55 protein-coding genes and 1 pseudogene are annotated in these 56,164 nt (G+C 55.5%); 14 read left to right on the forward strand and 42 right to left on the reverse strand.

Features of this window, described 5'->3' with window-relative positions:
* Window positions 1-28: 28 nt before the first annotated feature.
* The gene (locus ENTMO_RS0103895) at window positions 29-415 is read right to left on the reverse strand and encodes a winged helix-turn-helix transcriptional regulator (protein ID WP_010427428.1); all 387 of its coding nucleotides are present in this window, start codon (window positions 413-415) and stop codon (window positions 29-31) included.
* A gap of 84 nt (window positions 416-499) precedes the next feature.
* On the opposite strand from ENTMO_RS0103895, the gene ENTMO_RS0103900 reads away from it, so the two are divergent.
* The 3 genes from ENTMO_RS0103900 (at window position 500) to ENTMO_RS0103910 (ending at window position 3,295) form a co-directional block, all read left to right on the forward strand.
* A complete protein-coding gene (locus tag ENTMO_RS0103900) occupies window positions 500-1,348 on the forward strand; it encodes an SDR family oxidoreductase (RefSeq protein ID WP_010427431.1) in 849 nt (282 codons plus the stop codon).
* 81 nt (window positions 1,349-1,429) lie between these two features.
* A complete protein-coding gene (locus ENTMO_RS0103905) occupies window positions 1,430-2,254 on the forward strand; it encodes an AraC family transcriptional regulator (RefSeq protein ID WP_010427434.1) in 825 nt (274 codons plus the stop codon).
* 75 nt (window positions 2,255-2,329) lie between these two features.
* The gene (locus tag ENTMO_RS0103910; RefSeq protein WP_010427435.1) at window positions 2,330-3,295 is read left to right on the forward strand and encodes a DMT family transporter; all 966 of its coding nucleotides are present in this window, start codon (window positions 2,330-2,332) and stop codon (window positions 3,293-3,295) included.
* A 78-nt stretch (window positions 3,296-3,373) separates the two neighbouring features.
* Here the strand turns inward: ENTMO_RS0103910 and ENTMO_RS0103915 are convergent, their stop codons facing one another.
* The gene (locus ENTMO_RS0103915; protein WP_010427437.1) at window positions 3,374-5,023 is read right to left on the reverse strand and encodes a methyl-accepting chemotaxis protein; all 1,650 of its coding nucleotides are present in this window, start codon (window positions 5,021-5,023) and stop codon (window positions 3,374-3,376) included.
* 245 nt (window positions 5,024-5,268) lie between these two features.
* Here ENTMO_RS0103915 and ytfE point away from each other — a divergent pair, with 245 nt between their 5' ends.
* Complete coding sequence (ytfE, locus tag ENTMO_RS0103920; protein WP_010427438.1) at window positions 5,269-5,931, forward strand: iron-sulfur cluster repair protein YtfE; 663 nt, start codon at window positions 5,269-5,271, stop codon at window positions 5,929-5,931.
* A 96-nt stretch (window positions 5,932-6,027) separates the two neighbouring features.
* Here the strand turns inward: ytfE and cycA are convergent, their stop codons facing one another.
* Both cycA and fklB read right to left on the reverse strand, forming a co-directional pair.
* Window positions 6,028-7,437 carry a D-serine/D-alanine/glycine transporter gene (gene cycA, locus ENTMO_RS0103925; protein WP_010427439.1) on the reverse strand — a complete coding sequence of 470 codons (1,410 nt, stop codon included), beginning with the start codon at window positions 7,435-7,437 and terminating at the stop codon, window positions 6,028-6,030.
* A gap of 311 nt (window positions 7,438-7,748) precedes the next feature.
* Window positions 7,749-8,369 carry an FKBP-type peptidyl-prolyl cis-trans isomerase gene (fklB, locus tag ENTMO_RS0103930; RefSeq protein WP_010427440.1) on the reverse strand — a complete coding sequence of 207 codons (621 nt, stop codon included), beginning with the start codon at window positions 8,367-8,369 and terminating at the stop codon, window positions 7,749-7,751.
* A gap of 232 nt (window positions 8,370-8,601) precedes the next feature.
* On the opposite strand from fklB, the gene ENTMO_RS0103935 reads away from it, so the two are divergent.
* Window positions 8,602-9,237, forward strand: coding sequence for an OapA family protein (locus tag ENTMO_RS0103935; protein ID WP_010427441.1), 636 nt, complete (start codon window positions 8,602-8,604; stop codon window positions 9,235-9,237).
* A gap of 45 nt (window positions 9,238-9,282) precedes the next feature.
* On the opposite strand, the gene ENTMO_RS0103940 is transcribed toward ENTMO_RS0103935, so the two are convergent.
* From ENTMO_RS0103940 to rpsF, 5 genes are all read right to left on the reverse strand, one after another.
* Window positions 9,283-10,212, reverse strand: a complete 930-nt coding sequence (locus ENTMO_RS0103940; RefSeq protein ID WP_010427442.1) for a DMT family transporter — start codon at window positions 10,210-10,212, stop codon at window positions 9,283-9,285.
* A gap of 152 nt (window positions 10,213-10,364) precedes the next feature.
* Complete coding sequence (gene rplI / locus ENTMO_RS0103945; RefSeq protein WP_008502894.1) at window positions 10,365-10,814, reverse strand: 50S ribosomal protein L9; 450 nt, start codon at window positions 10,812-10,814, stop codon at window positions 10,365-10,367.
* Window positions 10,815-10,855: 41 nt separating this feature from the next.
* Entirely contained in the window at window positions 10,856-11,083 is a 228-nt protein-coding gene (gene rpsR / locus ENTMO_RS0103950) for a 30S ribosomal protein S18 (RefSeq protein WP_000135199.1), read from the reverse strand.
* A gap of 4 nt (window positions 11,084-11,087) precedes the next feature.
* Window positions 11,088-11,402 carry a primosomal replication protein N gene (gene priB, locus ENTMO_RS0103955; RefSeq protein WP_008502895.1) on the reverse strand — a complete coding sequence of 105 codons (315 nt, stop codon included), beginning with the start codon at window positions 11,400-11,402 and terminating at the stop codon, window positions 11,088-11,090.
* A gap of 6 nt (window positions 11,403-11,408) precedes the next feature.
* On the reverse strand, window positions 11,409-11,804 hold the full coding sequence (gene rpsF, locus ENTMO_RS0103960; protein ID WP_010427444.1) for a 30S ribosomal protein S6: 396 nt from the start codon (window positions 11,802-11,804) through the stop codon (window positions 11,409-11,411).
* 343 nt (window positions 11,805-12,147) lie between these two features.
* Between rpsF and yjfY the strand changes: the two genes are divergently transcribed.
* Window positions 12,148-12,423 (forward strand): DUF1471 family protein YjfY, encoded by a 276-nt coding sequence (gene yjfY / locus ENTMO_RS0103965; RefSeq protein WP_010427445.1) that lies wholly within the window; start codon window positions 12,148-12,150, stop codon window positions 12,421-12,423.
* A gap of 140 nt (window positions 12,424-12,563) precedes the next feature.
* On the opposite strand, the gene ENTMO_RS0103970 is transcribed toward yjfY, so the two are convergent.
* The 6 genes from ENTMO_RS0103970 to ulaA are packed head-to-tail and all read right to left on the reverse strand — an operon-like array spanning window position 12,564 to window position 16,971.
* Window positions 12,564-13,250 carry an L-ribulose-5-phosphate 4-epimerase gene (locus ENTMO_RS0103970; protein WP_010427447.1) on the reverse strand — a complete coding sequence of 229 codons (687 nt, stop codon included), beginning with the start codon at window positions 13,248-13,250 and terminating at the stop codon, window positions 12,564-12,566.
* Window positions 13,243-14,103, reverse strand: coding sequence for an L-ribulose-5-phosphate 3-epimerase (locus ENTMO_RS0103975; RefSeq protein WP_010427449.1), 861 nt, complete (start codon window positions 14,101-14,103; stop codon window positions 13,243-13,245). Before ENTMO_RS0103975 ends, ENTMO_RS0103970 begins: the two co-directional genes overlap by 8 nt.
* A gap of 9 nt (window positions 14,104-14,112) precedes the next feature.
* Window positions 14,113-14,763: a 3-keto-L-gulonate-6-phosphate decarboxylase UlaD gene (ulaD, locus tag ENTMO_RS0103980; protein ID WP_010427450.1), complete on the reverse strand. Its 651-nt coding sequence runs from the start codon at window positions 14,761-14,763 to the stop codon at window positions 14,113-14,115.
* A gap of 12 nt (window positions 14,764-14,775) precedes the next feature.
* Window positions 14,776-15,243 carry a PTS ascorbate transporter subunit IIA gene (gene ulaC / locus ENTMO_RS0103985; RefSeq protein WP_010427452.1) on the reverse strand — a complete coding sequence of 156 codons (468 nt, stop codon included), beginning with the start codon at window positions 15,241-15,243 and terminating at the stop codon, window positions 14,776-14,778.
* Between the two features lie 9 nt (window positions 15,244-15,252).
* Window positions 15,253-15,558 carry a PTS ascorbate transporter subunit IIB gene (gene ulaB / locus ENTMO_RS0103990; protein WP_000218355.1) on the reverse strand — a complete coding sequence of 102 codons (306 nt, stop codon included), beginning with the start codon at window positions 15,556-15,558 and terminating at the stop codon, window positions 15,253-15,255.
* 12 nt (window positions 15,559-15,570) lie between these two features.
* On the reverse strand, window positions 15,571-16,971 hold the full coding sequence (gene ulaA / locus ENTMO_RS0103995; RefSeq protein ID WP_010427454.1) for a PTS ascorbate transporter subunit IIC: 1,401 nt from the start codon (window positions 16,969-16,971) through the stop codon (window positions 15,571-15,573).
* Between the two features lie 358 nt (window positions 16,972-17,329).
* On the opposite strand from ulaA, the gene ulaG reads away from it, so the two are divergent.
* Window positions 17,330-18,394, forward strand: coding sequence for an L-ascorbate 6-phosphate lactonase (ulaG, locus tag ENTMO_RS0104000; RefSeq protein WP_010427455.1), 1,065 nt, complete (start codon window positions 17,330-17,332; stop codon window positions 18,392-18,394).
* Between the two features lie 110 nt (window positions 18,395-18,504).
* Window positions 18,505-19,260 carry an HTH-type transcriptional regulator UlaR gene (gene ulaR, locus ENTMO_RS0104005; protein WP_010427457.1) on the forward strand — a complete coding sequence of 252 codons (756 nt, stop codon included), beginning with the start codon at window positions 18,505-18,507 and terminating at the stop codon, window positions 19,258-19,260.
* Here the strand turns inward: ulaR and yjfP are convergent.
* Window positions 19,257-19,979 carry an esterase gene (yjfP, locus tag ENTMO_RS0104010; RefSeq protein ID WP_010427458.1) on the reverse strand — a complete coding sequence of 241 codons (723 nt, stop codon included), beginning with the start codon at window positions 19,977-19,979 and terminating at the stop codon, window positions 19,257-19,259. The genes ulaR and yjfP overlap by 4 nt on opposite strands.
* Window positions 19,980-20,117: 138 nt before the next feature.
* Here yjfP and bsmA point away from each other — a divergent pair, with 138 nt between their 5' ends.
* The 3 genes from bsmA to ENTMO_RS0104025 all read left to right on the forward strand — a co-directional run bounded on the left by bsmA (window position 20,118) and on the right by ENTMO_RS0104025 (window position 22,973).
* Window positions 20,118-20,447 carry a biofilm peroxide resistance protein BsmA gene (gene bsmA / locus ENTMO_RS0104015; RefSeq protein WP_071985399.1) on the forward strand — a complete coding sequence of 110 codons (330 nt, stop codon included), beginning with the start codon at window positions 20,118-20,120 and terminating at the stop codon, window positions 20,445-20,447.
* A 148-nt stretch (window positions 20,448-20,595) separates the two neighbouring features.
* Window positions 20,596-20,871 (forward strand): DUF1471 family protease activator YjfN, encoded by a 276-nt coding sequence (gene yjfN / locus ENTMO_RS0104020; protein ID WP_139157912.1) that lies wholly within the window; start codon window positions 20,596-20,598, stop codon window positions 20,869-20,871.
* A 170-nt stretch (window positions 20,872-21,041) separates the two neighbouring features.
* Window positions 21,042-22,973: a methyl-accepting chemotaxis protein gene (locus ENTMO_RS0104025; RefSeq protein ID WP_010427463.1), complete on the forward strand. Its 1,932-nt coding sequence runs from the start codon at window positions 21,042-21,044 to the stop codon at window positions 22,971-22,973.
* On the opposite strand, the gene ENTMO_RS0104030 is transcribed toward ENTMO_RS0104025, so the two are convergent.
* Window positions 22,970-24,592 carry an isovaleryl-CoA dehydrogenase gene (locus ENTMO_RS0104030; RefSeq protein WP_010427464.1) on the reverse strand — a complete coding sequence of 541 codons (1,623 nt, stop codon included), beginning with the start codon at window positions 24,590-24,592 and terminating at the stop codon, window positions 22,970-22,972. The genes ENTMO_RS0104025 and ENTMO_RS0104030 overlap by 4 nt on opposite strands.
* Window positions 24,593-24,785: 193 nt before the next feature.
* Between ENTMO_RS0104030 and ENTMO_RS0104035 the strand changes: the two genes are divergently transcribed.
* Window positions 24,786-26,060: an MFS transporter gene (locus ENTMO_RS0104035; RefSeq protein WP_010427466.1), complete on the forward strand. Its 1,275-nt coding sequence runs from the start codon at window positions 24,786-24,788 to the stop codon at window positions 26,058-26,060.
* A gap of 90 nt (window positions 26,061-26,150) precedes the next feature.
* Here the strand turns inward: ENTMO_RS0104035 and rlmB are convergent, their stop codons facing one another.
* The 25 genes and pseudogenes from rlmB to nnr all read right to left on the reverse strand — a co-directional run bounded on the left by rlmB (window position 26,151) and on the right by nnr (window position 52,964).
* Entirely contained in the window at window positions 26,151-26,885 is a 735-nt protein-coding gene (gene rlmB, locus ENTMO_RS0104040) for a 23S rRNA (guanosine(2251)-2'-O)-methyltransferase RlmB (RefSeq protein WP_010427468.1), read from the reverse strand.
* Between the two features lie 106 nt (window positions 26,886-26,991).
* Window positions 26,992-27,792 carry an ABC transporter ATP-binding protein gene (locus tag ENTMO_RS23735; protein ID WP_010427470.1) on the reverse strand — a complete coding sequence of 267 codons (801 nt, stop codon included), beginning with the start codon at window positions 27,790-27,792 and terminating at the stop codon, window positions 26,992-26,994.
* Window positions 27,789-28,778, reverse strand: coding sequence for an ABC transporter ATP-binding protein (locus tag ENTMO_RS0104050; RefSeq protein ID WP_029484953.1), 990 nt, complete (start codon window positions 28,776-28,778; stop codon window positions 27,789-27,791). The genes ENTMO_RS23735 and ENTMO_RS0104050 overlap by 4 nt, the downstream gene beginning before the upstream one ends.
* Window positions 28,771-29,631, reverse strand: a complete 861-nt coding sequence (locus ENTMO_RS0104055; RefSeq protein ID WP_010427473.1) for an ABC transporter permease — start codon at window positions 29,629-29,631, stop codon at window positions 28,771-28,773. Before ENTMO_RS0104055 ends, ENTMO_RS0104050 begins: the two co-directional genes overlap by 8 nt.
* Window positions 29,628-30,584, reverse strand: a complete 957-nt coding sequence (locus ENTMO_RS0104060; RefSeq protein WP_010427475.1) for an ABC transporter permease — start codon at window positions 30,582-30,584, stop codon at window positions 29,628-29,630. Before ENTMO_RS0104060 ends, ENTMO_RS0104055 begins: the two co-directional genes overlap by 4 nt.
* A 12-nt stretch (window positions 30,585-30,596) precedes the next feature.
* Window positions 30,597-32,159 (reverse strand): ABC transporter substrate-binding protein, encoded by a 1,563-nt coding sequence (locus ENTMO_RS0104065; RefSeq protein WP_010427477.1) that lies wholly within the window; start codon window positions 32,157-32,159, stop codon window positions 30,597-30,599.
* Window positions 32,160-32,181: 22 nt separating this feature from the next.
* Window positions 32,182-33,399 carry a M20 family metallopeptidase gene (locus ENTMO_RS0104070; protein WP_029484954.1) on the reverse strand — a complete coding sequence of 406 codons (1,218 nt, stop codon included), beginning with the start codon at window positions 33,397-33,399 and terminating at the stop codon, window positions 32,182-32,184.
* A gap of 53 nt (window positions 33,400-33,452) precedes the next feature.
* Entirely contained in the window at window positions 33,453-34,229 is a 777-nt protein-coding gene (locus ENTMO_RS0104075; protein ID WP_010427480.1) for an ABC transporter ATP-binding protein, read from the reverse strand.
* A complete protein-coding gene (locus ENTMO_RS0104080) occupies window positions 34,229-34,999 on the reverse strand; it encodes an ABC transporter permease (RefSeq protein ID WP_010427482.1) in 771 nt (256 codons plus the stop codon). Before ENTMO_RS0104080 ends, ENTMO_RS0104075 begins: the two co-directional genes overlap by 1 nt.
* Window positions 34,996-36,003 carry a taurine ABC transporter substrate-binding protein gene (locus ENTMO_RS0104085; RefSeq protein ID WP_010427483.1) on the reverse strand — a complete coding sequence of 336 codons (1,008 nt, stop codon included), beginning with the start codon at window positions 36,001-36,003 and terminating at the stop codon, window positions 34,996-34,998. Before ENTMO_RS0104085 ends, ENTMO_RS0104080 begins: the two co-directional genes overlap by 4 nt.
* Window positions 36,004-36,060: 57 nt before the next feature.
* Complete coding sequence (gene cuyB / locus ENTMO_RS0104090; RefSeq protein ID WP_010427486.1) at window positions 36,061-36,780, reverse strand: cysteate racemase; 720 nt, start codon at window positions 36,778-36,780, stop codon at window positions 36,061-36,063.
* Entirely contained in the window at window positions 36,773-37,777 is a 1,005-nt protein-coding gene (gene cuyA / locus ENTMO_RS0104095; RefSeq protein WP_010427488.1) for a D-cysteate sulfo-lyase, read from the reverse strand. The genes cuyB and cuyA overlap by 8 nt, the downstream gene beginning before the upstream one ends.
* A gap of 212 nt (window positions 37,778-37,989) precedes the next feature.
* Window positions 37,990-40,434, reverse strand: a complete 2,445-nt coding sequence (gene rnr / locus ENTMO_RS0104100) for a ribonuclease R (protein ID WP_010427490.1) — start codon at window positions 40,432-40,434, stop codon at window positions 37,990-37,992.
* Between the two features lie 38 nt (window positions 40,435-40,472).
* Window positions 40,473-40,898 carry a nitric oxide-sensing transcriptional repressor NsrR gene (gene nsrR / locus ENTMO_RS0104105; protein WP_010427492.1) on the reverse strand — a complete coding sequence of 142 codons (426 nt, stop codon included), beginning with the start codon at window positions 40,896-40,898 and terminating at the stop codon, window positions 40,473-40,475.
* A 193-nt stretch (window positions 40,899-41,091) separates the two neighbouring features.
* Window positions 41,092-42,390 (reverse strand): annotated as a pseudogene (locus ENTMO_RS23740) (adenylosuccinate synthase).
* Between the two features lie 104 nt (window positions 42,391-42,494).
* Complete coding sequence (locus ENTMO_RS0104115) at window positions 42,495-42,692, reverse strand: DUF2065 domain-containing protein (RefSeq protein ID WP_010427497.1); 198 nt, start codon at window positions 42,690-42,692, stop codon at window positions 42,495-42,497.
* A gap of 71 nt (window positions 42,693-42,763) precedes the next feature.
* On the reverse strand, window positions 42,764-43,768 hold the full coding sequence (hflC, locus tag ENTMO_RS0104120; RefSeq protein ID WP_010427498.1) for a protease modulator HflC: 1,005 nt from the start codon (window positions 43,766-43,768) through the stop codon (window positions 42,764-42,766).
* A gap of 2 nt (window positions 43,769-43,770) precedes the next feature.
* Window positions 43,771-45,030: an FtsH protease activity modulator HflK gene (gene hflK, locus ENTMO_RS0104125; RefSeq protein ID WP_010427500.1), complete on the reverse strand. Its 1,260-nt coding sequence runs from the start codon at window positions 45,028-45,030 to the stop codon at window positions 43,771-43,773.
* A 56-nt stretch (window positions 45,031-45,086) separates the two neighbouring features.
* Window positions 45,087-46,367, reverse strand: coding sequence for a ribosome rescue GTPase HflX (gene hflX / locus ENTMO_RS0104130; protein WP_010427502.1), 1,281 nt, complete (start codon window positions 46,365-46,367; stop codon window positions 45,087-45,089).
* Window positions 46,368-46,441: 74 nt separating this feature from the next.
* On the reverse strand, window positions 46,442-46,753 hold the full coding sequence (gene hfq, locus ENTMO_RS0104135) for an RNA chaperone Hfq (protein ID WP_008502919.1): 312 nt from the start codon (window positions 46,751-46,753) through the stop codon (window positions 46,442-46,444).
* Between the two features lie 85 nt (window positions 46,754-46,838).
* Window positions 46,839-47,789, reverse strand: coding sequence for a tRNA (adenosine(37)-N6)-dimethylallyltransferase MiaA (gene miaA / locus ENTMO_RS0104140; RefSeq protein ID WP_010427503.1), 951 nt, complete (start codon window positions 47,787-47,789; stop codon window positions 46,839-46,841).
* The gene (gene mutL / locus ENTMO_RS0104145; RefSeq protein ID WP_010427504.1) at window positions 47,782-49,626 is read right to left on the reverse strand and encodes a DNA mismatch repair endonuclease MutL; all 1,845 of its coding nucleotides are present in this window, start codon (window positions 49,624-49,626) and stop codon (window positions 47,782-47,784) included. Before mutL ends, miaA begins: the two co-directional genes overlap by 8 nt.
* A gap of 9 nt (window positions 49,627-49,635) precedes the next feature.
* Window positions 49,636-50,970 carry an N-acetylmuramoyl-L-alanine amidase AmiB gene (amiB, locus tag ENTMO_RS0104150; RefSeq protein WP_010427505.1) on the reverse strand — a complete coding sequence of 445 codons (1,335 nt, stop codon included), beginning with the start codon at window positions 50,968-50,970 and terminating at the stop codon, window positions 49,636-49,638.
* Between the two features lie 16 nt (window positions 50,971-50,986).
* Complete coding sequence (tsaE, locus tag ENTMO_RS0104155) at window positions 50,987-51,448, reverse strand: tRNA (adenosine(37)-N6)-threonylcarbamoyltransferase complex ATPase subunit type 1 TsaE (protein WP_008502923.1); 462 nt, start codon at window positions 51,446-51,448, stop codon at window positions 50,987-50,989.
* Window positions 51,441-52,964: a bifunctional ADP-dependent NAD(P)H-hydrate dehydratase/NAD(P)H-hydrate epimerase gene (gene nnr / locus ENTMO_RS0104160; protein ID WP_010427506.1), complete on the reverse strand. Its 1,524-nt coding sequence runs from the start codon at window positions 52,962-52,964 to the stop codon at window positions 51,441-51,443. The genes tsaE and nnr overlap by 8 nt, the downstream gene beginning before the upstream one ends.
* On the opposite strand from nnr, the gene queG reads away from it, so the two are divergent.
* Together queG and ENTMO_RS0104170 are read left to right on the forward strand one after the other, a co-directional pair.
* Complete coding sequence (gene queG, locus ENTMO_RS0104165; RefSeq protein ID WP_010427508.1) at window positions 52,963-54,102, forward strand: tRNA epoxyqueuosine(34) reductase QueG; 1,140 nt, start codon at window positions 52,963-52,965, stop codon at window positions 54,100-54,102. The two genes, nnr and queG, sit on opposite strands and share 2 nt — an antisense overlap.
* 940 nt (window positions 54,103-55,042) lie before the next feature.
* A complete protein-coding gene (locus ENTMO_RS0104170) occupies window positions 55,043-55,927 on the forward strand; it encodes a LysR family transcriptional regulator (protein ID WP_237702305.1) in 885 nt (294 codons plus the stop codon).
* The last annotated feature ends 237 nt before the right edge of the window (window positions 55,928-56,164 follow it).

The raw sequence follows: 56,164 nt of genomic DNA on the forward strand, positions 1-56,164 counted from the left end.
GGGTAAGGCGAAGCCGCCACCCGGCTTTTTACGCCGCACGATCGTCGCGATTAGCCATCACCTTCGGCGTATTTACCTCAATCCAGTCCGCCAGCGCGGCCACTTTCTCGCTCACCTCAACGCCCAGCGGCGTCAGACTATACTCTACGTGCGGCGGCACAACCGGATATGACACGCGATCGACAAATCCGTCTTGCTCCAGCGCCTGAAGCGACTGGGCCAGCATCTTCTCGCTCACGCCGCCCATCTTGCGGCGCAGGTCGCTAAAGCGATGCGTACCCTCGCGTAACGCCACCAGGATCAGCACGCCCCAGCGGCTGGTGACGTGCTTAAGCACGTCCCTTGAAGGGCACTGTTCCGCGAAGAGATTGCCATCGCGCATTTGCTCGCTGAGTGTCGGAATGGTCTTTTTCATACTTACCTTTTTGTACGTACTTACTAAAAGTTAGCTTCAATGTTAGTGTGCCACAACACCAGACAAACACGAAGGAGATTCATCATGATCGCGATTACCGGCGCTACCGGCCAGCTTGGCCAGCTCGTTATTGAAGAACTGCTGAAAACCGTTCCAGCCAGCCAGATCGTGGCTATTGTGCGTAACCCCGCGAAAGCTGAAGCGTTGAGCAACCAGGGTATTGTGGTTCGTCAGGGGGATTACACCGACCAGGCGGCGTTCACGACTGCGCTGAACGGCGTGGATAAACTGCTGCTGATCTCATCCAGCGAAGTGGGCCAGCGCGCCACGCAGCACCAGAACGTCATTAACGCCGCCAAAGCGGCAGGCGTGAAGTTTATCGCCTACACCAGCCTGCTGCATGCGGACACATCGCCGCTCGGCCTTCACGTTGAACACGTCGATACCGAAAAAGCGCTGGCAGAGTCTGGCGTGCCATATGCCCTGCTGCGCAACGGCTGGTACACCGAAAACTATCTGGCGAGCGCACCGCCGGCGCTGGAGCATGGCGTGTTTATTGGTGCTGCAGGCGAAGGCAAAATCGCTTCTGCGACCCGTGCAGATTACGCAGCGGCTGCAGCCAAGGTCGTTTCTGAGGACGGTCACGCAGGTAATGTGTATGAACTGGCGGGCGACAGCGCGTGGACGCTGAGCGAACTGGCGGCTGAACTGAGCAAGCAGAGCGGTAAGCCCGTGGCGTATCAGAACCTGAGCGAAGCCGATTTTGCCGCCGCGCTGAAGGGCGTTGGCCTGCCTGCCGGGCTGGCGGATATGCTGGCGGATTCAGACACCGGCGCATCCAAAGGCGGACTGTTCGACGACAGCCGTACCCTGAGCAAGCTTATCGGTCGCCCAACGACGACGCTGGCGGAGAGCGTCAAATCCATCCTGTAAATGTTACGGATTGGTTATTTTTTGTGGCATCCCCTCGGGTCATCTCTGATAATGAAGCGATGACCCACGAGGAGGCTTACCGTGCAAGGCGTACCGGAACAGTTCATTGATGAGAGAGACAGCGCGCGCTTTCGCCATCTGGCGCAGCTGCCTGGTCTGGAACTCTATCACGCACATATCTCTGATTACGCCTTTGAGCCTCACACGCACGAAGCCTTCGGGATTGGCACCATTGAAACCGGCGCCGAACGCTTCCGCTATCGCGGTACCCAGCACCTCGCCTCCGAGAAATCCGTTGTCACCATGAACCCGGACGAGATCCACACCGGGGAATCCGCCACTGAAGACGGCTGGCGCTACCGGATGGTCTATATCGAACCCGACCTGCTGGAAGAGGTGACCGGCCTGCGTCACTGGTGGTTTAGCGACGTCTCCCGCTACGACCCGCAGCGCTCGCTGCAAATCGGCCAGCTTATTTACGGCCTGTGGCATACGAACGACCCGCTGGCACAAAAAGGAATGCTGCTGGATCTGATTGAGACGTTCCGACCGTTAGCCCATCACGCGCCGGTGATTCAGGAAGGCGCACACCGGTTCGAACGTGTTCGCGAGTATCTGCACGATAACTATATGCACCCTCTGACGCTGGACGAGCTGGCAAACGTTGTCTCGCTCAGCCCGTACCATTTCCAGCGCCAGTTCAAAGCCCATTTTCACATCACGCCGCATCAAATGCTGATGGCGATTCGCCTGTGGCGCGCCAAAGCGTTTCTCACCCACGGCATGCCCGCCGCCGAAGTGGCTGCCGCAACCGGGCTGACCGACCAGTCGCATCTGACCCGCGCCTTTACCCGCCGCTACGGCATTACGCCGGTGCGTTATCAAAAACAGGTTGCGCAGCGCTAATGCGCAATCTCATACAATACGCACATATTTCGCCCTCCTACACTGAGTGCAAAGTAAATCAATGTGGATGGAAAAATGATTAGCGGCGTGTTGTATGCCCTGCTTGCAGGTTTGATGTGGGGGCTGATTTTTGTCGGCCCGCTGATAGTGCCGGAATACCCGGCGATACTGCAGTCCACGGGGCGTTATCTGGCGCTGGGGCTGATTGCCCTCCCTCTGGCCTGGCTGGGGCGGGCGCGCTTGCGCCAGCTTAGCCGCCAGGACTGGCTGACCGCGCTGGCGCTGACCATGATGGGTAATCTCATCTATTACGTTTGCCTGGCAAGCGCGATACAGCGCACCGGTGCACCGGTGTCGACCATGATCATCGGCACGCTGCCGGTCGTTATTCCTGTGTTCGCGAATCTGCTCTACAGCCATCGGGACGGCAAGCTGGCCTGGTCAAAGATGGCCCCTGCACTGGTATGCATCGCCATAGGGCTGGTATGTGTGAACGTTGCCGAGCTGAGCCACGGGCTGGATGACATCGACCTGTGGCGTTACGGTTCCGGCATCATGCTGGCCTTTATTTCCGTGGTGTGTTGGGCATGGTATGCCCTGCGCAACGCGCGCTGGCTGCGGGAGAACCCGGACAAGCACCCGATGATGTGGGCGACAGCGCAGGCGCTGGTGACGTTGCCCGTCTCGCTCGTGGGGTATGTCGGCGCGTGTATCTGGTTAGGTCATCAACAGCCGGAATTTGCCCAGCCCTTCGGTCCAAGACCGTGGCTGTTTGTAGGCTTGATGGTGGCGATTGCGGTGCTGTGCTCGTGGGTTGGCGCGCTGTGCTGGAATATTGCCAGCCAGAAATTGCCGACGGTGATTTTAGGGCCGCTGATTGTCTTCGAAACCCTGGCCGGGCTGCTGTACACCTTCCTGATGCGCCAAAGCGTACCGCCGCTATTAACGGCCTGTGGAATTTTATTGCTGGTGGCTGGGGTGGTGATTGCGGTAAGAGCGAAACCGGAAAAACCGAGGGTCGTTCCGGCGTCGGAGATGTGATTTTTGCCGGGTGGCGCTGCGCTTGCAGGGCCTACAAAACCGTAGGCCCGGTAAGGCGTAGCCGCCACCGGCAAGCCGTTAAAACGTTTCCCAGTTCGCTTCAGACGCGGTCGCTACCGGCTGCGCTTTTGGCACATAGCTCTTCACCGGCGCGGCTTTGACAGCCTGGTTGCGGGTAATTTTAAACACCGCCACCGCTTCGTTCAGGCGTGCAGCCTGATCTTCCAGCGCCGCCGCGGCCGCCGCAGACTCCTCCACCAGCGAGGCGTTCTGCTGGGTGACGCGGTCCATCTCCGCCACCGCCTGGCCGACCTGATCGATACCGCGGCTCTGCTCGTCAGAGGCTGAGGCAATTTCACCCATGATGTCGGTGACGCGGGTGACCGCATTGACGATCTCTGCCATCGTCGCGCCCGCTTCGTTCACCAACTGAGAACCCGCATTCACGCGCTCGCCGGAATCATCAATCAGCGCCTTAATCTCTTTCGCCGCCTGGGCGCTACGCTGGGCAAGGGTACGCACTTCGCCCGCAACGACCGCAAAGCCACGGCCCTGCTCGCCCGCGCGCGCCGCTTCCACCGCCGCGTTCAGCGCCAGAATGTTGGTCTGGAAGGCAATACCGTCGATCACGTTAGTAATTTGCGCAATTTTGCTTGAGCTGGTGGCGATCTCGTCCATCGTACGTACCACGCCTTCCACCACGTTGCCGCCCTTCTTCGCGGTTGAGGAGGCATCCAGCGCCAGCCGGGAAGCCTGACGCGCGTTATCGGCGTTCTGCTTCACGGTGGCGGTCAGCTGTTCCATGCTGGCAGCGGTCTCTTCCAGAGACGCGGCCTGCTGCTCGGTACGGGAAGAGAGATCGTTGCTGCCCGCAGAGATTTCGCCCGCGCCGGTGTAAATGGTGTCTGCGCCTTCACGCACCACGCCCACGGTGTTCGCCAGCGACGTTTGCATCTCCTGTACGTTGCGGGCCAGGATCGCCATTTCGTTTTTACCCTCTGCCTGAATCGGCTGGGTCAAATCCCCTGCAGCAATGGCGCGGATATGGTTGATGACGTCCTCCAGAGGCAGCAGCAGCACGCGACGCATCGCAATCCAGCTGGAGATAATCACCGCAATGACGAGAATCATGACGGCAGAGAGGATCCAAAGGATGCGCTTATAGTCGCTTTCGTTATCCTGAATGCCTTTATCAGTGAGCGTGGCCTGCGCTTCACGCCACTCGCGGTAGACCTTTTGCATCGCCGTCTGCTTCTGCTCGGCGTTCTGTTTAAACATATCTTCCAGATTGCCCTGGCCCAGCAGAACGTTCATTTGCGTCAGCGTGGCGGAATATATGCGGTACTGCTCCTCCAGCCGATCGGCCAGTTTCTCATCCAGACCCGGGGTTTCCGGCAGCGCGTAGTATTTATCGTAATGCGCCTGGGCATCGGCCAGCAGATTTTTCGCGGTGTTCACCAGTTCGTTCAGCTGACCGCCATTAATCTGCGACGCCATACTGCTTTGCAGACGCAGCATGCCGCGGTTCAGCGTCACGCGCGCCTGGTTCAGGCTGATCCAGGCGTCGGTAAATTCCGCCACGTTCTGGCTGGAAAGCTGAGAAACGGTGAAGTTCTCTTTATCGTTATTCAGCGCATTGATGAAAATGCCGGCAGAGATCAGCTGCATGATGCCGAGCACAAGCAGCACCGAAATCAGAAGGGTAATGACTTTTATACGTTTAAACATGCGTTGCCTTTTTTATATGCAGGTATTGTCTGACGTGTATCTATCGGCAGGCTCGGCGCGTTGTTTACTGTTTCTACACCTTTAAAAACTTTCTAAAGCACTTTCTTATGTTCATTCAGGGAGTTAAAAGAGACATTTTTTTGTGATCCACATCTCATTCTCTCCCTTCCCTCTAAAGGGTTATAGCCTCGCCTTAAAGATGCATTTAATATGCATCTTATATTATTCATGACGAGGTAACTGCTATGGCCTTCCGCGACCAACCCCTGGGCGAGCTGGCGCTCTCCATCCCTCGCGCTTCTGCGCTGTTTCGTAAATACGATATGGATTACTGCTGCGGCGGTAAGCAAACCCTGGCGCGCGCCGCGTCGCGTAAAGAGCTGGATGTCGAAGTGATTGAAGCCGAGCTGGCACAGCTGGCCGAGCAGCCCATCGATAAAGACTGGCGCACCGCACCGCTCGCGGAAATCATCGACCACATCATCGTGCGTTACCATGACCGTCACCGTGAACAGCTGCCGGAGCTGATCCTGCAGGCAACGAAAGTTGAGCGCGTTCACGCCGACAAACCCTCCGTACCGCGCGGTCTGGCAAAATACCTGACCATGCTGCACGAAGAGCTGTCCAGCCACATGATGAAAGAAGAGCAGATCCTCTTCCCGATGATTAAACAGGGCATGGGGAGCCAGGCGATAGGGCCTATCAGCGTGATGGAAAGCGAGCATGATGACGCGGGCGAACTGCTGGACGTGATCAAGCACACCACCCACAACGTCACGCCGCCGCCAGAAGCGTGCACGACCTGGAAAGCGATGTACAACGGCATTAACGAGATGATCGACGACCTGATGGAACACATCAGTCTTGAGAATAACGTGTTGTTCCCGCGGGCATTGGGCGGGGAATAAAAAAGGCCGCTGCGGCCTGACGCCCTCACCCAGGCCCTCTCCCACGGGGAGAGGGTGCAAAAACTAAAAACGGCAACCGAAGTTGCCGTTTTGCTTTTACCTTACGCCAGCCATCCGTTTCTTACCGATAAACATCCAGCCCAGCCCCAGCGCGATAAACCACAGCGGCGTGACGATCAGCGCCTGACGGGTATCATCTTCCAGCGTCAGCAACACCAGCACGAAGACGAAGAACGCCATGCATACCCAGCACATCAGCTTGCCCAGCGGCATCTTGTAGATCGATTTCTCATGCAGGTGTGGACGCTGTTTGCGGTACACCAGGTACGAGCACAGGATGATGGTCCAGACGAACATAAACAGGATCGCAGAGACCGTGGTAATCATGGTGAACGCGCCAATCACGCTCGGGTTGACGTACAGCATCACCACACCGCCCAGCAGGCAGATGCAGGAGAAGGTCAGCCCTTTCGCCGGTACTGCACGTTTAGACAGCTTGGCAAACGCGCTCGGTGCAACGCCCTCCTGCGCCAGACCAAACAGCATACGGCTGGTGGAGAACACGCCGCTGTTTGCAGATGAAGCCGCTGAGGTCAGCACCACGAAGTTAATCAGGCTCGCGGCAGCAGGCAGACCCACCAGCACGAACAGCTCAACGAACGGGCTCTTGGTTGGCACCACCGAACTCCACGGCGTCACGGACATAATCACGATCAGCGCGAAGACGTAGAACATGATGATACGCACCGGAATGGAGTTAATGGCGCGCGGCAGGGATTTCTCCGGATCTTTGGTTTCCGCAGCCGTGGTACCCACCAGCTCAATCCCGACAAACGCAAACACCGCTATCTGGAAGCCCCCAAAGAAGCCGCTAAGGCCTTTCGGGAACCAACCGCCGTCATTCCACAGATGGGTAAATGATGCCTGAACGCCGGTTGGCGACTGGAAGTGCGTCAGCACCATTACCAGACCCACAACAATCAGCCCCACGATAGCGACGATTTTGATCATCGCGAACCAGAACTCCATCTCGCCGAACATTTTCACGGTGGCGAGGTTCAGGCTCAGCAGCAGGACAATCACCGCCAGCGAAGCCACCCAGTCCGAGAGGCCGGGGAACCAGAATTGCGCGTACGCCGTGATGGCCACAACGTCAGCCATACCGGTGACAACCCAGCAGAACCAGTAGGTCCAGCCGGTAAAATAGCCCGCCCATGGCCCCAGAAGGTCGGAAGCAAAGTCGCTGAAAGATTTGTATTCGAGATTCGAGAGCAGCAATTCACCCATTGCGCGCATCACGAAGAAAAGCATAAAACCGATGATCATATAAACGAAGATGATCGACGGCCCGGCAAGACTGATGGTTTTGCCTGACCCCATAAACAGCCCGGTACCGATGGCACCCCCGATAGCGATAAGCTGAATATGACGGTTTGTGAGATTGCGCCGTAGCGACTGTTCAGACGACGCCTCTTCGTCGGCGACGACTTTGACCTGATCTACCATGTGATATTTTCCTGTTTATGCCTGTCTGTGTTGTTAAGGCTCTTCTGGCCTTTAAATACGTCAAAGAATGACGGTCCCTTGTAAGGGCTAATCGATATTAGGTAAGAATCGGCGGGATGAATACTATGATTTGAATATTATGTTAATAATATGTTGAAAGTGAGTGTCATATCACTCATACAGCGCGAAACAGCTCACAAAAATACACGCAACAGTTTCGTTTGCAAGATAAAATGTTGATTGCGCCGTAACTATAGGTTTTATCACTATTTTCCTCTCCCCGGACGGAGAGAGGAAATAAGAAAAGCCGATTACAGAATTTCCAGCAGCTCGACTTCAAAGACCAGGGTGCTGAATGGCGGAATGGACGCACCCGCGCCACGCTCGCCATAGGCCAGGTTCTGAGGAATGGTCAGTTCCCATTTGGAGCCAACAGGCATCAGGGTCAGCGCTTCGATCCAGCCCGCGATAACGCCGTTAACCGGGAATTCAGCCGGTTCGCCGCGTGCAACAGAGCTGTCGAACACGGTACCGTCAATCAGTTTGCCGGTGTAGTGAACGCGAACGTGGTCGGTGCGTGCCGGGATCGCGCCGTCACCCTGGTTGATCACGCGGAACTGCAGGCCCGATTCGGCGCTGTTCACGCCTTCGCGCTCGCGGTTCTCTTCCAGGTATTTTACGCCTTCTGCTGCCATCTCTTCGAAGCGCGCGCGACGCACGGCGTCAGCACGTTCGTGAATTTCACGCAGCGCGCGGTGCACCACGTCAACCGGAACAGCCGGATGATTGCCTTCCAGCGCGTCAGCGATACCCGCCACCAGCGCTTCCGGTAACAGACCTTCCAGGCCGGATTCGCTCAGCTGCTGTCCTACCTGCAAGCCGATGCCGTAGCTTGCCTGCGCTTCGATAGTGTCAAAAGTCGGGGTGGTCATGGGTTTTCCTTCCATCACATTTAAAGTAGCGGGCAGCATATCAGCCATGCCCTTATGGGTAAAACTTTGTCTTAAGTAAAGGTGACAAACTGCGGCGAAACAGAAACAATAGAGCCAGTCAGGATTTTCCCAAATATGTGTCACGAAAGCTGGCTTTGTTACGCCCATCAGGCAGTTAGCAAACTACACTTCTCAGGACAGGATAAAAAAGACGCGGAGCAGGAGGAGAGCCATGCCCGGGCGATTTGAACTGAAACCTACCCTGGCGAAAATCTGGCAGGCGCCAGACAATTTTCGCATTATGGACCCGCTGCCCCCTCTGCACCGCCGAGGCATTATCATTGGCGCGCTGCTGGTGATCGTGGGCTTCCTGCTTCCTTCTGGCGGCGACGACGTTGATCCCGCGCCGGTGACCCGCAATGCGCAGTTGGATATCCAGTCGCAAACGCGACCGCAGCCGGACGCGCAGCCCATGCAGACGCAGCTGGTGACGCCATCCAACGATCCGGGCCAGGTCGCACCAGTAGAGCCTGAACCCGTTCAGGAAGAACAACCTCAGGAGCAGGCCGCTGCGCCACAGGTTCAGCAACCGACAGGCATTGAACAGCAGTGGCGTTCCTACCGCGTTGAGCCGGGTAAAACGCTCGCGCAGCTGTTCCGCGACCACAACCTGCCTGCTACGGATGTCTATGCTATGGCGCAGGTGGAAGGCGCAGGCAAGCCGCTGAGCAACCTGCAAAATGGACAGATGGTGCAGATCCGCCAGAACGCCAGCGGCGTGGTGACCGGCCTGACGATCGATACCGGTAATGGCCAGCAGGTGCTGTTTACGCGTCAGACCGACGGCAGTTTTATTCGCGCACGCTAGTTCTGTAGGCCGGGTAAGGCGTAGCCGCCACCCGGCACACTGTTCTCAGGCACTCCGCTTATTCACCCACCAGATCCCCGAACAGACCAATACCAGCGCAATCGCATATTTGATATCCAGAATATTTTCCCCAAGGAAAATGGCGGATAAAACTGTGCCTGCCACCGGCACAACGAAGTTAAACGGCGCAATCATACTGACGCGGTTAACTTTCAGCAGCACGCTCCACAGCGCAAAGGCGACGGATGAGAGCAGCGTCAGATACCCCAGCACGGCGATGGCCTTCATACTGTGCACTTCCAGCGTTCCGCCTGTCGCATATCCGCCACCCACCAACACCAGTCCACCGATAGCCAGCTGCCAGCCGGTCATCACCGTGGGATCAACGGTCTGGGAGATGCGTTTTCCGTAAAGCGTGGCAGCGGAGAGAATAAAAGCAGCCAGCACCACAAACCCGTCACCATTCCAGACAAACTGGAAATCGCTTAACCCGCTGTGGAAGTTCACCAACATCACTCCGGCAAACCCGAGAATACAGCCAAGCGTTTTGTTATAGCTCAGCTTGTCGTTGTGGTAGATAAAGTGCGCCAACAGCACGCTGAAGAAGGTTCCAGTGGCGTTCATGATTGAACCATTCACCCCCGTCGTATAGGCCAGGCCTATATAGAAGAAAGTGTACTGAATAGTCGTCTGGGTCAGGCCGAGGATGGTGAGCTGGCCAAACTGCGTGGGCGTAAGCCTGCCAATCGGTTTTCGCTGGGCCAATGCAAATAACAGCAGCAACACACCGGCAAACAGGAAACGGTATCCGGCAAATACCACTTTCGATGGAATATCATCGGTTGCGATCTGGAAAAGCGCATAACCACTTTTAATGGCCGGGTAGGAGCTACCCCAGAGCAGACAGCAGAGCGTGGCGCAGGCATAGGCCACATTTCGGCGCGCAAAGACAGGTGTGGGCAGAGCGGTATCCATGACAAATCTCATAAATAAAATTGCGTTTCAATTTATTATCAGAGAATGCGACAGGAATAGCTACCATACAAGAAGAAATGATGAATTCTGGTCCCCCAGAAAAGCAAAACGCCGGCACAAGGCCGGCGCTTCGACGTGAGCAGAGTAAAAAATTACTCAGCTACTACGTTAACAACCAGTTTAGCGAACACTTCGCTGTGAACCTGGAAGTCAACTTCGTGCTCACCAGTGGTACGCAGAACGCCGTTCGGCAGACGAACTTCGCTCTTAGCCACTTTAACGCCTGCTGCAGAAACTGCATCAGCGATATCGCGGGTACCGATGGAACCGAACAGTTTACCTTCGTCGCCAGCTTTAGACGCGATGGTAACAGTGCCCAGTGCGTTGATTGCTTCAGCGCGAGCGTTAGCAGCCGCCAGAACGTCAGCCAGTTTGGCTTCCAGTTCAGCGCGACGTGCTTCGAAAAACTCAACGTTTTTCTTAGTAGCTGGAACAGCTTTACCCTGTGGAACCAGGAAGTTACGTGCGTAACCCGCTTTAACGTTAACCTGATCACCCAGGCTGCCCAGGTTTGCTACTTTATCAAGCAGAATAACTTGCATTACCTTATCCTCTTAAAGTCGTATTAATGGACCGTGCCCGATTACTGATGACGATCAGTGTACGGCAGCAGGGACAGGTAGCGAGCGCGTTTGATAGCGCGAGCCAGCTGACGCTGGTATTTTGCACGAGTACCGGTGATACGGCTTGGGACAATCTTACCGCTTTCGGTGATGTAGTTTTTCAGCGTTGCGATATCTTTATAGTCGATCTCTTGAACGCCTTCCGCGGTGAAACGGCAGAACTTGCGACGACGGAAATAACGTGCCATATGGCTAGTCTCCAGAATCTATCAAATCAATCTGCTCGGCATGCAGAACCATTTTGCTCAGGCCGTTCTTTGCCTTGTGGCAAGAGATGAACCCCTGAACGATTACTGCGCTACCGACCGTTAAACTGTGAGTAATGGCCTGGTTTTCGTGTCCGCTAATAATAACGGGCATTTGGCACCACGCCTGCCGGTGAAACCCGGCTTCCTCTTGCACAGAACGATGCTCAAGCACGAACTGGCAATGCGGAATTCCTGATGGACTGACCTTTCGAAGGGGAGCCCTGCATACGATGCCGGACAACGCCAGACGGTTGGTCATCAGAAATTACTCTTCAGAATCCCCAGCATCAGAATCATCTGCGGTTTCGTTTGCGAAATCATCGCGACGCTCACGGCGCTCGTCTTTCGCTTTAACCATCGGAGATGCTTCGGTAACTGCGTTTTCGGTACGCATAACCATGCTGCGGATAACGGCATCGTTGAAGCGGAAGGTAGTTTCCAGCTCATCGATCACTTCCTGCGGCGCTTCAACGTTCATCAGAACGTAGTGTGCTTTGTGCAGTTTGTTGATCGGGTAAGCCAGCTGACGGCGGCCCCAGTCTTCCAGACGGTGGATCGTACCTTCTGCACCAGTGATGGCAGCAGAGTAACGCTCGATCATACCCGGAACCTGTTCGCTCTGGTCAGGATGGACCATAAAAACGATTTCGTAATGACGCATCGAATTGCTCCTTACGGATTATTCAGCCTCCTGTCTGGGTCAGCCGAGGCCCGGGGAGGCAAGGAACGTGTTAAAGGTCGGCTGAAAAATTGACGCGTCATAATACTTGCGCGCCCCTGGAAACTCAAGCTGATTGCACAAATAATTCGCACAAAGCGCGAAGCGGGTCTAAGTCGGTGATTTAAAATTAATCACACCGAGAAGCGTTGTTTTTTTGAACAACACCATCAGAAATGGTCACTCATCGCGCAGCGATAAGCGATTACACTTTAATCAGAGCCCATCTAAACCGAGAAGGAGCAGGACAAACCGTCACACAGCACGCAGTCGTGGAGCGCATATCATGAAAAAAATCGCATTAGCCATAATGGCGGCGCTTTTGCTCAGTGCAAACGCGATGGCAGCCATCAAGATAGACAGCCGACAGGCCAGAAACATGGATGATGTGCAAAGCTTGGGCGTAATTTACATCAATCATAATTTCGCCACGGAAAGTGAAGCAGATCAGGCATTAAACGAAGAAACCGATGCCCAGGGCGCAACCTATTACCACGTGATGTTAACCCGTGAGCCCGGCAGCAACGGCAACATGCACGCCAGTGCAGATATTTACCGATAACGCTTTAACGCTAGCACCAGGAAAGCCAACAAAGAGAACATAGCCATAGCTTGACTTGCCCCCTGCCCGGGGGCTTTTTTTTGTGAATGGCTCCGGAATACCACCGGTTACAACTGTTTTTGGTATTCCAGAGCACTTATTCACTTTTGCCCGTAATAGGCATTCGGGCCATGCTTACGCATAAAATGCTTGTTCATCAGGTAATCATCAATGCCCTGAAGCTGTGGATTGATGTCGCGGGCAATCCACGCCATTTTGGCCACCTCTTCCATCACCACGGCATTATGTACCGCGTCGTGAGCATCTTTACCCCAGGCGAACGGGCCGTGCTGGTATACCACAATCCCCGGCGTATGCAGCGGTTCACTTTCGCCCAACGTTTCGATGATGACCTTCCCGGTGTTGAGCTCGTACTCGCCTTCCACTTCAGCCTGCGTTAATGCGCGCGTGCAGGGAATGTCGCCAAAGAAGTAGTCCGCATGCGTCGTCCCTAGTGCCGGTATGGGCAGCCCCGCCTGAGCCCAGGCAGTCGCGTGCGTGGAGTGGGTATGCACCACGCCGCCAAGGGACGGATAACGCCGATACAGCGCCAGATGGGTTGCGGTATCTGATGAAGGCCGCCATTTGCCGTCAACGACACGCCCTTCGAGATCCACCACCACCATATCTTCAGCTTTCATGGTGTCATACGCCACACCGCTCGGCTTGATCACTACCAGACCTTGCTCGCGATCGATAGCGCTCACGTTGCCCCAGGTGAACGTGACCAGGCCATAGCGCGGCAGATCCATGTTGGCTTCAAAGACCTGCTGTTTAAGCTTAAGCATGTTCAGCCTCCAGCAATCCCGCCCGCGCCATACGTTCGCGCACCCAGTCCCGCGCTTTCACGACTTCGGCAGCCGGGTCGGCTGACGTTTCGCTCCACATTTCAATCAGGTAAGGCCCGCAATAACCCGTCTGTTTGAGCGTTTCAAAGCACCGTTCGAAATCCACCACCCCGGTGCCGAACGGAACATTTTTGAATACGCCAGGACGGGTATCTTTGACGTGCACCGCCACGATATGACCGACGCCCGCCTGCAGCTCCATCTGTACGTCGTTATCCCATGCCGACAGGTTGCCGATATCGGGATAAAGCTGGAACCATGGATTATTGAGATAATGCGCGTAGCCCAGCGCCTTGCTGATGGAGTTCATCAACGGGTAGTCCATGATCTCCATCGCCAGCGTGACCTGCGCGCGGCTTGCCATCTCAACGCTCTCTTTCAGACCATCGCGGAAACGACGGCGCGTTTCATCGTTGGCTTCCTGATAGTAAACGTCATAACCCGCCAGTTGGATCACGCGGATACCGACATCCTGCGCAAAGCGAATGGCTTTACGCATGATCTCCAGCCCCTGCGCGCGTATGGCATCATCTTCGCTGCCGAGCGGAAAACGGCGGTGGGCACTCAGACACATGGACGGCACGCGCACGCCCGTTTCAGCAATGGCGCTCACCAGTGCGAGTCGCTGTTCACGGCTCCAGTCGAGGCGAGAGAGGCGCTCGTCTGTTTCATCCACGGACATTTCGACAAAATCGAAGCCCAGCTGTTTTGCCAGCTGCAGCCGCTCCAGCCAGCACTCCCCCGCGGGGAGTGCCTTTTCATAGATGCCAAGCGGGACCTGTTTTGACAACATACCCGCTCCTTAGCCCCAAAGCTGAGCGATTGAGCGTTTAAACTGACGCGCCGCTTCCACCGGAGACGCCGCATCACGAATGCTACGACCGGCAATAAAGACGTGAATTGGAATGCCCTGGAACAGCGGAAGATCTTCCAGCGCCAGGCCGCCGGTGACGGTCACTTTGAAGCCCATATCCGCCAGACGTTTGATGGCGCTGATATCCGCCTCACCCCACGCCACGCCTGCAGCCTGCGCATCACGGCTACGGTGGTAAACCACCTGCTGAATGCCCGCGTCACGCCACTCCTGCGCTTGCTCCCAGGTCCAGAAGCCGGTCAGTTCAATCTGCACGTCGCCGTTAAACTCTTTTGCCACGTCCAGCGCGCCTTTCGCAGTGTTGATATCTGCACAGCAGATCACGGTGACCCAGTCAGCATTCGCTTCGAAGCACATGCGGGAAAGAATTTTGCCTGCATCGGCGATCTTGGCATCCGCCAGCACGATTTTATGCGGATAGAGCGCCTTCAGGTCGCGAACGGCGCGAACGCCCTCACCCACGCACAGAATGGTACCCACTTCGCTGATGTCCACTTCTTCCGCGATCAGACGGGTAGTTTCGTAAGCGTGGGACAACGTTTGGTTATCCAGCGCAACCTGCAACATTGGTAATGACATATTCAGTTCCTCTTAGACTGCCGCCGCAGTGGCGTTATCAATTAAATCCAGCACTTCCTGCTCGGTACGGCAGGCGCGTAAACGGTCAAAATTGGCTTCATCATCAAACAGATTGACGATCTGCATGATGCCCACCTCCTGGTGGGTGTTGGCATCCACGGCGGCCATGGTGATCAGGATGTCGACCGGGTCGTTATCTTCATGGTTAAACACCAGCGGCGTTTTCAGCGTCACAAGGGCAAAGCCGGTTTTTTTCACGCCCTCTTCAGGGCGGCCGTGCGGCATGGCCAGGCCTGGCGCAATCACAAAGTAAGGGCCGTGCTGCGCCACGCCATCAAGAATGGCCTGGTAGTAACGCGGCTCGACAACGTCAGCCTTAACCAGCAGATCCACGCTCAGCTTCACCGCCTCCTGCCAGGTGCTGGCCTCCGCCTGCAAAAGAATGGCGTTATTTTCTGCCAGCGAATCACGTAATTTCATGTTTCGTCCTTACTTCACGTCTTGAGGGAAGTGCTCTTTGATCACTTCCAGCAGTTTTGGGCCGAAATCCGCAGGCGACAGCATGTTGCGCACGCCCACCACATATTTGTTGCCCGTCACGGTGATCTCACCGGCGATGTGGGTAGAAGCGATGATGATGTCTGCGCCGTTCAGCTCACTTTTGTATTCGCCCACTGCGCAGCTGTTCACCGTGTGGTCGATGTTTGACTGGGTTAAAAACTGATCCACTTTCATCTTCATGATCATGGAGCTGCCTTGCCCATTGCCACATACAGCCAGGATACGTACGGTCATAATCGAAACTCCTTAATGAGCAGACACTTCTGCTGTTTGTTTTTCCGCATCTTCTTCAGCTCGCAGAGAACGGCCAGCGAAGAACATATAAGCCAGTGCAATCAGAATGATGACGGCCATAAAGACCAGTCCGACGGAGGCAAAGCCCTGCATCATCGGCGGCGCCAGAATTGACCAGTCAGCCATGCCCATCCAGGCGCTCATACCGGTAAGCTTGACCGCCCACACGCAACCGAAGATTTCAACCATGCCCATGACCAGACACATCTTGAGCGCTGCGCGCCAGCCGCCGAAGTGGTTAGCAAACACGCCGATGGTGGCGTTGGAGAAGAACATCGGGATAAAGCCAGGAATAATCAGGATTGAAGAGCCGCAGCCGACCAGAATGCCTACCGCAATCAGCTGGCCGATGGTGCCCCACATAAAGCCCCAGACCACCGCATTTGGCGCAAAGCTATAGATAGCAGCACAGTCAATCGCCAGCACTGCGCCAGGGATCAGGCGTTGGGAGATACCGTTGAAGGCTTCCGACAGTTCGGCGACGAACATACGTACTCCCTGAGTGATGATGAAAATGGCCACCGCGAAGGAGAAGCCGATCTGCAGGATATAGACCGTCCAGTGGGTTTTACCCGCCATCGCCTGAACGACGTCAATGCCGAAGGAGAGCAAAATGGCGCCGAAGAAGATGGTCATCACAATTGCCGTTGAAACGATGTTGTCGTGGAAGATATTCAGCCAGCCGGGCAGCTTGAGGTCTTCAACGCTCTCTTCTTTTTTGCCCAGGTACGGCGCAACTTTGTAAGCAATCCAGGAGGCGAACTGCTGCTGGTGACCGATGGAGAAGCCGCAGCCATCAGTCACTTCCTGGGTTGGCTTGTACATCATGTTGGAGGTGATACCCCAGTAGAGCGAAACCAGCACCGCGGTGCAGATAATCGTGGTCCACATTGGGTAGCCGAAGATATAGAAAGAAACCGCAATCAGCCCCGCCTGCTGGAACATGATGTGGCCGGTCAGCATGATGGTGCGAATGCCGGTAATGCGGCGCAGCAGAACGTAAATGATGTTCAGGGCCAGCGCGAGCAGAACCGCATACCCCACCCAGCTATAGGCATCCCCCATGCGTTCAATGGTCGCCATCATGGATGCGTAGGTATCAGAGATAGCGCCGTTAATGCCATACACTTCCGACATTTTGGCGACAACCGGCTTAAAGGTGCTGGTCAGAATGCCTGAACCCGCCTGCAGCAACATAAAACCAATAATGGTTTTGATGGTGCCTTTAATAATCACGCTGACGCTTTTTCGCAGCAGGATATAGCCCAGGCACGTCACGATACCCAGCAGCAGCGGGGCGTTGGTCATTACCTGATTAAAGAACACGGTAAAGACGTTGTAGAGGATCTCCATAACTCTCTCCAGAAATGAGAACACGAGGGGCAATCCCTGTGTGGTTGGTGCCATCACTCTAGTAATCACAAATAATCACCACAAGATTGGATTTGATTATTTGTGACGTATCACGCAAATTATTTCCATGGTGTTAGTAATGATTTTCACTACCGTGCATGAAAAATAAATTAATCTTTATAATTCATGTAATTAATGATTAATATCGGATAGTCTAACAAGTAAAAAGCGGATAATCCGTGAAGTCGAACAGATAAAATTCACCATTTTCACCATTGCAAAACGCGTCAAATGATGCCAGCATCAATCACAACAAATCACATTGTGATTACTTTTGATTAAACCAGGAGTCAAAACGATGAGTAAAGTGAACACCATCACCCGTGAATCATGGATTCTGAGCACCTTCCCGGAATGGGGTAGCTGGCTGAATGAAGAGATCGAGCAGGAACAGGTTGCTCCTGGCACATTTGCAATGTGGTGGCTGGGCTGTACCGGTATCTGGCTGAAATCAGAAGGAGGCGCCAATATCTGCGTCGATTTCTGGTGCGGCACCGGTAAACAGAGCCACGGCAATCCGCTGATGAAAAAAGGTCATCAGATGCAGCGCATGGCGGGCGTGGAAAAACTGCAGCCGAACCTGCGTACTACGCCGTTTGTGCTCGATCCGTTTGCAATTCGTCAGATCGACGCCGTCCTCTCTACCCACGATCATAACGATCATATCGACGTGAACGTGGCTGCAGCGGTGATGCAAAACTGCGCGGACGATGTGCCGTTCATTGGGCCGCAGACCTGCGTGGATCTGTGGATCGGTTGGGGCGTGCCGAAAGAGCGCTGCATCGTGATGAAACCGGGCGATGTAGTAAAAATTAAAGACATTGAAATCCACGCGCTGGATGCCTTTGACCGTACAGCATTGATCACCCTGCCCGCCGATCAGAAAGCAGCAGGCGTGCTGCCAGATGGTATGGACGAACGTGCGGTGAACTACCTGTTTAAAACCCCTGGCGGTTCTCTGTACCACAGCGGGGACTCCCACTACTCCAACTACTATGCGAAGCACGGTAACGAGCATCAGATCGACGTGGCGCTGGGCTCCTACGGTGAGAACCCGCGCGGCATCACCGACAAAATGACCAGCGCCGATATGCTGCGCATGGCGGAAGCGCTGAACACCAAAGTGGTTATTCCGTTCCACCATGATATCTGGTCAAACTTCCAGGCAGACCCGCAGGAAATCCGCGTGCTGTGGGAAATGAAGAAAGACCGCCTGAAGTATGGCTTCAAGCCGTTCATCTGGCAGGTCGGAGGCAAGTTCACCTGGCCACTGGACAAAGATAATCTGGAATATCACTACCCACGTGGTTTCGATGATTGCTTCACCATTGAGCCTGACCTGCCGTTCAAGTCCTTCCTCTGATTGTGAAGTCAAATCGCCAGACCCTGTGTCTGGCGATGTCATATTTATTTTAGTAATTTCACGCTATTTCAAATATCATCTTTTCAAATCAATTCTTATCGGAATAGCTCATGACGGAAGCGCAACGACATCAAATTTTACTGGAACTCCTGGCGCAAACAGGGTTTATCACCGTTGAGAAAGTGATCGAACGATTAGGCATTTCTCCGGCAACCGCCCGACGGGACATCAACAAGCTGGACGAAAGTGGCAAACTGAAAAAAGTCCGTAACGGTGCGGAAGCCATTAGCCAGCAGCGTCCGCGCTGGACGCCGATGAACATTCATCAGGCGCAGAACCACGATGAAAAAGTGCGGATTGCAAGAGCAGCATCACAGCTGGTCAACCCTGGCGAAAGCGTCGTGATCAACTGCGGCTCCACGGCGTTTTTACTGGGGCGGGAGATGTGTGGCAAACCGGTGCAAATCATCACTAACTATTTGCCGCTGGCCAACTATCTCATTGACCAGGAGCATGAAAGCGTAGTGATCATGGGCGGTCAGTACAATAAGAGCCAGTCCATTACGCTCAGCCCACAGGACAGTGAAAATAGCCTCTACGCCGGACACTGGATGTTCACCAGCGGTAAAGGCCTGACTACAGATGGGCTGTATAAAACCGATATGCTGACCGCCATGGCGGAGCAAAACATGCTTAACGTGGTAGGCAGGCTTGTTGTGCTGGTCGACAGCAGCAAAGTGGGCGAGCGCGCAGGCATGCTGTTCAGCCGTGCCGAGCAAATCGACATGGTGATCACCGGTAAAAATGCCAACCCGGAGATCCTCCAGAAGCTGGAAGATCAAGGGGTCAAAATTCTTCGGGTTTAAAGGTGCTGGCGGAAAAAGCTCACCGTGGCATCCAGCGCCGTCGGCGTAATACGGTGACGAACGCCCGCCTCCCAAAGGCAGGTTAAATTGCCGTCCAGCCCTTCATTCTTTAACGACTGCTGTAAACGGAAAGTTCCGTCAGGCGGAACCACATCATCCGCATCGCCGTGCCACAGCAGCAGCGGGCGATTGGCCAGGTGCGGTAACGCATGGGTGACGTCCCACTCCGCCAGCGCCGCTTCGATATCTTCTGGGTTCTGCGAGGGAAACAGCGTCTTCGAGAGCGAAGTGAAGTAGCCCGACCCCATCAGACAAGCGACGGACTTCACCTCCGAATGATGCGTCATGATCCCCAGCGCCGTCATTCCCCCCATTGAAGCCCCAGCAACCGCCAGGCGATCGTTCTCCACCAGCCCGGCCTCAAAAAGCGCATCGCGCAGCCCTGCGAATTCCGTCAGGCTACCGTACAAGATTTGCCAGAACTGGCCGAGCCGCGCCTGCTCGTTGCCCGAAAATCGCGCGCCATGATCCGGAGCATCCGGCATAACAACGCGGAATCCAGCCTGCGCCAGCGCCACAGCAAAATAGCTATAAACCAGTTTTGACGAGGTAAACCCATGATAAAAAACCACAACTGGCAGCGGCTGCTCACTTTTTCCGGTGGGGAAAGCATGTAATATTTCGCGGTCACCAAGGCGTCGCGTTTCGAGTTCAATCATTGTCGGTCCTGTACTGATGAATGATTCATAATGTTTGAGAGCTGGATTACGGTTTCTGGATATTTTCATTCGAAATCTTCGCCTCAGATAACACTTCGGGAACATTCCCCCAAAACTAAATTTACAGGCAACTACACTATGGCTATCAGGAAACGAGATATGGTTATGCGCAGGTTTGCTGCTTTATTGTTTGTGTTTCTGCTCAGTGGCTGTAGCGCGCTGCAGGGGACACCGCAACCCGCTCCGCCGGTCGCCGATCATCCACAGGAAATTCGTCGTAATCAGACTGAAGGATTACAGCGAATGGGCACTGTCTCCGCGTTGGTTCGCGGTTCCCCGGATGACGCGGAAGCCTCTATTGAAGCACAAGCCGCAGCCGCCAAAGCAGATTATTACGTCATCATTATGATCGACGAAACCATCATTACGGGACAGTGGTACTCGCAGGCGATTTTGTACCGTAAGTAATGGCGATCGTTTGAACGACATTTACACTGCTTTGCGTCCATAGACATTTTCCTGTCCACAATAAACTCCATGCCTGCACTAATGGAAGTGAGTTTATTTGCGAAGGATTGCCCGGCGGATACCGGAGACATGTGAAATGGAGCTGACGATGAAACGAACTCTTGCCTTAACCACACTGTTGCTCTCAGCAGGCCTTGTGAGCACAACCGCACAATCAGCTGAATTCGCCAGTGCTGATTGCGTGACTGGCCTGAATGAAATAGGCCAAATCTCCGTGAATAACATTTCGGGGAGCCCGCAAGACGTTGAACGTGTCGTTGCATTAAAAGCTGATGAACAAGGCGCTTCCTGGTACCGCATCATCCAGATGCAGGAAGATAACCATGTCGATCATTGGCGGGTACAAGCCATCCTCTATGTTTAGCCCCTCCTGATAAAAGCCACTTAATTTTAGTGGCTTTTCGTTTTTGCAAATCTTTTATCTTTTTCAAAACCATCCAAAAACAAACAAATAACATTTTGTTACATTAATAGCATAAATGTTATCGCTGCTCTGCCGTTGAACAGGCATACCTTTTCAATGATGAGCAATTTATGATCAATTCTTTCCGCCGTGCGGGTCTGGGCACTAAGCTATCGCTGCTGACCGGTATGAGTGTCGCCATTCTGTTTCTGCTTTTCACTTTTCTGTTCAGCCATAAAGCCAGCCAGCAGCTTGAAGATCTTGCCGTCGAAGATTTGCATAACCAGTCCACCGGCATGGTCGATATGGTGCAGATGTTTAATACCAGTCTGAGCGAAGAGGTCGAAAGCTATACCCGACTGTTTACCACTTTCCTGCCTCAGCCATTTACGGTCGATACGAGTCAGACCCGTACCATTAGCGGGATCAATGTGCCTTTGCTGAAAGGCGGTGAATCTGAACTGCATGAAAACAATGCTTTTTCTGACGACTTTCTCAATCGTACGGGCGCAATCTCCACGCTGTTCGTTCGCAGCGGTAACGACTTTATTCGCGTTGCCACCTCTCTGCGCAAGGAGAATGGCGACCGGGCGATGGGAACCCTTCTGGATACCACCAGCCCGGCGTTTGCGTCCGTCACCAGGGGCGAGGTTTACCGTGGCCTGGCACTGCTGTTTGGTAAACGCTACATCACCCAGTACCAGCCGGTTAAGAATGGTGAAGGCCAGGTTATTGGGATCATCTTTGTTGGGGTAGATATCACACACTCATGGAACGTTATGCGAGAGAAAATCCTCAACCGTCGGCTGGGCGAGAGCGGGCACTTCTATGTGCTGGATCGCAGCAACGGTAAAACGCGCGGGCAGTTCCTGTTTCACGGCAGTGAAGAGGGGCAACTGCCGAAGTGGGACAGCGCCACCCAACAGCAACTGCTGAGCGATTCCTCCGGCACGCTGGAGCGCGTAAGTGACGACGGCCGCACGCTGAAAATGGCCTATACGCCGCTGCCGGGCTGGAACTGGACGATCGTGGGTGAAGTGGATAAATCGGTCCTTCTCGCAAGCGTCAACGCCATGCGTGACCGGTTCCTGCTGGCGGGCGTGGTGCTTTCCGTGCTCTTCGCGGGCCTGTTTGTGATGCTCATTCGCCGGATGCTGACCCGCCCGCTGCGTAACGTGATCGAGCTGGCCCGCCAGTATGCCGCAGGCGATCTGCGCGCCAGCCTGCCCGTAACGCGTCAGGATGAGGTCGGCCAGCTGGTTGATGCCATCAACGGTATTGGCGATGGGCTGCAAAAAATTGTCCTGCAGGTGCGTGAGGCCGCGGGCGAGATCCATTTGGGCACCAATGCGCTGGCTTCCGACACCGGAGAAATCTCGGAGCAGATCAACAAGCAGGCCAGCAGCGTGGAAGAAACTCCCGCCAGCATGGAGCAGTTGGCCGCCACCGTGCAGCAAAATGCCGCCAACATGGAGCAAACGCAGCAGCTGGTGGGTGAAACCTCGCTCGCGGTTCATCAGGGCGGCGAAACGGTCACCCACGCGGTGTCGACTATGGACGACATCCGCGATGCCTCTAAACGCATTGAGGACATTACCCGCGTGATTGAGTCCATCGCGTTCCAGACTAACATTCTGGCGCTGAATGCGGCGGTCGAAGCGGCTCGCGCGGGCGAACATGGCAAAGGCTTCGCCGTGGTGGCGCAGGAGGTTCGCGCCCTGGCGGCACGCAGTGCCAACGCGGTGAAGGAGATTGAACACCTGATTGGCGATACGCTGAACAAAGTAAGCGAAGGCCACGCGCTGTCAGAAAAGACGCGTCTGGCTATGGACGCCATCATTGTTCATATCGATAACATCAGCCAGCTGGTTACCGAGATCAACCACGCTTCCCGCGAACAATCCGCAGGGATTGGGCAGGTGAATCTTGCCATGACGCACATTGGCGAAGCGTCGCACATCAACGCCGACCGCGTCTCGCGCAGCGAGCAGACCGCACACACGCTGCGCGAGAAAGGCTCACACCTCACCCAACTGGTCAGCCTGTTCCAGCTAAAAGGCTAACCGACTCTGCCCGTGGCGCGCAGCAGCAGGTCATTTTGCCCCTGCTCGCTCATTAGCGTTCCGCCACGGGTATCCAGCATCATGCGGCACCACGCCTGCGCCACGGGCGGTGAAGCGTGTCGCAGCATCTGGCTTCCGGCACCCAGTAAAAAGAGCTGTTGAGCAATCTCCCGGCCCTGTGCCTCCTGCGGCTTACGCAGTTTTTGCTGCAGCTGTCGCCAGCTGCGGTCGAAGTGTCTGTCCTGCCCTTTTACCTGCGCAAACTCGTCAGCAAGCAGATCGTGGATCCCCGGCTGCTTCGCCAGCACGCGCAGCACGTCCAGGCACATGATATTGCCCGATCCTTCCCAGATGCTGTTGACCGGCATTTCACGGTACAGACGGGGAAGTTCGCTCTCTTCGCAATATCCGATCCCACCCAGCACTTCCATCGCCTCAGCGACAAACGGAATGCCCGCTTTACACACGCTAAATTTCGCCGCCGGAGTGAAGAGCCGCGCCCAGGCAGCTTCTTGCGGATCGGCACGCTTGTCCCACGCGCGGGCCAGGCGGAACAGCAGCGCCGTGTGCCCCTCCAGCACCAGCGCCATCCGGCTTAACACCTCACGCATTATCGGCTGGTCGATAAGATTTTTACCGAAGGTTTGCCGCTGATGGGCATGATAAAGCGCCACCGACAGCGCCCGACGCATGAGTCCGTGGCTGCCCAGCGCGCAGTCGAAGCGCGTCAGACCGCCCATTTTGAGTATCTGCCGTACCCCTTCACCTTCTTCCCCCAACAACCAGCCGGAGGCATCGAGGAATTCCGCCTCGCTGCTGGCGTTGGAGCGGTTCCCGAGCTTGTCCTTGAGGCGTTCCAGGCGGACGGCGTTGCGTTGTCCGTCGGGTAAAAAGCGCGGCACAAAAAAGCAGGATAGCCCGCCCTTAGCCTGGGCCAGCACCAGATGTGCATCGCTTTGCGGCACGGAGAAAAACCATTTATGCCCCACCAGCCGGTAGCTGCCGTCGCTGCATTTTTCCGCTTTGGTGGTATTGCTCAGCACGTCTGAGCCGCCCTGCTTTTCCGTCATCCCCATACCGATCAGCAGGCCGCGCTTTTGCGCGCCGGGGGCCAGATGCGGATCGTAGCGATCGCTGAGCAGCAGCGTGAGCCAGTCGTGAAATATTTTGGGGAGCGCCTGCTGCAGCAGCGGCGTGGCGGCGAACGTCATGGTGACAGGGCACAGCGTGCCGGCCTCCACCTGAGCATGAAGTACAAAGCGCGCGGCCCGAGCGACAAATGACCCTTTACGCGCCTCCTCTTCCCACGCCAGGTTATGCACGCGGTTGGCGCAAAGCCCCTGCATCAGCAGATGCCATGCCGGATGAAAACGCACGTCGTCCAGCCGCTCCCCCGTGGGGTCATAGCGTAACAGCTCGGGCGGGTTGACGTTTGCCAACCTGCCAAGCTCCAGCGACTCCGCGGTACCTAATTGCTGCCCGATACTGGCGAGCAACTCAATATCCCACTCGGCGCCTTCACGCGTAACCGCATCGCGCAGGGCGCAGTCCGAGAGAAAAAGGTTGCTGTTGGAAAGCGGTGCCGGTTGATTGAAAACGGTGTGGGTCTGCCAGTGCATGCTGTCTCCCTCCTTCAGTGGCAATGACGGTAAGTATGGACAGACCGCGCGCACGCTGCATGGGAGGGGAATCACACGTTCACGATCCCGCTGATATCATTCGTGAAATAGCTCACATAACATAAGAATAAACTATTTCATCACTTCGCTTTTGTTGAATAATTTATTCTTACCCCTTTCAGTGAGGATCGTTATGCAACGGGACGCGCATAAGCGTGCATTAATTGCAGGCTCCATTGGCAACTTTATCGAGTGGTATGAGTTTGCGGTCTACGGTTTTCTGGCGACCGTTATCGCGAAAAACTTCTTCCAGCTTGAAGGAGAAGCGGGGCTTACCAGCCTGATCCTCACCTACGCCTCGTTTGCCATCGCCTTCTTCTTCCGCCCGCTGGGTGCGGTGGTGTTTGGCCGCATCGGCGACCGGATTGGCCGTAAGCCGACGCTAATCATTGTGCTGGTGCTGATGACGCTCGCTACCGCCGCCATCGGCATTGTGCCGGTCTACGCCAGCATCGGGATAGCCGCCCCGCTCATTATTACACTGCTTCGCATCCTGCAGGGACTGTTCGCGGGGGGCGAGTACGGCGGTGCGGTCTCGCTGATGACGGAGTTCGCCCCGCGCGGCAAGCGTGGACTCTATGGCGCGTGGCAGTCCTTTACCGTGGCGCTGGGGCTGCTGGCGGGGGCAGGCATCGTGGCGCTGCTCTCCGCCCTCCTCACGCCGGAAGCCCTCCACGACTGGGGCTGGCGCATTCCGTTCTTCCTGGCGCTGCCTATGGGCGTCGTTGCGCTGTGGCTTCGAGTCAGCATGGAGGAGCCCCCCAGCTTTGTGCAGCAGCAGGATAAACCGGCTGTCGCTCAGGCGGATACTGCCGCCACGCTCCGGGCCATCATGATGGGGATTGGCCGCGTGATGGTCTGGTCTGCTGCGGGGTATACCTATCTGGTGATAATGCCGACCTATCTGCAGTCGGCGCTGCACACCGGGTTTAACCAGGCACTGCTGATAGCGGTGATTTCGAATATTGGGTTTGCGCTGACGATTATTCCGTCGGGGATCCTGAGCGACCGGATCGGGCGCCGCACGGTGATGATTATCGCCACCGCGCTTTTGCTGATCCTCGCCCTGCCGCTGCTGAAAATCCTGCAGGCGGAGTCGAGTACGCTGGCGGTGAAGGCTGTTGTGGTGTTGATTGCGGGTGGTCTGGTCGGGATGCTGGCAGGACCAGGCCCGGCAATGCTATCTGAGATGTTCCCGACACGCGTGCGCTATACAGGACTGGGGCTGGCCTACTCTTTGTCGAACGCGATTTTCTCAGGATGTGCAGGGTTAATCATTACCGGACTGATTAAGCAGACGGGCAACCTGGATATTCCGGCGTATTACGTGATGGCGACGGCAGTGGTGAGTATCTTTGCGCTGATGACGCTGAGAAAGGATGACCATTTACGATCGCTGGAGGAGTGAGGTTGTCACCGTCTGGTGCCCTCACCCCGGCCCTCTCCCACCGGGAGAGGGAGAAAACATAAAAGGCCGCCCTGCGGACGGCCTTGCTGTTTATTCTCCCCGCTGACGCACCGCTTCAAACAGGCAGATACCCGTCGCAACGGACACATTCAGGGACGACACGCTGCCCGCCATCGGGATGCTGATAAGCTCGTCACAGTGCTCGCGCGTCAGACGACGCATCCCTTCGCCTTCCGCCCCCATCACCAGAGCCAGACGGCCGGTCATTTTGCTCTGGTACAGAGTATGGTCCGCTTCACCGGCGGTACCGACGATCCAGATATTCTCTTCCTGCAGCAGACGCATGGTACGCGCCAGGTTGGTCACGCGGATCAGCGGAACGTTTTCCGCCGCGCCGCAGGCCACTTTCTTCGCCGTCGCGTTCAGCTGCGCGGAGCGATCTTTCGGTACAATCACCGCGTGTACGCCCGCCGCATCGGCACTACGCAGGCAGGCACCGAGGTTGTGCGGATCGGTAACGCCATCGAGGATCAGGAAGAACGGGTTATCCAGTTCGGCAATCAGATCCGGCAGATCGTTTTCCTGATACTGACGGCCCGGCTTCACACGCGCAATAATGCCCTGGTGCACCGCACCTTCACTTTTCTCATCCAGGAACTGGCGGTTCGCCAGCTGGATCACCACGCCCTGCGCTTCCAGCGCGTGGATCAGCGGCATCAGACGCTTATCTTCACGCCCTTTCAGAATAAAGACTTCCTGAAAACGCTCCGGTGCGCGCTCGAGAAGGGCCTGCACCGCGTGGATGCCGTAAATCATTTCACTCATTGAACTTACTCGTTTTAGGCGGTGTGCGCCGGGTTAAATTGGGTCGTGATAGAGATCGCTTGCGCCTATTATAACCGACCCGGCGTTCAAATCGACCCTGACAGTTTTACCCATTGGCCACCACGCGCGTTTCCTCCTCCTTTACGGGATGAGCGGGCAAAATGGCATCCAGAAGATAGCGCGTATACTCATGCTGAGGCGCACTAAAAAGCTGCGCCGTCTCGCCCTGTTCAACCAGCGATCCCCGGTACATCACCCCGACCCTGTCCGCTATGTGCCTGACAACGTTGAGATCGTGGGAAATAAAGAGATATGCCAGCCCATGCTCCTTCTGTAGCTGCATAAGCAAATTCAGGATCTGTGACTGAATGGAGACATCAAGCGCTGAAACCGGCTCATCGCAAACAATCAGTTTTGGCTTCAGTATCAGCGCCCGGGCAATACCGATCCGTTGACGCTGGCCGCCAGAAAACTCATGCGGATAACGGGCGGCACCCCGGGGGCGCAGGCCAACCTGCTCGAGTATATGAGCAACCTGCGCTTTTCGATTGCCTATGCCGTGAATCGTCAGCGGCTCTTCAAGGCTATAACCCACGGTGCGTTTAGGGTCGAGCGATGAGAGGGGATCCTGAAAAATCATCTGCATGTCGCGGCGCACGCTGCGCCATCCTGCGGTATTCAGTCCTGTCAGTGAACGGCCTTCAAACGCGACGTCGCCTGCATTGGCTGAGGTTAGCCCCAGCACAAGACGGCCGATGGTGCTCTTACCGCTGCCAGACTCACCGACCAGCGCCCAGGTTTCACCTGCGTTCAGGGTAAAGCTGACGTTATCCACCGCATGCACCTTCTGCCCACGGTGATGGAATATTTTCGACAAATTGTTCACGCTTAATAAGGGTATCGTCATCCAGCCGCTCCTGTTTCCTCGGCCCGCCAGCAGCGAACCTGCTGTGCCTTGTATCCCACCGTCTGCAGCTCGGGGGCTTGCGTGCGGCAGCGGGGTTGCGCCAGCGGGCAGCGATCGGCGTAGCTACCTCCTGAAGGAAATGCATGCAATGAAGGTACCTGACCACTGATTTCGGCCAGCGGTGTTTTGGGAGGATGCTCCGCCGAAGGACGAGCAGCCAGCAGCGCACGGGTATAAGGATGGCGCGGTTGTGCAAAGAGCGTATGAACATCAGTCTCTTCCACAACCTGTCCGGCATACAGTACGACAACGCGCTGGCAAAGCCGCGCCACGACGCTTAAATCGTGGGTAATGATGACAATCCCCATGCCCGTCTGCTGCTTAAGTCCGTCGAGTAAATCGAGGATCTGCGCCTGAATAGTGGCATCCAGCGCTGTAGTCGGTTCGTCAGCAATCAGCAGCGAAGGAGAGGTCGCAATCGCCATGGCGATCATCACGCGCTGACGCATTCCGCCTGAAAGCTCATGCGGCCAGGCATTGGCGCAGCGGGCAGGATCGGCAATACCAACCTGGGCCAACAGGCCTATCGTTTTCTGCTGACGCTGGGCGCGTTTAAGATAGGTATGCAGCCGCAAGCTTTCATCAATTTGAGCACCAATGGTCATCACCGGATTAAGGCTGGCGAGCGGATCCTGAAAAATCATCGCCATCTCTCGCCCACACCGTTGACGTCGTACTTTTGCCGACAGCGAGTGCTGCGCCCTCCCCCCCAGAATGACCTCACCCTTGACCCGGCTGGTGCGGGATGAAAGCAGTCCCATTAACGCCTGAGCAGTCACACTCTTGCCGCAGCCCGATTCCCCGATGATGCCGAGAGTTTCATGGGTGTTCACCCGGAAAGAAACGCCACGCACCGGAGAGACAACGCCCATTCTCGTCGCGAATGTAACCTCAAGATTATTCACCTCAAGTAAGGCTTCAGCCATGGCGTCCTCCCTGTTTAAGCAGACGCAACACACGGCGAGGCAGAGGTTTAAGGCCCGGGTCAGCGCCATCTCGCAGATCATCGCCAATAATATTTAAACCCAGGATCAGCAACACAATGGCGAGCCCCGGAAAGAAGGTCATCCACCAGGCGGTGAAGATCACGGCCTTTCCTTCAAGTAATAAGTTGCCCAGGCTTGGCATCGGGGCTGGCACGCCAGAACCGAGAAAGCTCAAGGCTGCTTCGGTAAGAATGGCCACTGAAAACACCCAGCTGACCTGCACGATAAACGGCGAGATCACGTTAGGCAAAAGGTGCAGCCAGATAATGCGCGAGGCACCTGCCCCCTGCGCGCGCAGGGCTTCAATAAAGTTCTCCTCCTTGATCACCATGGCCGCACCTCGGATCACCCGCGCAACCGACGGCACGTATACCAACGATAGCGCCAGCACCACGTTGGCGATATTCGGTCCGAGCACGCCGACAATGGCGATCGCCAGTAGCAAAGACGGAAAGGCAAAAAGACCATCACAGACGCGCATCAGGATCCTGTCTACCGGACGATACCAGGCGCACAGTAGCCCGATGATCATCCCCGTCACACCAGCTATCACCGCTACCGCTGCGCCCACCGAGAGCGACACGCGCACCGCCAGCGCCACACGGACAAAGAGATCCCGCCCGAAGTTATCGGTGCCGAACCAGTGTTCCGTAGAGGGAGGGGTCAATCGGCTTAACGGATCGAGGCTGTAGGGATCGTAAGGGCTTACCATGCTTGCAAAAAATGACAGCACCACAATGGCACCCAGCACGGCGGGCCAAATTAAAAGCCCCGGATTTCTGCAGGTAATCATTTTTCCCCTCCGTCGACGGACAGGCGCGGATCGGCAAGATAGTTCAGAAGATCCACTGCCAGGTTGATCAACACGTAGCAAACGGTGATCAGCAACACTACGCCCTGGATCACCGTCACGTCACGCCGCTCGATCGAATCTACAATGCGCGATCCCACGCCGGGAATACCGAACACGCTTTCGATCACGATCGTGCCGGTTATCAGCGACGCGAAGGATTCACCGCACATGGTCAGTATGGGGATCAGGCTGTTTTTGAGCGTGTGTCGCAAAACCACAAGCCACTCCGGGACCCCTTTTGCTCGTGCAGTGTTGATAAAAGGCTCTTGCAATACATCCAGCATCACGGCACGGGTCATGCGGGCAATCAGTGCGGCGATGCGCAACCCCAGCGCGATAGCAGGTAGGGTTAGGTACCAGACGTTCAGCCAGAAATCATCGTTGGTAGAGCGATACCCCACCACCGGAAACCAGCGCAGCTGAACGGCAAAGAAGAAGATGAGGACGAGGCCGAGCAAAAAACCCCGACCCGACATGCCGAAAGTCGCCAGCATACGAATGATGCGATCCGTGATGCCGCCATGTTGCCAGGCGCTTATCCCGCCCCCCGCCAGTCCCAGAATGAGCGCAATGAGTTGAGCATAGAATGCCAGCGCCAGCGTCGGCGTCAGGTGCTGTAAAAATAGCGACATAACGCTGATATTTAAAAACAGGGAATGTCCCAAATCACCGGTCAGGATCTCGCCAAACCAGCTGAAAAACTGCACCAGCAGGGGCCGATCCAGCCCCATCTGCTGGCGCAGCGCAGCAATATCCTGAGGACTGGCATCATTCCCCAGGATCACCAGCGCCGGATCGCCCGGTGCGAGATGAATCAAGCAAAACACCACTACCGACACCACCAGCAGCACCGGCAGAAGTGCCAGCAGGCGGTGAAAAAGGTATCTTCTCATCGCCTTCTCCCGTCAGGGTTTCGTCACGCTCACGTTCCATAAAATAGGGCCAATCAGATCCTGATAGCCTTTCACATTGCCTTTTAGCGCCACCGCATCCGGCGTCGTGCGGCCAAGCACAATGACCGGCAGATATTGCCAACTCAACCTGTTCAGCTGATCCACCAGCGGTTTCGCCTCTTTCAATGAAGGCGCCTGCTTGATTTCATCCAGCACCTTATCGATCTCCGGGTTGTTACTCAGCCCGGGAAACTTCGCGCGAGAATCGAGGAATGGATATTGATGTAGCACCTGACGCATGGAGAACTCTAGCGCACAGAGGTCGAAGTTTTTCGGATCCTGGCGGCGCTGCAGAACGGTCGGCCAGTCGTAGACGTCAAGGCGTGACTTCACCCCAATCTGCTTCAGCACCTGCTGAGCCACTATCGCCAGGTTATACAACTCTGCATATTCTTTCGTGGCAATGATTACCACTTCTTCACCGTTGTAGCCCGAGGCTTTCACCAGCGCGCGCGCCTCGTCGAGCCGATGTTGATTCCAGAAAGGTTTACCGGCCTCGCTGTACCAGTCCACCTGTTCAGGGAAGCCCAGTGACGGATCTTCCTTAAAGAAACGCGGATCGCTGTAGCCCGCCAGCAGCGTTTGATGGACATTAAGCGCAAGGTTGAATGCCTGGCGCAGCTTCACTTTGGCAAACGGTCCCTGGTTTTTATTGAACAGGTAGGTAATGAGCGCGCCGCCGCTTTTGGGCTGGAAGAGCGACAGATCCGGCACGCTGCTGAGCGTGTCTATATTGTCCTTCGGTAGCTGGAATACCAGATCGTATTCCCCGGTCATCGCCCCGGCCAGGCGAGTGGATTCATCGGTAATGTAGCGGAACCAGATGTCCTTCACGTCCGCTTTCTTCTGGCCCGATAGACCGCTCGCAGGCTCCGTGCGGGACTGATACTGGTCATAACGGGTTAAGTGCAGAAAATCACCGGGTTTGAACTCGGCCAGTTTGTAAGGTCCGGTGCCAATGAGCTCGGTCACAGGCTTCTTACTGCTGTTGGCCTCATCAATAATGCGTTTCGGCATAATAGCGGCGATGTTCTTCACGTCTGCCAGCACGTTGAGCGTAATCAGTGACGGGGAAGGAAGCGTAAAGGTGACGGTTTTATCATCCACCTTACTGAACTGCACGCCGGGCAAATTCGCTTTCCCCTGCGTAGAAACTGCCAGCCAGCGATTCATTGAAGCCACAACGTCATCCGCAGTCAGCGGTTGTCCGTCATGAAAATGGATCCCGTCACGCAACACAAAGGTGTAGGTCTTGCGATCGTCACTCAGCGTGTAACTTTCCACCAGCTCCGGTACGGGCTCAAATTTGGCGTTGATGGTGAACAACGTTTCGAAAATATGCCTGTCCACGTCTGAGGTGGCGTTATTGGTCGTCAGATAAGGGTCCAGCGTTCCAGGCCGGTTCCCGTAGGCAATATTCAGCACGGCGTTACGATCGATACTCTCGGCCTGTGCACTTCCCAGGGGTAAAACCACCGCCAGCATGAGTGCGGCGGCAGAAAACAGCATTTTCATTGTTATGGTGCTCCGGTTAAGGTCATGCAGCTTGCGTGGCGGCGGTTTGCCCGGCAAATTCGTCTTTCACTTCCTGCAGCAACGCTGTATCGGTTAACAGTCGCAGCCCGGTTCGAGCCAGCACCTGCGCGCCTGTCACCAGCGCGTCATAGCCCTGTACTGAGTTAGCGGCCTCGCGGAATGCCACGGTGTGACCAATCAGTTCATCGGGGCCAATCTTGATGTAAGGATGCGCTGTCGGTACCGCATGGCTGATATCGCCAGCATCAGTTGAGCCCAACCCCTCTTTTTCCTTCAGCTCGACCGTCTCCCCTGCAGCGGTGAACTCTTCCAGCAGTACACCGTTCAGCGTGTGGTTGATGTTGAAATCACGCGGCCCAACCTGATGCTCAATCTTAACCGTGGTACCGGTTGCCAGCGCGACGCCTTCCGCAATGGCGCGAATGCGTGGCTCCAGCGCAACCACCTCTTCACGGGTATGGGCACGAATGTAATAGCGCGCCGACGCATACTCCGGGATCACATTCGGAGCCTGACCGCCGTTGGTGATAATACCGTGAACGCGGATGCCATCCGGCAGTTGCTGACGTAGAACGCTGATACCGTTATAGAGCAACACCAGCGCATCCAGCGCGTTCACCCCTTTATGCGGTGAGCTGCCCGCGTGGGAAGGTTTGCCATAGAAATGGAAGTAGAGATGGTTATTCGCCAGTGACGGGCCGGACAATCGCGTTTTCCCCGCGGGGTGGACCATCAATGCCACATCGACATCGTTAAGGAAGCCATGCTCCACGAAGCGGGCTTTCACATTACCGTTTGGACCGCCTTTTCCACGCAGCCCGCCCTCTTCTGCAGGCGTACCGAGTACCACGACCTTGCCGCCAGTCGTGTCCAGCGTTTCGCTAAGCGCAATCGCTGCAGCAATACTGGTAACCCCAATGATGTTATGACCACAGGCGTGCCCGATATCAATAAGCGCATCGTATTCCGCCAGGAACGCGATGGTTGGTCCGGGCCTGCCGCTCTCTTTCACCGCATAAAAAGCCGTTTCATGACCGGCGACATTAAGCGTGACGACAAAGCCCTGTTTTTCCAGCAGCTGTGTCAGTTGGCTGCTGGCGTAATACTCGTTATTGCCGGTTTCAGGGTGGGCGTGAATATCTTTGGCTATCGCCACATACTCATCCCGGTGCTGTTGAATACTTGTTTCAAGACGGTCTCGTAATTCGCTATTGCTCATTGCTTCCACCTCAGTCATGACAGTTGATTCATTCCCGACACCGGGAATTGTGGTTAACGTAAGTGCCGCTTCGCCTCCTGGCGTACCCGATGCAGGACGTGATGCTTGATCTCGCTATAGAAAGGGTGTTCCGCCAGCGTTTCGATGTCTCGCTCCCGCCCAAAGGGCAGAACGATCTCATCAACGATTTTTCCCGGTTTTGCCGACATGATCAGAATGCGGTCAGCCAAAAAAAGCGCCTCTTCCACATCGTGCGTGACGAAGAGCAGCGTGGTGCCGGTGGACAGCCATGCCTCGCGCAGCAACTCCTGCATCATCAGTCGGGTTTGCGCATCCAGCGCGCCGAACGGTTCATCCAGCAGCAGCACTTCCGGGCCGGGGAGCCAGGCGCGGGCGAGCGCCACGCGCTGCTTCATACCGCCAGAAAGCTGCCATGGCGCATGATGTTCAAAGCCTTTCAGACCCACGCGCTCAAGCCACGTCTGCGCCAGGGCATTGGTTTCGTCCTTACGGTATTTGCCCAGACGTGGGCCAAACGTGACGTTTTCCAGCACCGAGAGCCACGGGAACAGATTGGGTTGCTGGAATATCATTCCGCGATCGGGACCAGGCCTGCCGATCTCTTTCCCGCCTGCAGCCACCCGCCCCCGGTCCGGCTTATTAAACCCGGCAACAAGGTTCAGAATGGTGGATTTGCCGCAGCCAGACGGACCAAGCAGGACCACAAACTCCCCGCTGTTCAGGCTCAGATTGATATCTTCCAGCACCGTAAACGGCTGGGGTTTCGCCGCGAAAGAGAGCGATACGTTTTCCAGGGTGATAGCACTCATTATTCTTTCCCCGCCCAGGGCACTGTCAGCCGCTGTAGCCCCAGCAGTAATAAATCCAGAAGGTAGCCAATGCCGCCCAGCAGCAAAATGCCGAGCATGACGATATCAGTACGCAAATAAGAGCTGGCGTTGATGACCATCCAGCCCAGGCCGGAACTGGCTGCGCCCATCTCCGCGGCAATCAACGATGTCCAGCCAATACCAATGGAGAGCCTGACGGTGGTGAAAAGGTCCGGCAGCGCGTCCGGGAGGACGACGCGCATGAAGATTTGTCTGCGGGAAGCTCCCAGGGTCTGCGCCACGCGAATACGTGAACGACCAATGCGTTCAACTGCAGCCGACGCCCCCACGACCACGCTTAAAAACGTGGCAATGAAGATCAGGAAGAATTTGGAGGCCTCGCCAATCCCAAGCCACACGACGGCCAGGGGGATGAGGGCAATTTTTGGTAAAGGACGCAGAAACTGAACGAAAGGATTAAGTACCGCCGCCAGGCCGTCAGACAGCCCCATCAGTAACCCCAGCGGAATACCAATGATAATCGCCACGGTAAATGCGCTCAGCGCTCGCGCGAGGCTCACCGCAATGTGTTCCCAGAGCGGTACCTGACGATAGCCATCGGCAAGCAGCTCTTCGGTCGTCAAACCAATGTCCGTTAGCGACGGTAACAGCAGCGGATCGACCCACTGCTGCGTTGCCGCCACCTGCCAGACGATAAAGAAAACCGCCACCGACACTACGCTGATGGCGATATGCTGACTCAATCTCATTGCGCCGCCACCGCCGCATCACGGATATAGCGAGAATCAATAGCGGTATCCCAGCTTGCAGGGATATCGCGCTTGCGGATTTCGCCAATACCGGCGAGGAAGCTGGAGGTTTTGGTTAAGGCCTTGCCGATACCGCTGTCGGTGGTCTGCGTGCCATTACCCAGCCAGTCCGCAGTACCCTGCTGGGCAAGCGTTGGATACTCCAGCCCACCCAGCGTATTTGCCGCCGTGGTAACCGGTGCCCCAACTTCTTTAGCCACGATGCCTGCAGCACGCTCCGGATCTTTCTTAAACTCATCCACCTTCTGCTGATGCACGCGAAGAAACGCAGTGACCGCTTCTGGGTACTGCTCAGCAAAGGCTTTCCGTACCACATAGTTGTTGTAGATAAGATAGCCATCTTTCTGCAGATCCTTGGTGGCAAAGACCTGGTGCCCACCCGACGCCTCCAGTTCCTGCGCGAACGGTGCCCAGACATAGCCAGCATCAATGTCACCACGCTTCCATGCTGCGACCATTTCTGCAGGACGCAGCGGCAATAACGTGATTTTGCTGCGATCCAGTTTGTTCACGCTGATCGCGGCTTCGAGAGCATACTGAGCCGTTGAGTTGGGTGGGTAGGCGACACGCTTCCCTTCGATATCATTAATTTTCACAATGCCATCTTTGCCGATCAGGCGTTCATAGCTGGCTATCACGCCCGATACGCCAATAATTTCGACCGGCAATTTGCGGACAATGCCTGCCGTCGCTGGACTGGATCCAAAATTGGCAATATCAATCGCGTTGCTGGCAAAATAATTAAGCGCATCGGCACCCGATGCAAATTGCACCCACTTCACTTTACTGTTTAACGCTTTATCAAGAGAGCCATCGGCTTTTGCCAGCATTAATACCTGAGAACCGCCGCTATATGCCACACGAACTTCAGCAGGTGAATCGGCAAAACTCATATTTGCCCATAGCCCGCCCGCTGCAATTAATAAGCAGAGACTTTTTTTCATTTTATTTATCCTGTGATTGATCTGAATATAATGTCCGTTATCGTACCGGACGGTGCGCTAATTAAATGGTCTGCTGGTTTGCCATAACTGCGAACATCGTTCTGCCAGTGCCTGAGCCGGATCCCAGGTGAGATGACGAAACGGAGCCCTGGCAGCCTCCAGCGCAACAGGCACTTCGGTACAGGCCAGCACCAGTTTTTGTGCACCACGGGCAAACAATGCGTTGGCCTGCAACACCAGCAGTTCGCCACCGTCAACCAGCGCGCCACGCTTTACCGCGTAGCAGCCCGGTACAAACCATTCGGCCAGCTCCTCGGGCGTCGGCACGACGACCTCAATAGCCTGCGCGGCCAGTCGTTCCTGATACCAGCCCGCGTCCAGCGTGCCTTTAGTGGCAATGACGCCAACCCGCTGAGGTTTTTCATCAGCCTGCGACAGGGCATCCAGCGTCGCATCAACGATATGCAGAATAGGGGCGCTGCTGGCTTCACTCAGCGCGTCGTACCAGTGGTGAGCCGTATTACAGGGGATTGCGATATGGCTTGCCCCCGCCTGGTTAAGTTTCTCGACAGCGTGAAGAAGCTGCGGCAAGGGCGACGGGCCCGTACCCGCCAGCGCGTTCTGGCGATCGGCAATTTGCGGTACATTCCAGACGACCATTGGGATCTGCTGTTGGTCGCTCTGCGCAGGCGTAGCCTCCAGCAGGCGACGCAGAAAATCCAGCGTCGCAAGGGGGCCCATACCACCCAGCACGCCAAGCAGAAAAGGCTTAGCCATGCTCCAGCACCTGACGATAGCCAAATAGTCCTGCTGATCCACCCGTGTGGATAAAGACAATATTTTCATCCTGGCGGAAGTGTCCTTTGCGGATCAGATCGATAAGCCCTGCCATCCCTTTTGCGGAGTAAACCGGATCGAGCAGGATACCTTCATGGCGGGCCAGCAGCCGCAGAGCTTCAAGCGTGCCCTCCGTCGGCAAACCGTATCCGTCACCGACATAATCGCTGTTAGCGACGACCGCATGCCGCGACAGTTCCCCCGGTACGCCCAACAGATCCAGCGTTCTGGATGCCAGATTCCAGACGTTCTCTTCCTGTTTATCTTTGGGTGCCCGCACGCTGATGCCGAGCACCGGAATGTGGCTGTTGGTGGCGGTGAACCCCGCAACCAGCCCCGCCTGCGTACCGGTACTGCCCGTCGCATGGACAACGTGATCGATGCGCAAACGACGCTCTGATGATTGGTAAAGCAGCTCCTCCGCACACGCGACGTAGCCCAGCGCCCCGATGGGGTTCGAACCTCCGCCAGGAATAACGTACGGACGGTGGCCTTGTTCGCGAAGCGTTGCGGCGTACTCTTCCATCGCCTTTTGCATATCCGTACCGCCTGGCAGATGTGCGACAATCTCGCCGCCCAGAAGGGTATCCAGCAGCACGTTACCCGAGCGCTGATAATCCTCACCAAAATCAGTCACGCGTTTTTCCAGCAGCGCTTTTGCCTGCAGGCCAAGGCGTGCGGCACCGGCGATCGTTTGACGTACGTGGTTAGACTGGGTTGCGCCCTGCGTCACGATGACATCGGCTTTTTGCTGCAGCGCATCCGCCAACAGAAATTCCAGCTTGCGGGTTTTATTCCCGCCGCTTGCAAGGCCCGTTGCATCGTCGCGTTTTATCCATATTTTGGGCCCGCCTAATAATTGGGTTAAATTATTTAACGGTTCCAGTGGTGTAGGAAAATGACCGAGTGAAATTCGGGGAAAACGGGCCAGATGCATAAACGCTCCTTGCTGAAAAGGGGGCTTTATAAAAGTGAAATTCACTATACACATCTGAATAACACGGCTAATCAAAAATAATAAATAACGATTACCGGAAAATGAATAAGCAGGAAAAACGGGTTGATAAGGCCGCTATCTATTCTGTTCTGGAATGTCTTACGGCAAAAAAGAATAACCCCTTTCGTTGGAAAGGGGTTATGGGGACGAAATTACTGCGCGGTATTTTTTTTCGCTGCACGCTTCGCTTTGGTCGCGGCAGCTATTTTCTGCGTTTTAGCGGAAGGTTTTTTCGCTGAGCGAGCTTCTTTCTTCGCCGCCTTCGGCTTCTGTTTCTTCTCGCCGCGGAACGCGCTGTCCGGCTCGAAGTTTACCTTCTTGCCCGCCTGACGACGTTTACCGCCGCCCGGTTTACCGTTACCGCCTTTTTTCGCTTTCTCACGCTCGGTTTTGCCGACGTTACGCGGCGCACGCTCGCTGGAGATCAGGCTGAAGTCGATTTTACGGTCGTCCATATTCACGGCTTCGACCTTCACTTCCACACGGTCGCCCAGACGGTATGTCTGGCCGCCAGACTCGCCAATCAGCCGTTGTCCGACCTGATCAAAGCGGTAGTAGTCGTTATCCAGGCTGGAGACGTGCACCAGACCGTCGATGAACAGCTCGTCCAGACGAACGAAGAAACCAAAGCCGGTCACGCTGGCAATGACGCCTTTGAAAACGTTGCCTACCTGATCCAGCATAAAGTCACACTTCAGCCAGTCCGCCACGTCGCGGGTTGCTTCATCGGCACGACGTTCGGCCATGGAGCAGTGCTGGCCCAGCTGCAGCATCTCTTCCATCGAATAATGGTAGCCGCCGGTTTCAGTGGTGTTCCCTTTATGGCCCTGCTCCTGCGCCAGCAGATACTTGATCGCACGGTGGAGGGAAAGGTCAGGATAACGACGGATCGGCGACGTGAAGTGGGCGTAAGACTGCAGCGCCAGACCGAAGTGGCCGCGGTTTTCCGGATCGTAGATCGCCTGCTTCATGGAGCGCAGCAGCATGGTCTGCAGCATTTCTGCATCAGGACGATCGCCGATGGATTCCAGCAGCTCGGCGTAATCGCGCGGCTCTGGCTTGTTGCCACCTGGCAGCTCCAGGCCCAGTTCAGCCAGCACAGAACGGAATGAGGTAATGGCTTCCGTGGTCGGCTTATCGTGAATACGGAACAGCGCTGGCTCTTTGGCTTTCTCAACGAAACGTGCCGCCGAGATGTTCGCCAGGATCATACACTCCTCGATCAGCTTGTGCGCGTCGTTACGCTGGGTCTGCTCAATACGCTCAATGCGGCGTTCGGCGTTGAAGATGAATTTCGCTTCTTCGCTCTCAAACGAGATCCCGCCGCGCTCTTCGCGCGCCTGTTCCAGCGTTTTGTAAAGGTTATGCAGCTCTTCGATATGTTTGACCAGCGGCGCGTACTGCTCGCGCAGATCCTGGTCGCCCTGCAGCATATGCCAGACCTTGGTATAGGTCAGACGCGCGTGCGAGCTCATCACCGCTTCGTAGAATTTGAAGCCGGTTAAGCGCCCTTTGGTAGAGATGGTCATCTCGCAGACCATGCAAAGACGGTCAACCTGCGGGTTCAGGGAGCACAAACCGTTAGAGAGCACTTCCGGCAGCATCGGCACAACCTGAGACGGGAAGTAGACCGACGTACCGCGGCTGCGCGCTTCGTTATCCAGCGGCGTATGCGGACGGACATAATAGCTTACGTCAGCGATAGCAACCCACAGACGCCAGCCGCCACCGCGTTTTTTCTCACAGTAAACGGCATCATCAAAGTCGCGGGCGTCTTCGCCATCAATAGTGACCAGCGGCAGGGAGCGCAGATCCACGCGGCCCACCTTAGACTCTTCCGGCACTTCTTCGCGCAGGCTTTCGATCTGATCTTCAACCGCTTTCGGCCAGACGTAAGGGATCTCATGGGTACGCAGCGCCATATCAACGGCCATCGTGGTGCCCATGTTATCGCCCAGCACTTCGACGATTTTACCTACCGCTTTGGTGCGACGGGTTGGGCGCTGGGTGAGTTCTACCACCACCACAAAGCCCATGCGTGCGCCCATCACCTCTTCAGGTGGGATCAGAATGTCGAAGCTCAGGCGGCTGTCGTCCGGTACCACAAAGCCCACGCCCGCGTCGGTAAAGTAGCGGCCAACAATCTGGCTGGTTTTTGGCACCAGCACACGCACCACGCGCGCTTCGCGGCGGCCTTTACGGTCCGCGCCCAGCGGTTGCGCCAGGATCTGATCGCCGTGGATACACATCTTCATCTGCTCAGATGAGAGGTACAGATCGTCTTTGCGGCCTTCCACGCGCAGGAAGCCGAAGCCATCGCGGTGACCAATGACGGTCCCTTTCAGCAGATCGAGGCGTTCTGGCAGCGCGTAGCACTGGCGGCGGGTAAAGACCAGTTGCCCGTCACGCTCCATCGCGCGCAGGCGGCGGCGAAGGGCTTCAATTTGCTCTTCACCTTCAATGTTTAATTCAACGGCAAGTTCTTCACGATTGGCGGGTTTTTCGCGTTTTGTTAAGTGTTCAATGATGAACTCGCGGCTAGGGATAGGATTCGCGTATTTTTCGGCTTCGCGTTCCTGGAAAGGATCATGTGACATGTCGGTTCCTCCGTTGTCAGCTCCGGTGGAAATTTTCTTCATTCCACCAGCAATAATTTATAAAGCGGTTGATTCTCTTCAACCAAATCGGCCAGCGTGTAGTTATCCAGTTCCATGAGAAAACTTTGCACGGCCTTAGAAAGCGCCTGTTTCAGGCGGCAAGCGGGGGTAATGTGGCAGAACTCGCTGCTGCAGTTCACCAGAGACAACGGCTCCAGTTCACGTACCACATCCCCAACGCGAATACTCTGTGCCGGTTTACCGAGACGGATCCCACCATTCTTCCCGCGGACGGCAGCAACGTATCCGGCACGGCTAAGTTGATTGATTATTTTGACCATATGATTACGGGATACACCATAGACCTCTGTTACCTCAGAGATGCTGGTCATCTTTCCATCGGGTAACGACGCCATGTAAATCAGGGCGCGTAAGCCGTAATCGGTGAAACTCGTTAACTGCACATCAACCTCAGGGAAAAAGGGAAAACGCGGTTAAACCGCAGAGATATTCATTAATGATGATAAACCAGCCAGATAGTTAGGGGCTAATTTATTTGACAGACGGGGCGAAAAAGCGGAGATCCAGGAGCGGTCGCCGGATGGCGCTACGCTTATCCGGCCTACGGGTCTCCCCGCAGGCCAGCAGTCACGAAGATTATGCGTCGAACGGGTCGCGCAGGATCATCGTTTCAGTACGATCCGGGCCGGTAGAAATAATATCGATCGGCACTTCGGTCAGTTCTTCAATGCGCTTGATGTAATCCAGCGCCGCCTGCGGCAGGCCGCTACGCTCTTTCACACCGAAAGTGGTCTCAGACCAGCCCGGCATGGTTTCGTAGATTGGCTCGATGCCTTCCCAGTCGTCAGCAGCCAGCGGAGTGGTGGTCACTTCGCGGCCATCTGGCATACGGTAGCCAACGCAGATTTTCACTTCTTTCAGGCCGTCCAGTACGTCCAGCTTGGTCAGGCAGAAGCCAGACAGGGAGTTGATCTGCACTGCACGACGCACTGCGACCGCATCCAGCCAGCCGGTACGACGACGACGACCGGTGGTCGCGCCAAACTCGTTACCCTGCTTGCACAGGAACTCGCCGGTTTCATCAAACAGCTCGGTCGGGAATGGACCGGCACCCACGCGAGTGGAGTACGCTTTGATGATACCCAGAACGTAATCCACATAGCGTGGACCCAGGCCAGAGCCGGTTGCCACGCCACCCGCGGTGGTGTTAGAGGAGGTTACGTACGGATAGGTACCGTGATCGATGTCCAGCAGCGTACCCTGCGCACCTTCGAACATGACGAAATCGCCACGCTTGCGCGCCTGGTCCAGCAGATCGGACACATCCACAACCATACCGGTCAGAATATCAGCCACCGCCATGACGTCATCCAGCACTTTCTGGTAGTCAACAGCGTCAGCTTTGTAGAAATTCACCAGCTGGAAGTTGTGATATTCCATCACTTCTTTCAGTTTTTCAGCGAAGGTCGCTTTGTCGAAGAGATCGCCCACGCGCAGACCGCGACGTGCAACTTTATCTTCGTAAGCCGGGCCGATACCACGACCGGTGGTACCGATCGCTTTCGCGCCACGCGCTTTTTCACGCGCAACGTCCAGCGCCACATGATAATCCAGGATCAGCGGGCAGGCTTCAGAGAGCAGCAGACGCTCACGAACAGGGATACCACGGTCTTCCAGACCTTTCATCTCTTTCATCAGCGCAGCAGGAGACAGCACAACGCCGTTACCGATGATGCTGGTGACGTTTTCGCGAAGAATGCCTGATGGAATAAGATGGAGGACGGTTTTTTCACCGTTGATTACGAGAGTATGGCCTGCGTTGTGACCGCCCTGGTAGCGTACAACCTATTTAGCCCGTTCAGTCAGAAGATCAACAATCTTCCCTTTACCTTCGTCACCCCATTGGGTGCCCAGTACGACGACGTTGTTACCCATTTTTTTCAAAATCACCGTTTGCTTAAAAATGGATTCTACCATCGCTTTTTCAGATATACAGCACTTTTTGACCTCAAAATACGCCGATTGCGCCTACTTTTTGATCAGCCAATCGTTTTCTTCAACATGTAGTAGATAACGATACCCGCAACCACAAGACCGCCGCCAAAACGACGCAAAATATTATCCGGCAGTTGGCTCATCGTCGCGATCATTCGACGCCAGGCGCGCGGATAAAGCATCGGTCCAAGACCTTCAAGCACCAAAACCAGGGCCAGCGCGAGCCAGATCGTTGAATTCATTTTTAGTCCTTATAAAAGAAAACCACCGCTCCGTTGAGAGCGGTGGTTTGAATACTCAAACGGACCTGAGTTTATCGCGTTGCGTTAGTCGGCGTCTTCATATAACGGAAGAAATCGCTGTCCGGGCTGAGCACCATCACATCCTGGTTGCTCTGGAAGCTATTCTCGTAAGCACGCAGGCTACGGATAAAGGCATAGAAGTCTGGATCCTGACTGAAGGCATCAGCAAACAGCTTCGCCGCTTCGGCATCGCCTTCACCGCGCAGGATACGACCCTGACGTTCAGACTCTGCGAGCGTCTTGGTCACTTCGTAGTCCGCAGCGGCACGCAGCTTCTCAGCCTCTTCCTGACCCTGTGAACGGTGACGACGGGCTACCGCTTCACGCTCGGCGCGCATACGGTTGTAGATCGCCTCGGACACTTCCGCTGGCAGGTTGATTTGCTTGATACGCACGTCAACGACTTCAATACCCAGCGCGGCCATACTGTTCGGGTTGATCACCGGCACTTTACCGTTGGTTTCAGCCTGAACGCGTTCAGCGGCTTTAGCAATCGCGTCATCCGCTGCTGGCGTTTCCACTTCGTCTTCCGTGCCCGCTGTACCGGAGTTCAGCGCATCACGTACTTCCAGCGTCAGACGGCCGCGGGAGTCGGTCACGATGTCTTTCACATCCAGACGACCGATCTCAGAACGCAGACGGTCAGAGAACTTACGTTTCAGCAGCACTTCTGCCTGAGAAACATCGCCACCGCCCGTTGCCAGGAAGTAACGGCTGAAGTCGCTGATACGCCATTTGATGTAGGAATCAACGATCAGGTCTTTCTTCTCTTTGGTCACGAAACGGTCGGCCTGGTTATCCATGGTCTGGATACGCGCATCAAGCGTTTTCACTGACTGAATGAAAGGCACCTTGAAGTGCAGACCCGGTTCGTAAATCACCGGGCGTTTGTCACCATCACGCACGACGCTGCTGAACTGGAATTTGATCCCACGCTCGCCTTCTTTCACCACAAAGATCGAGGTATACAGCACGACCAGTACGATGACGATGATCGCAATAACTGACTTACGCATCCTTATTCCCCCTGACGCTGGTAGTCGTTACGCTGCGCGTTAGCACGGCGTTGGTCCATAATGTCACCATCGTTCGAAGAAGGCGTTGTGTTCGCGCTGGCGTTGCCTGAAGAGGCTGGTGGCAGACGCAGCAGGTTATTCGCACCGCTGGTGTCTTTCGCAGCCGGTGCAGAACCGCCTTTCAGCATCTGATCCAGCGGCAGGACCATCAGGTTTCCGCCTTTGCTGTCGTTAACCAACACTTTGCGGGTGTGGCTCAGCACTTTTTCCATGGTCTCGATATACAGACGCTCGCGGGTAATCTCCGGTGCCGCTTTATACTCCGGCAGGATCTTCGCGAAGCGAGCCACTTCACCCTGTGCTTCCAGGATGGTCTGAGTCTTATACGCGCGTGCTTCTTCCAGAATACGCTGCGCCTGACCGTTAGCACGCGGCTGAACTTCGTTGGTGTACGCTTCAGCTTCACGGATGTACTGCTGTTCGTTTTCACGTGCAGCAATCGCATCGTCAAATGCGGCTTTCACCTCTTCCGGCGGACGCGCAGCCTGGAAGTTGACGTCCAGCAGGGTGATACCCATGTTGTATGGACGAATGGTCTCTTCCAGCTCGCGCTGGGTATCGCTACGAATAACGGTACGACCTTCGGTCAGAATACGGTCCATGGTGTACTTGCCGATCACGCCACGCAGGGCGCTGTCGGTCGCCTGACGCAGGCTGTCATCGGCGCTGGTCACGCTAAACAGATAACGCTCAGGATCGGTTACGCGGTACTGCACGTTCATCTCAACGCGCACGACGTTCTCGTCAGAGGTCAGCATCACGCCAGATGCCGCCAGTTCACGGACGGACTCCACGTTAACCGCGGTGACGTTGTCAACGAAGGTCGGTTTCCAGTTCAAGCCAGGTTCAACCAGATGGCTGAACTTACCGAAACGAGTGACCACGCCGCGTTCAGCTTCTTTAATGGTGTAGAACCCGCTGGCTGCCCAGATGATTACCACCGCAGCGGCCACAATGCCCACTACGCGGCCACCCATTGGCGGGCGCGGACTCTGAGTGGAATTCCCACCCGAGCCAGAACCTTTTCCTCCGCCAAGGCCACCGAGCTTTTTGCTCAGCTTGCGGAAGATATCATCCAGATCCGGCGGCCCCTGCTCGCGACCACCTTTGTTGCCATTTCCCCCAGAGTTGCCGCCTTGATTATTGCTGCTTCCCCACGGGTCGCGGTCTTGTCCGTTATTACCGGGCTGATTCCACGCCATGTATATGCTCCATATTTGTTATGCAAGGGCGAATTATTCAGGCTTCCCCTTTCTGATCAGACGATATAGTCCGCCAGCGCAGGTTCTTGTTTACAGAGGCGACGCCAGTCAACGATCGGCATACGCACCTGCATCCCCACGCTGCCGTCATCCTCCATCCACTCTTTTTCTATCGCCTGAAGCTGATAAAACCGGCTGCGCAGCCTGCCTTCCTGTGGCGGCAATCGCAGCGTGTGCTGGGCGACCTCACCGGAAAGACGTTCTGTCAAAGCCTGGAAAAGCAGTGGCACACCGATACCGGTCTGGGCAGAAAGCCAGACCCGAATCGGTTTGTTCTCTTCATCTCTGTCGATACGCGGTTCGAAATCGTCCAGCATATCGATCTTGTTCATCACCAACAGCGTTGGGATTTCGTGGGCGTCGATCTCTTCGAGCACCACGTTCACCGCGTCGATGTTCTCCTGAACGCGCACGTCTGCCGCATCAATCACGTGCAGCAGCAGGGTCGCCTGTCGCGTCTCCTGCAACGTCGCTTTAAACGCCGCCACCAGGTCATGCGGCAAATGACGGATAAACCCTACGGTATCCGCCAGCACCGTCTCACCGACGTCAGCAACGTCAATACGGCGCAGCGTCGGGTCCAGGGTCGCAAACAGCTGGTCTGCGGCATAAACCTGGGCCTCGGTGATCTGGTTAAACAGGGTGGATTTACCGGCGTTGGTATACCCCACCAGCGACACCGTCGGGATATCGGCTTTCGTTCGCGCCCGACGTCCCTGCTCACGCTGTTTCTCAACTCTTTCCAGACGTGAGAGGATCTGGGTAATACGGCCACGCAGCAAACGACGGTCGGTTTCGAGCTGGGTTTCACCCGGGCCGCGCAAACCAATCCCGCCTTTTTGTCTTTCAAGGTGTGTCCAGCCACGCACAAGACGCGTTGCCAGATGGCGCAACTGCGCCAGTTCAACCTGCAGCTTACCTTCGTGGGTACGCGCACGCTGAGCAAAAATATCTAAAATCAATCCCGTGCGATCGATAACACGGCATTCGCAAAGGGCTTCCAGGTTGCGCTCCTGGGCTGGAGACAGCGCATGATCAAACAACACGACTGACGCGCCGGTTGCTTTTACGGCATCCGCAATTTCGACTGCTTTACCTTCACCAACAAAATACTTTGGGTGCGGCGCTTTACGGCTACCGGTAATCACCTGCATTGCTTCGACACCGGCAGAAGAGACCAGAGATTCAAACTCCTGGAGGTCTTCCATATCTTTGTCTTGCGAAAAATAGATGTGTACCAGCACCGCCTGCTCACCGGCATCATAACGGTCAAACAAGCGTAAACCTCTCTAAAAAGATCAGCGGGGAACGCAGGATCCCTGGCTCCCCGTGTGGATAACAGTGCGAAACCTTATTCGGTCTCGTCGCTGTCCTGCGCAGGCGTTGAAGAACCCTGCGCGTTGCTGCCATGATGGTAGTTACTACCAGTGCCGCCGCCAGCGTTATTGCTGTGATGAGATACCGGACGGGACGGAACAACAGTAGAAATAGCGTGCTTGTAGACCATCTGACTGACCGTGTTTTTCAACAGAATCACGAACTGATCGAAAGACTCAATCTGACCTTGCAGCTTAATACCATTCACCAAATAAATAGAAACTGGAACACGTTCCCGACGCAATGCGTTCAGGAACGGATCTTGTAAAGATTGCCCCTTAGCCATTCTATCTTTTCCTTATATGCTTGTTTTGTACTTAGAACCTTGCGATTCTGAAAAATTGCGCACGATACGTCTCAATTGTACACATTCAGTCAGCGATATCACCAACAACCTCAATCACTTCGTTTAGCGCCTGTTGCGGCTTTTCACTGTCTAACCAGTGAACGCCCTCCCAACCGCGCAACCAGGTGATCTGGCGCTTCGCTAACTGCCTCGTGGCGCAAACACCTCGATAAACCATTTCATCGTATGAAATCTCACCTTCAAGATACGACCACATCTGGCGGTATCCCACACAACGAACGGAAGGCATATCCGTATGCAAATCTCCACGGGCAAATAGCGCCCGCACTTCTGCTTCAAAATCTGAAGCCAACATCTGATGAAAACGCTGCTCAATTCGTTGATGGAGCAGTTCACGGCTCGCCGGGGCGATGGCGAACTGATGCACCTGATACGGCAGAGCGTCTCCTGACGTTTGCGTCAGTTCCGTTAAAGTTTTACCCGAAATGAAAAAAACTTCCAGTGCCCGGGAAAGCCTTTGCGGATCATTCGGATGGATTCGCGCTGCAGCAACCGGGTCAATCTCCGCCAGTTGCTGGTGCAAAACGTCCCATCCCTGCTCTGCCGCCTGCTGTTCAATCCTGGCTCGTACGTCCGGATCTGCCGATGGCAGAGGCGATAACCCCTCCAGCAGCGCCTTGAAGTAGAGCATGGTTCCGCCAACCAGTAGCGGTATTCGTCCCGCAGCGGTAATGTCGGCCATCTCGGCTAAGGCATCGCGGCGAAAGTCTGCTGCGGAGTACGCCTGAGCCGGGTCGAGAATATCCAGCAAACGGTGCGGTGCCGCGCGCAGTTCGTCTGCGTCTGGCTTCGCCGTGCCGATGTCCATTCCTCGATAAATGAGGGCGGAATCGACGCTAATCAACTCTACAGGCAAAACTTTACGTAACTCAATGGCTAACGCTGTTTTACCGGAGGCCGTAGGGCCCATTAAAAAAATCGCCTTAGGCAGGCTCGCCTTACTTACGTCAATCATGTCTCAGGGCGGTCATCGCCGTTTTTAAATCAACAGGTTGTAATAATCCACCCGGCGGCGTTTTCACCAGATGTGGGCAAAGGCGTTCAACCTCTGCCAACACGGTAATCGCCTGCGCCATACTCCACGGTGAGTGTTCGCTGGCCAGATGGCGAGCGATCCACTGCGCGGTGTTGGCGGCATCAAACGACGTTTGCTGCGCCAGGTAGCCTATCAGTTCAGGAATCAAGTTTTGTAAATTTTGTTGGCGTAAGGGTAAAGGCACTGCGCGAATTGTCACATGCTGCGCTTCAAGCACGATTTCTATGCCCATTTCGGCAAGAAGCGCCTGAGCACGCTGCAAAATCCCTGTTTCTTCAGGGGTTATTTTTAACCGGACCGGGATCAGCAACGGCTGTGCGCAGGCGGCGTTTTCCCCCGGCGTCAGCTGCGCCTGTTTAAGCCAGCGTTCCGCCACCGGCAACGCCAGTAGCATCAGTTTCCCCTCGCGTTCGAGCAATGCCATATCCGGAGCAACAATCGTCAGTACACGACCAAAGCTCTGGCTATGCCCATCCAGTGAAGGTTGCGACACCTCGATATGCTCTTTACGTTCCACGGCGGGCGTATCAAGCAGTTTGCGGTACAACGCCCCCTGCTGCTTCTGATAACCCGGCTGAGCGTTGGGGTAGTTCGCCCCCGTAGGGCGAGGCGCGCTGCCCGCCGCTGAGAAACGCGGAGCCGACGGTTCGCGGGCAGAGGCGGGTTCAGCAAAGTGGTTGCGGCCTGCCGCCACCCGGTTTTCCGGCAGCGGACGCGGTGCCGGGGCGGCGTTTTCCAGCGGCAGCGTTGGCTCCGCCTGCTGCTGCAATACCGTGACAACACCCTGATAAATAAAGTCATGAACCAGACGTGACTGGTGGAAGCGCACCTCATGCTTCGCAGGATGGACGTTCACATCCACCTGATGGGGGTCGATCTCCAGATAAAGCACAAACGCGGGCTGTTGATCCGCGCCGAGTTTGTCTTCACAGGCCTGACGAATGGCGTGGTTGATCAGGCGGTCGCGCATCATGCGGCCATTCACGTAGCAGTATTGGATCTCAGCAAAGGCGGCGCTGCTCGCGTTCGGATCGGCCACCCAGCCGCGCAGCGCCAGATCGCCATGCTGCCACTCTATCGCCAGCGCTTTTTCAAGGAACGGCGTGCCGCAGATAGCCCCTAACCGGCGCTCCTTCTGCCCACCTTCCGCCACCGCACGATACTGACGCATCACCTTGCCGTTATGGCTGAGGTTGATGGTGACATCGAATCGCGCCAGCGCGATGCGGCGAATGATCTCATCGATGTGTCCGAATTCGGTCTTCTCGGTACGCATGAACTTGCGTCGGGCTGGGGTGTTATAGAACAGGTCCAGCACTTCAAGCGTGGTGCCGACAGGGTGCGCCGCAGGTTTGACCGTGACGTCCATATCGCGCCCTTCAGCGTAGGCCTGCCAGGCCTCCTGCTGTTCCGCAGTACGGGAGGTCAGGGTTAAGCGGGAGACGGAACTGATGCTCGCCAGCGCTTCGCCGCGAAAACCAAGGCTGATAATGGCTTCCAGATCGTCCAGAGAGGCAATTTTACTGGTGGCGTGACGCGCCAGCGCCAGCGCCAGCTCGTCTTTTTTGATGCCACAGCCGTTGTCACGAATACGAATAAGCTTTGCGCCGCCGCGTTCGATATCAATATCAATGCGGGTTGCCCCCGCATCGAGGCTGTTTTCCACCAGCTCCTTCACCACCGACGCAGGGCGCTCCACCACCTCACCGGCGGCGATTTGGTTCGCGAGCTGCGGCGGTAGAACCTGAATCGGCATGAATTCTCCTTAATTTGTGGCGGTCATCTCACCCGGCAGCGCAGCACTGGCCGTCTGGCCTGCACCGCTTTGCGGCGCTGACTGAAGCGGATGGGCTTCAAAATATTTACGCAGACCATTATAAATCGCTTCGGCAATCTGCTGCTGGTAACTGTCGCTTCCCAGCAGGCGCTCTTCACCGTTGTTGCTGATAAAGCCCGTTTCCACGAGGATCGATGGAATATCCGGCGAACGCAGAACACCCAGGCTCGCATGCTCCGGACGGCGCTTGTGCAATGCCCCGATGCCCTGCAGCTGGTTAAGTACGTTAGTCGCGACATCATACCCGACGCGCTGGGAATGACCGAACTGTAAATCCAGCACCGCCTGGCTGAGATACGGGTCAGACTGGCTATTAGCCAGCACATCACCCGCACCGCCTAACAGTTCAGACTGTTTCTCATGCTCTTCAAGCCAGTTTGCCATTTCACTGTTGGCGCGACGGTTCGACAGCACCCAAACAGAGGCGCCGGTCGCGCTACGATTCGGCGCGGCATCCGCATGAATGGAGACCAGGAAGTTTGCGTTTTGCTTACGCGCCACGTCCGAGCGTCCCATTACGGAGATAAAACAGTCGCCGTCGCGAGTGAGCACGCCTTTAAACATCGGATCGTCGTTTAACAGCGTCCTGAGCTTGCGGGCTACCGCGATTGTCACGTTTTTCTCCCGCGTACCGCCCGGGCCAATTGCGCCTGGATCCTGCCCGCCGTGACCTGCATCGATGGCGATGATCACTTTGTCACCGCTGACCGCCGCGCGTCGTGCGCTGGCGGCCGGACGCGTCACCGTATTACTGCTGGTTGCCGCTGTGATGCGATCGTTTTGCGACTTAAACGGATTACGGGCAGGTTCAGACGGACGCGGGGTATACACAGGTTCTTCCACGCGCTTCGCCACCACCGGTGGAGGTGGCGGCGGCGCGTCGGCATTGATGGTAAAGACCACCGTATAGTTCGCCCCGTTTTGCTGCTTCACCGCCTTCGTTTTGCCCTTTTCGGTCAGATCCACAACCAGGCGTAACGACTGGCTATCCTGCGGCGTTCCCGAACGGATACTTTTCACCAGGTTGTTACCGCTGAACCGCAGCGGTAATCCCTGGATTACGCCCGTTTGTTTGATATCCAGCGCCACGCTGTGGCTGTCTGGCTGAGAAAACGCATATTCTGGGTCGCCCATAAAGCTAAACGTGATCCGGGCCTGAGTTTCCCCGTTCGACACCTGAATATCTGAGAGGCTCGCCGCCCCGGCCTGCGCGCACAGCAGCACCGTGGCAGCCAACAACCAACCTTTAACGCGATTTTTCATCCCGTCATCCCTACGCTTAACCGGCCAGTCGCGCCAGTAAGGAACTGCCTGATGAGGAAACAGCACTGATGCGTGCCTCACGCCCTTGTGCCTGGTAATCTAAGTGAATTTCGACATCCGGGTCAGGCAGCACACCCGCACCTTGTTGCGGCCACTCCACCAGGCAAATGGCGTCGTTGGCAAAATAATCACGGATCCCCATAAATTCCAGCTCCTCAGGATCCGCAAGGCGGTATAAATCGAAGTGGTACACCATGAGATTTTCAAGGGTGTACGGTTCTACCAGCGTATAGGTTGGGCTTTTCACATTCCCGTTATGGCCTAACGCCTGCAAAAAACCCCGGCTGAAGGTAGTTTTACCTGCACCTAAATCACCATAAAGATAAATGACGGTAGCCCCCTGACAGGCCTGCGCCACGCGCTTGCCGAGATCTAAAGTGGCTTGTTCATCAGGTAAAGGAATCGCTCGATTAGTCATTTTCTACGTCAATCACATCCGGGTTAACAACACGCCGTAGCGTGCAAAAAAGATCGGTGGCCAGCATACCGCGCGTACCATAGCGTGCAGCAAGCTGGTCAGCCGCTGCGCCGTGGGCCACACAGCCCGCACAGGCTGCATCATAAAGGGGAAGTTTCTGTCCGAGCAATGCGCCAATGATGCCAGACAACACATCACCCATGCCCCCGCTCGCCATGCCTGCATTTCCGGCATCAATAATACCCAGCGCATCCTCGCTGGCGATAACGGTTCCCGCCCCTTTCAAAACAGCAACACCTCCGTAACGTTTTACCAGACGCTGGGCAGAAAGTAAGCGATCGCTTTCAATTTCTGCCACGCTGCAGTTAAGCAGCCGCGCGGCTTCGCCGGGGTGTGGAGTCAGGATGCGATTGTGACGCTTATCCGGGTTTATTGCCAGAAGGTTAAGCGCGTCGGCATCCCACAGCATCGGTTTACGAAAGTTCTCGACCTTTTGCAGGGCTTGTTTACCCCATGCCTGCTGCCCAAGCCCGGGGCCAATCACCACAACATCGGCCCATTCGAGGCTCTCTTCCAGCGTCTGCGGCGTGAGTTCATGCACCATTAGCTCCGGTCGGGCGGTTACGATTGGGATGATATTGTCACTACGCGTTAACACCCGCACTAAACCGGCACCGCAGCGCAGAGCCGCCTCGCCGGTCATACGGATAGCGCCCGCCGTGCCGTGGTCACCCCCGACTATCACCAGCCTGCCGTGATCGCCCTTATGGGACGTTGGACGGCGCGGCAGCAGCCATCCGGTCAACTGTGAGGCGTCATATCGTGAAACTTGCGTATCCTGTCCCGCCAGCCAGCTTTCAAGCCCCAGCGCGTTGTGATGCAGTTTCCCCACCACATCCCGCGCTTTTCCGGTTAGCAGACCCGGTTTCAGGGCAATAAAGGTGACAGTATGTGACGCCTGAATCACCGCCCCCGGCGTCGCACCGGTTTGCGCGAGCAGTCCAGAGGGGATGTCCAGCGCCACCACCGGTGCGGGATGCGCGTTAGCACGCTCAATCAGCGCGGCAATGTTGTCGCGGGGCGCGCGCATCAGACCGGTGCCCTGCAGACCATCAACAACCAGATCCACCTCTTCCGGCCAGAGGATATCTGACGCATGAATCACACCGCCTGCGTTCAGCCAGGCCTCTCGCGCCGCACTGGCTTCTTCCGGCAGCGGATGTTCGCTCTCAACGGCCAGTAACGTGACGCGAAGACCTGCCGCCACGGCCAGACGGGCGACGACATAGCCATCGCCGCCGTTATTACCGTGTCCACATAAAATGAGCCAGTGAGCGGCCTGCGGGTACGCGCGGCGGGCAACGTTAAACGCCGCCTCACCCGCGCGCAGCATCAGTTCGTAAAGGGTAATGCCAAGACTGTCTGCAGCCTCTTGTTCGGCGCGTCGGAGCGCATCCGCATGCCAGATGGAATGTGGTATACTTGCGGGGTTTTTCTTCACCGTATGGTCCGTCATGTCACAGCCCCTCGATCTCAATCAGTTAGCGCAAAATATAAAACAGTGGGGTGCTGAGCTTGGCTTCCAGAAGGTGGGCATCACCGACACCGACCTCTCCGCCAGCGAGCCCAAACTGCAGGCGTGGCTGGACAAACAGTACCACGGCGAGATGGAGTGGATGGCGCGTCATGGCATGATGCGCGCTCGTCCACACGAGCTGTTGCCGGGCACATTACGCGTCATCAGCGTGCGCATGAACTACCTGCCCGCCAATGCGGCCTTTGCGCGCACGCTCAAAAATCCCTCTTTGGGTTACGTCAGCCGGTATGCTCTGGGGCGTGACTACCATAAGCTTCTGCGCAACCGTTTAAAAAAACTTGGGGAAATGATTCAGCAGCACTGTGTTTCGCTGAATTTTAGACCCTTTGTGGATTCCGCGCCTATTCTTGAACGTCCGATTGCTGAAAAAGCGGGGCTTGGCTGGACAGGTAAGCACTCACTTATCCTTAGCCGCGACGCCGGTTCGTTCTTTTTCCTGGGTGAACTGCTGATAGATTTACCGCTGCCGGTAGACGGCCCGGTCGAGGAAGGTTGCGGCCGGTGTGTAGCCTGCATGACCATCTGCCCGACAGGCGCTATTGTCGAGCCTTATACCGTTGACGCACGCCGCTGTATCTCCTATCTCACTATCGAACTGGAAGGGGCCATTCCTGAGGAATTTCGACCGCTTATCGGCAACCGGATCTACGGTTGTGACGACTGCCAGTTGATCTGTCCGTGGAACCGCTATTCGCAGCTCACGGACGAAGAGGATTTCAGCCCGCGTAAGGCGCTGCATGCACCACCGCTTATTGAGCTGTTCGCCTGGACAGAAGCCTGGTTCCTTAAAGTGACGGAAGGTTCGGCCATTCGCCGTATCGGTCATTTGCGTTGGCTGCGAAATGTTGCCGTTGCGCTGGGCAATGCCCCGTGGGATGAAGCGAATATTCAGGCTCTCGAAAGCCGTAGAGGTGAGCACCCACTTCTCGATGAACACATAGAGTGGGCGGTTGCACAGCAAATTGAGAAGCGAAATGCCTGCGTGGTAGAAGTGCAGTTACCCAAGAAACAGCGGCTGGTGAGGGTGATTGAAAAAGGGCTAACGCGGGATGCCTGAACTATTCACAGCCTGTGTATAAAATTACAAACTCAGGCGCCATCAGGGCTGGCTAAGAGGTCAAGTGATCTCACTAACATTTTGAAATGATATTTTCTTTTTATAAATCAGAATATTATAAAGATACTATTCACCCTGCGAAGCGTTTGGCACTTACAGTTCAGCGGCAGCTTCTGTGGATAACTCTGTTTACAAGAGTATTTCAGATGAAATAGAAAACGTCCCCAACGGAGCATTCCGCTGTGGATAATTTGAATATGAAGAAGAATTTGGAGCGGGAAACGAGACCAGAACCTAGGCCTTAACTCGTTGATTTGATAAATCTTTTCCGCCTATCCCGTAACAGGATGGACGGCATTATGGACTTATTCTTTCTCGATGGCAAGTGTTGCACCAAGTTTTTTTTCTACCTCAAGCTGCTGACGTCCTCCGACATCTGGTGTCCTTGTAAAGTCACCTACACCAGTCCAGGTGATAGCACCAAAGATGCAGCATAGTAAAAGCTACGACACCACCAGCCCTGTCCGCTATCAGCCAGGTAGAACACAAGTCTGGCAAGCGACCATCCGCCTTACAAAACCACGCACCTTATCGAGATGTAGGACCTGCCCAAGGCAGTCCGTCTACACGAGCCATTGCGTTTCGTGGACACCAGTTCATGGTCGACTGGTGACCTTATCGCTTATGCGTGTGCACCTTCGCCTCGTGGCAACTAAGTTCAACAATCGTACGGTCACCTAGAAGGCAGGCCGATTCGTTGATCCAAAGTACGGGCATGAGCAGTGACCGGGCATAAATAATGGAAGAACCCAACCATGGGAGACATCTACGACATGAGGTTCTTTCAAGTTCCTTTTCAAGCCAGGAATAACAGTGTTCTGTACGCTACCGGAGTAGTATTACAACAACCGAAGGAAGAAACATCATGAGGATAAGACACTTGCGCTATTTTCTGATCGTCGCCGAAGAACAGAATTTCGTTCGTGCTGCTGCCAGAGTCCACATCGAACCCTCCCCACTTTCGCGCGCCATCAAGGAGCTTGAGAACCAGCTTGGCGTCAGGCTTCTCTACCGCACCAAAGGTCGGATACGACTAACTTGGCCTGGCGAAGTTTTCTGTGAAGAAGCACGCCACATGCTTGCTTTAATGGACAACGCCCAGGCACGCGTTAACTCAGCATCACAAGGTTATCGAGGCAGATTGCGAATAGGTCTGGCCGATAGCCTGGCTCAACCGCGTCTCACACAATTACTCGCCCGTTGTCGTGAGGAAGAACCTCGTACTGAGATCCGGGTCGCCGAGATGACGGTCAACGAAATGCTTCAGGCTCTTCATCATGACCAGATTGATGTTGGTTTCACGGTCGATGGCGAAGCAACTAATGGATGCGTGAAGACGATGGTTTGGGCCGACCGTCCTGTAATTGCCATACCCACACATCACCCGTTGCTTTCCTTCGATAAGGTCCACCTTGGCGAAGTTCTCCGATACTCCTTGATTCTTTGCCATCCGGAACGATGCGAAGGTGGACATAACGTCATTCGTCGCTGGTTTAATGATGGAGGTTTGCCATCACCATCTGTTGCAGAGTATGTTTCAGGTCATGAAATGATGATCATGCTTGTAGCAGCAGGATACGGCGTTGGGATAGGGCTGAAATCACAGATTGCACTCTACAGCCACCCAGACGTCATCATCAGACCGGTTGCGGATGAGGTCCCCAATGTAGCGACATTCATTGTGGTGCCAGAGAAGCCAGTTTCTAGTGAGTTAGAACGCTTCATGAAGCGAGCGCAAGAAATCGGAGGAAGCGATATCAGTTGATGTTCAGGATAACACGGTAAGTCATGGTACTATCAATGGTATCATGTTTTTTTTGTCCTCTACCCGACCAAAAAAGTCATTTCCCGCAGTAGCTGGAACTCAGGAGTAAGGCAGGTACCAGACATAAGCCACGACCTTTCGGCGAGAGAAGTACAGAACCCGTATGTCAATACTGGTCTGTATGTTTTATCGGACTTTTTTGGTCATACCCAAGACAAAAAGCTCCCCCCACCCTCT

The sequence above is a fragment of the Enterobacter mori LMG 25706 genome, from assembly GCF_000211415.1.
Lineage (GTDB): Bacteria > Pseudomonadota > Gammaproteobacteria > Enterobacterales > Enterobacteriaceae > Enterobacter > Enterobacter mori.

What these genes read in the sequence shown, in the direction of transcription:
- ENTMO_RS0103940 (WP_010427442.1), bottom strand. Translation starts at nt 10,212, where the DNA reads ATGGATACCGCTCTGCCCACACCTGTCTTTGCGCGCCGAAATGTGGCC.
- nnr (WP_010427506.1), bottom strand. Translation starts at nt 52,964, where the DNA reads ATGACGGACCATACGGTGAAGAAAAACCCCGCAAGTATACCACATTCC.
- ulaD (WP_010427450.1), bottom strand. Translation starts at nt 14,763, where the DNA reads ATGTCATTACCAATGTTGCAGGTTGCGCTGGATAACCAAACGTTGTCC.
- ENTMO_RS0104060 (WP_010427475.1), bottom strand. Translation starts at nt 30,584, where the DNA reads ATGAGAAGATACCTTTTTCACCGCCTGCTGGCACTTCTGCCGGTGCTG.
- hflC (WP_010427498.1), bottom strand. Translation starts at nt 43,768, where the DNA reads ATGCGTAAGTCAGTTATTGCGATCATCGTCATCGTACTGGTCGTGCTG.
- ytfE (WP_010427438.1), top strand. Translation starts at nt 5,269, where the DNA reads ATGGCCTTCCGCGACCAACCCCTGGGCGAGCTGGCGCTCTCCATCCCT.
- ulaR (WP_010427457.1), top strand. Translation starts at nt 18,505, where the DNA reads ATGACGGAAGCGCAACGACATCAAATTTTACTGGAACTCCTGGCGCAA.
- cuyB (WP_010427486.1), bottom strand. Translation starts at nt 36,780, where the DNA reads ATGGCTAAGCCTTTTCTGCTTGGCGTGCTGGGTGGTATGGGCCCCCTT.
- tsaE (WP_008502923.1), bottom strand. Translation starts at nt 51,448, where the DNA reads ATGACTAATCGAGCGATTCCTTTACCTGATGAACAAGCCACTTTAGAT.
- priB (WP_008502895.1), bottom strand. Translation starts at nt 11,402, where the DNA reads ATGACCAACCGTCTGGCGTTGTCCGGCATCGTATGCAGGGCTCCCCTT.
- rnr (WP_010427490.1), bottom strand. Translation starts at nt 40,434, where the DNA reads ATGTCACATGATCCTTTCCAGGAACGCGAAGCCGAAAAATACGCGAAT.
- miaA (WP_010427503.1), bottom strand. Translation starts at nt 47,789, where the DNA reads ATGATTGACGTAAGTAAGGCGAGCCTGCCTAAGGCGATTTTTTTAATG.
- amiB (WP_010427505.1), bottom strand. Translation starts at nt 50,970, where the DNA reads ATGAAAAATCGCGTTAAAGGTTGGTTGTTGGCTGCCACGGTGCTGCTG.
- hflK (WP_010427500.1), bottom strand. Translation starts at nt 45,030, where the DNA reads ATGGCGTGGAATCAGCCCGGTAATAACGGACAAGACCGCGACCCGTGG.
- ENTMO_RS0103895 (WP_010427428.1), bottom strand. Translation starts at nt 415, where the DNA reads ATGAAAAAGACCATTCCGACACTCAGCGAGCAAATGCGCGATGGCAAT.
- ENTMO_RS0104065 (WP_010427477.1), bottom strand. Translation starts at nt 32,159, where the DNA reads ATGAAAATGCTGTTTTCTGCCGCCGCACTCATGCTGGCGGTGGTTTTA.
- ulaG (WP_010427455.1), top strand. Translation starts at nt 17,330, where the DNA reads ATGAGTAAAGTGAACACCATCACCCGTGAATCATGGATTCTGAGCACC.
- ENTMO_RS0103970 (WP_010427447.1), bottom strand. Translation starts at nt 13,250, where the DNA reads ATGCTTAAGCTTAAACAGCAGGTCTTTGAAGCCAACATGGATCTGCCG.
- yjfY (WP_010427445.1), top strand. Translation starts at nt 12,148, where the DNA reads ATGAAAAAAATCGCATTAGCCATAATGGCGGCGCTTTTGCTCAGTGCA.
- ENTMO_RS0103935 (WP_010427441.1), top strand. Translation starts at nt 8,602, where the DNA reads ATGCCCGGGCGATTTGAACTGAAACCTACCCTGGCGAAAATCTGGCAG.
- ulaC (WP_010427452.1), bottom strand. Translation starts at nt 15,243, where the DNA reads ATGAAATTACGTGATTCGCTGGCAGAAAATAACGCCATTCTTTTGCAG.
- queG (WP_010427508.1), top strand. Translation starts at nt 52,963, where the DNA reads ATGTCACAGCCCCTCGATCTCAATCAGTTAGCGCAAAATATAAAACAG.
- rpsR (WP_000135199.1), bottom strand. Translation starts at nt 11,083, where the DNA reads ATGGCACGTTATTTCCGTCGTCGCAAGTTCTGCCGTTTCACCGCGGAA.
- cycA (WP_010427439.1), bottom strand. Translation starts at nt 7,437, where the DNA reads ATGGTAGATCAGGTCAAAGTCGTCGCCGACGAAGAGGCGTCGTCTGAA.
- rpsF (WP_010427444.1), bottom strand. Translation starts at nt 11,804, where the DNA reads ATGCGTCATTACGAAATCGTTTTTATGGTCCATCCTGACCAGAGCGAA.
- ENTMO_RS0103900 (WP_010427431.1), top strand. Translation starts at nt 500, where the DNA reads ATGATCGCGATTACCGGCGCTACCGGCCAGCTTGGCCAGCTCGTTATT.
- ENTMO_RS0104035 (WP_010427466.1), top strand. Translation starts at nt 24,786, where the DNA reads ATGCAACGGGACGCGCATAAGCGTGCATTAATTGCAGGCTCCATTGGC.
- ulaA (WP_010427454.1), bottom strand. Translation starts at nt 16,971, where the DNA reads ATGGAGATCCTCTACAACGTCTTTACCGTGTTCTTTAATCAGGTAATG.
- ENTMO_RS0104055 (WP_010427473.1), bottom strand. Translation starts at nt 29,631, where the DNA reads ATGATTACCTGCAGAAATCCGGGGCTTTTAATTTGGCCCGCCGTGCTG.
- ENTMO_RS0104080 (WP_010427482.1), bottom strand. Translation starts at nt 34,999, where the DNA reads ATGAGATTGAGTCAGCATATCGCCATCAGCGTAGTGTCGGTGGCGGTT.
- ENTMO_RS0104030 (WP_010427464.1), bottom strand. Translation starts at nt 24,592, where the DNA reads ATGCACTGGCAGACCCACACCGTTTTCAATCAACCGGCACCGCTTTCC.
- ENTMO_RS0104050 (WP_029484953.1), bottom strand. Translation starts at nt 28,778, where the DNA reads ATGGCTGAAGCCTTACTTGAGGTGAATAATCTTGAGGTTACATTCGCG.
- ENTMO_RS0104075 (WP_010427480.1), bottom strand. Translation starts at nt 34,229, where the DNA reads ATGAGTGCTATCACCCTGGAAAACGTATCGCTCTCTTTCGCGGCGAAA.
- ulaB (WP_000218355.1), bottom strand. Translation starts at nt 15,558, where the DNA reads ATGACCGTACGTATCCTGGCTGTATGTGGCAATGGGCAAGGCAGCTCC.
- yjfP (WP_010427458.1), bottom strand. Translation starts at nt 19,979, where the DNA reads ATGATTGAACTCGAAACGCGACGCCTTGGTGACCGCGAAATATTACAT.
- ENTMO_RS0103915 (WP_010427437.1), bottom strand. Translation starts at nt 5,023, where the DNA reads ATGTTTAAACGTATAAAAGTCATTACCCTTCTGATTTCGGTGCTGCTT.
- ENTMO_RS23735 (WP_010427470.1), bottom strand. Translation starts at nt 27,792, where the DNA reads ATGACGATACCCTTATTAAGCGTGAACAATTTGTCGAAAATATTCCAT.
- ENTMO_RS0104070 (WP_029484954.1), bottom strand. Translation starts at nt 33,399, where the DNA reads ATGAGCAATAGCGAATTACGAGACCGTCTTGAAACAAGTATTCAACAG.
- yjfN (WP_139157912.1), top strand. Translation starts at nt 20,596, where the DNA reads ATGAAACGAACTCTTGCCTTAACCACACTGTTGCTCTCAGCAGGCCTT.
- ENTMO_RS0104115 (WP_010427497.1), bottom strand. Translation starts at nt 42,692, where the DNA reads ATGAATTCAACGATCTGGCTCGCGCTGGCCCTGGTTTTGGTGCTTGAA.
- fklB (WP_010427440.1), bottom strand. Translation starts at nt 8,369, where the DNA reads ATGACCACCCCGACTTTTGACACTATCGAAGCGCAGGCAAGCTACGGC.
- ENTMO_RS0104085 (WP_010427483.1), bottom strand. Translation starts at nt 36,003, where the DNA reads ATGAAAAAAAGTCTCTGCTTATTAATTGCAGCGGGCGGGCTATGGGCA.
- hfq (WP_008502919.1), bottom strand. Translation starts at nt 46,753, where the DNA reads ATGGCTAAGGGGCAATCTTTACAAGATCCGTTCCTGAACGCATTGCGT.
- rlmB (WP_010427468.1), bottom strand. Translation starts at nt 26,885, where the DNA reads ATGAGTGAAATGATTTACGGCATCCACGCGGTGCAGGCCCTTCTCGAG.
- rplI (WP_008502894.1), bottom strand. Translation starts at nt 10,814, where the DNA reads ATGCAAGTTATTCTGCTTGATAAAGTAGCAAACCTGGGCAGCCTGGGT.
- mutL (WP_010427504.1), bottom strand. Translation starts at nt 49,626, where the DNA reads ATGCCGATTCAGGTTCTACCGCCGCAGCTCGCGAACCAAATCGCCGCC.
- ENTMO_RS0104025 (WP_010427463.1), top strand. Translation starts at nt 21,042, where the DNA reads ATGATCAATTCTTTCCGCCGTGCGGGTCTGGGCACTAAGCTATCGCTG.
- bsmA (WP_071985399.1), top strand. Translation starts at nt 20,118, where the DNA reads ATGGCTATCAGGAAACGAGATATGGTTATGCGCAGGTTTGCTGCTTTA.
- ENTMO_RS0103975 (WP_010427449.1), bottom strand. Translation starts at nt 14,103, where the DNA reads ATGTTGTCAAAACAGGTCCCGCTTGGCATCTATGAAAAGGCACTCCCC.
- ENTMO_RS0103910 (WP_010427435.1), top strand. Translation starts at nt 2,330, where the DNA reads ATGATTAGCGGCGTGTTGTATGCCCTGCTTGCAGGTTTGATGTGGGGG.
- cuyA (WP_010427488.1), bottom strand. Translation starts at nt 37,777, where the DNA reads ATGCATCTGGCCCGTTTTCCCCGAATTTCACTCGGTCATTTTCCTACA.